52 protein-coding genes and 1 pseudogene (1 of these 53 running past the window's edge) are annotated in these 57,671 nt (G+C 49.2%); 40 read left to right on the plus strand and 13 right to left on the minus strand.

Annotation, left to right across the window (positions count from 1 at the left end):
- Positions 1–138 precede the first annotated feature (138 nt).
- Positions 139–813: a GntR family transcriptional regulator gene (locus ACLU9Q_RS12360; RefSeq protein ID WP_412625346.1), complete on the minus strand. Its 675-nt coding sequence runs from the start codon at positions 811–813 to the stop codon at positions 139–141.
- Positions 814–1,198: 385 nt separating this feature from the next.
- Here ACLU9Q_RS12360 and ACLU9Q_RS12365 point away from each other — a divergent pair, with 385 nt between their 5' ends.
- From ACLU9Q_RS12365 to ACLU9Q_RS12415, 11 genes are all read left to right on the plus strand, one after another.
- A complete protein-coding gene (locus ACLU9Q_RS12365) occupies positions 1,199–2,827 on the plus strand; it encodes a M20/M25/M40 family metallo-hydrolase (RefSeq protein ID WP_412625348.1) in 1,629 nt (542 codons plus the stop codon).
- A gap of 102 nt (positions 2,828–2,929) precedes the next feature.
- A complete protein-coding gene (locus ACLU9Q_RS12370) occupies positions 2,930–4,216 on the plus strand; it encodes an aspartate aminotransferase family protein (RefSeq protein ID WP_412625350.1) in 1,287 nt (428 codons plus the stop codon).
- A 4-nt stretch (positions 4,217–4,220) separates the two neighbouring features.
- Complete coding sequence (locus ACLU9Q_RS12375) at positions 4,221–5,213, plus strand: dimethylarginine dimethylaminohydrolase family protein (RefSeq protein WP_412625352.1); 993 nt, start codon at positions 4,221–4,223, stop codon at positions 5,211–5,213.
- An 18-nt stretch (positions 5,214–5,231) separates the two neighbouring features.
- Complete coding sequence (locus tag ACLU9Q_RS12380) at positions 5,232–5,831, plus strand: AAA family ATPase (protein ID WP_296838185.1); 600 nt, start codon at positions 5,232–5,234, stop codon at positions 5,829–5,831.
- Positions 5,832–5,852: 21 nt separating this feature from the next.
- On the plus strand, positions 5,853–6,587 hold the full coding sequence (locus ACLU9Q_RS12385) for an amino acid ABC transporter ATP-binding protein (protein ID WP_412625354.1): 735 nt from the start codon (positions 5,853–5,855) through the stop codon (positions 6,585–6,587).
- 13 nt (positions 6,588–6,600) lie between these two features.
- Positions 6,601–7,293: an amino acid ABC transporter permease gene (locus ACLU9Q_RS12390; protein WP_006861442.1), complete on the plus strand. Its 693-nt coding sequence runs from the start codon at positions 6,601–6,603 to the stop codon at positions 7,291–7,293.
- 19 nt (positions 7,294–7,312) lie between these two features.
- Positions 7,313–7,462 (plus strand): hypothetical protein, encoded by a 150-nt coding sequence (locus ACLU9Q_RS12395; protein WP_412625356.1) that lies wholly within the window; start codon positions 7,313–7,315, stop codon positions 7,460–7,462.
- Between the two features lie 74 nt (positions 7,463–7,536).
- A complete protein-coding gene (locus ACLU9Q_RS12400; protein WP_412625358.1) occupies positions 7,537–8,532 on the plus strand; it encodes a hydroxyacid dehydrogenase in 996 nt (331 codons plus the stop codon).
- A gap of 159 nt (positions 8,533–8,691) precedes the next feature.
- The gene (locus ACLU9Q_RS12405) at positions 8,692–9,591 is read left to right on the plus strand and encodes a transporter substrate-binding domain-containing protein (protein WP_006861439.1); all 900 of its coding nucleotides are present in this window, start codon (positions 8,692–8,694) and stop codon (positions 9,589–9,591) included.
- A 97-nt stretch (positions 9,592–9,688) separates the two neighbouring features.
- Positions 9,689–10,837 (plus strand): iron-containing alcohol dehydrogenase, encoded by a 1,149-nt coding sequence (locus ACLU9Q_RS12410; RefSeq protein ID WP_412625360.1) that lies wholly within the window; start codon positions 9,689–9,691, stop codon positions 10,835–10,837.
- Between the two features lie 235 nt (positions 10,838–11,072).
- Positions 11,073–11,543, plus strand: a complete 471-nt coding sequence (locus ACLU9Q_RS12415; RefSeq protein WP_040782712.1) for a methylglyoxal synthase — start codon at positions 11,073–11,075, stop codon at positions 11,541–11,543.
- 12 nt (positions 11,544–11,555) lie between these two features.
- Here ACLU9Q_RS12415 and ACLU9Q_RS12420 read toward each other — a convergent pair whose 3' ends face one another.
- Positions 11,556–11,999 carry a hypothetical protein gene (locus ACLU9Q_RS12420; RefSeq protein WP_412625362.1) on the minus strand — a complete coding sequence of 148 codons (444 nt, stop codon included), beginning with the start codon at positions 11,997–11,999 and terminating at the stop codon, positions 11,556–11,558.
- Positions 12,000–12,081: 82 nt separating this feature from the next.
- On the opposite strand from ACLU9Q_RS12420, the gene ACLU9Q_RS12425 reads away from it, so the two are divergent.
- The 4 genes from ACLU9Q_RS12425 to yaaA all read left to right on the plus strand — a co-directional run bounded on the left by ACLU9Q_RS12425 (position 12,082) and on the right by yaaA (position 14,675).
- Positions 12,082–12,405, plus strand: a complete 324-nt coding sequence (locus ACLU9Q_RS12425) for a hypothetical protein (protein ID WP_412625363.1) — start codon at positions 12,082–12,084, stop codon at positions 12,403–12,405.
- 22 nt (positions 12,406–12,427) lie between these two features.
- Positions 12,428–13,366: a DMT family transporter gene (locus ACLU9Q_RS12430; RefSeq protein WP_412625364.1), complete on the plus strand. Its 939-nt coding sequence runs from the start codon at positions 12,428–12,430 to the stop codon at positions 13,364–13,366.
- A 139-nt stretch (positions 13,367–13,505) separates the two neighbouring features.
- Complete coding sequence (locus ACLU9Q_RS12435; RefSeq protein WP_412625365.1) at positions 13,506–13,877, plus strand: MGMT family protein; 372 nt, start codon at positions 13,506–13,508, stop codon at positions 13,875–13,877.
- Between the two features lie 12 nt (positions 13,878–13,889).
- Positions 13,890–14,675 (plus strand): peroxide stress protein YaaA, encoded by a 786-nt coding sequence (yaaA, locus tag ACLU9Q_RS12440; RefSeq protein WP_412625367.1) that lies wholly within the window; start codon positions 13,890–13,892, stop codon positions 14,673–14,675.
- Positions 14,676–14,766: 91 nt separating this feature from the next.
- Here yaaA and ACLU9Q_RS12445 read toward each other — a convergent pair whose 3' ends face one another.
- Positions 14,767–16,026, minus strand: coding sequence for an IS110 family transposase (locus ACLU9Q_RS12445; protein WP_296906396.1), 1,260 nt, complete (start codon positions 16,024–16,026; stop codon positions 14,767–14,769).
- A gap of 314 nt (positions 16,027–16,340) precedes the next feature.
- Here ACLU9Q_RS12445 and ACLU9Q_RS12450 point away from each other — a divergent pair, with 314 nt between their 5' ends.
- From ACLU9Q_RS12450 to ACLU9Q_RS12460, 3 genes are all read left to right on the plus strand, one after another.
- On the plus strand, positions 16,341–16,895 hold the full coding sequence (locus ACLU9Q_RS12450; protein ID WP_296839454.1) for an alpha/beta hydrolase: 555 nt from the start codon (positions 16,341–16,343) through the stop codon (positions 16,893–16,895).
- Positions 16,896–17,027: 132 nt separating this feature from the next.
- Complete coding sequence (locus tag ACLU9Q_RS12455; RefSeq protein ID WP_296839451.1) at positions 17,028–17,795, plus strand: HD domain-containing protein; 768 nt, start codon at positions 17,028–17,030, stop codon at positions 17,793–17,795.
- Positions 17,796–17,832: 37 nt separating this feature from the next.
- The gene (locus ACLU9Q_RS12460; RefSeq protein ID WP_296839448.1) at positions 17,833–18,102 is read left to right on the plus strand and encodes a hypothetical protein; all 270 of its coding nucleotides are present in this window, start codon (positions 17,833–17,835) and stop codon (positions 18,100–18,102) included.
- Positions 18,103–18,171: 69 nt separating this feature from the next.
- On the opposite strand, the gene truA is transcribed toward ACLU9Q_RS12460, so the two are convergent.
- The 4 genes from truA to carB all read right to left on the minus strand — a co-directional run bounded on the left by truA (position 18,172) and on the right by carB (position 24,496).
- The gene (gene truA, locus ACLU9Q_RS12465) at positions 18,172–19,014 is read right to left on the minus strand and encodes a tRNA pseudouridine(38-40) synthase TruA (RefSeq protein WP_296839445.1); all 843 of its coding nucleotides are present in this window, start codon (positions 19,012–19,014) and stop codon (positions 18,172–18,174) included.
- A gap of 146 nt (positions 19,015–19,160) precedes the next feature.
- The gene (locus ACLU9Q_RS12470; RefSeq protein WP_296906399.1) at positions 19,161–19,931 is read right to left on the minus strand and encodes a sulfite exporter TauE/SafE family protein; all 771 of its coding nucleotides are present in this window, start codon (positions 19,929–19,931) and stop codon (positions 19,161–19,163) included.
- A gap of 94 nt (positions 19,932–20,025) precedes the next feature.
- Positions 20,026–21,114 (minus strand): sugar kinase, encoded by a 1,089-nt coding sequence (locus tag ACLU9Q_RS12475; RefSeq protein WP_296839439.1) that lies wholly within the window; start codon positions 21,112–21,114, stop codon positions 20,026–20,028.
- A gap of 154 nt (positions 21,115–21,268) precedes the next feature.
- On the minus strand, positions 21,269–24,496 hold the full coding sequence (carB, locus tag ACLU9Q_RS12480; protein WP_296906402.1) for a carbamoyl-phosphate synthase large subunit: 3,228 nt from the start codon (positions 24,494–24,496) through the stop codon (positions 21,269–21,271).
- A 197-nt stretch (positions 24,497–24,693) separates the two neighbouring features.
- On the opposite strand from carB, the gene ACLU9Q_RS12485 reads away from it, so the two are divergent.
- The 9 genes from ACLU9Q_RS12485 to ACLU9Q_RS12525 all read left to right on the plus strand — a co-directional run bounded on the left by ACLU9Q_RS12485 (position 24,694) and on the right by ACLU9Q_RS12525 (position 36,036).
- Positions 24,694–25,965: a fibronectin type III domain-containing protein gene (locus ACLU9Q_RS12485; protein WP_296906404.1), complete on the plus strand. Its 1,272-nt coding sequence runs from the start codon at positions 24,694–24,696 to the stop codon at positions 25,963–25,965.
- A 538-nt stretch (positions 25,966–26,503) separates the two neighbouring features.
- Positions 26,504–27,421, plus strand: coding sequence for an ABC transporter permease (locus ACLU9Q_RS12490; protein WP_296838960.1), 918 nt, complete (start codon positions 26,504–26,506; stop codon positions 27,419–27,421).
- Between the two features lie 14 nt (positions 27,422–27,435).
- Entirely contained in the window at positions 27,436–28,488 is a 1,053-nt protein-coding gene (locus tag ACLU9Q_RS12495) for an ABC transporter permease (protein ID WP_296838963.1), read from the plus strand.
- Positions 28,489–28,501: 13 nt separating this feature from the next.
- Positions 28,502–29,500 carry an ABC transporter ATP-binding protein gene (locus ACLU9Q_RS12500; protein ID WP_296838966.1) on the plus strand — a complete coding sequence of 333 codons (999 nt, stop codon included), beginning with the start codon at positions 28,502–28,504 and terminating at the stop codon, positions 29,498–29,500.
- On the plus strand, positions 29,497–30,549 hold the full coding sequence (locus ACLU9Q_RS12505) for an ABC transporter ATP-binding protein (protein WP_296838969.1): 1,053 nt from the start codon (positions 29,497–29,499) through the stop codon (positions 30,547–30,549). Before ACLU9Q_RS12500 ends, ACLU9Q_RS12505 begins: the two co-directional genes overlap by 4 nt.
- Before the next feature lie 226 nt (positions 30,550–30,775).
- Positions 30,776–32,395, plus strand: coding sequence for a peptide ABC transporter substrate-binding protein (locus tag ACLU9Q_RS12510; RefSeq protein WP_296838972.1), 1,620 nt, complete (start codon positions 30,776–30,778; stop codon positions 32,393–32,395).
- A gap of 127 nt (positions 32,396–32,522) precedes the next feature.
- On the plus strand, positions 32,523–33,920 hold the full coding sequence (locus ACLU9Q_RS12515) for a CAP domain-containing protein (protein ID WP_296838975.1): 1,398 nt from the start codon (positions 32,523–32,525) through the stop codon (positions 33,918–33,920).
- Between the two features lie 74 nt (positions 33,921–33,994).
- Positions 33,995–34,840 carry an Mrp/NBP35 family ATP-binding protein gene (locus ACLU9Q_RS12520; RefSeq protein WP_296838978.1) on the plus strand — a complete coding sequence of 282 codons (846 nt, stop codon included), beginning with the start codon at positions 33,995–33,997 and terminating at the stop codon, positions 34,838–34,840.
- Positions 34,841–35,013: 173 nt separating this feature from the next.
- Positions 35,014–36,036: an aromatic acid exporter family protein gene (locus tag ACLU9Q_RS12525; RefSeq protein ID WP_296838982.1), complete on the plus strand. Its 1,023-nt coding sequence runs from the start codon at positions 35,014–35,016 to the stop codon at positions 36,034–36,036.
- 4 nt (positions 36,037–36,040) lie between these two features.
- Here the strand turns inward: ACLU9Q_RS12525 and ACLU9Q_RS12530 are convergent, their stop codons facing one another.
- Complete coding sequence (locus tag ACLU9Q_RS12530) at positions 36,041–36,802, minus strand: lysozyme family protein (protein WP_296906869.1); 762 nt, start codon at positions 36,800–36,802, stop codon at positions 36,041–36,043.
- A 209-nt stretch (positions 36,803–37,011) separates the two neighbouring features.
- Here ACLU9Q_RS12530 and ACLU9Q_RS12535 point away from each other — a divergent pair, with 209 nt between their 5' ends.
- On the plus strand, positions 37,012–38,301 hold the full coding sequence (locus tag ACLU9Q_RS12535; protein ID WP_296906872.1) for a galactokinase: 1,290 nt from the start codon (positions 37,012–37,014) through the stop codon (positions 38,299–38,301).
- 52 nt (positions 38,302–38,353) lie between these two features.
- Here the strand turns inward: ACLU9Q_RS12535 and ACLU9Q_RS12540 are convergent, their stop codons facing one another.
- The gene (locus ACLU9Q_RS12540) at positions 38,354–39,655 is read right to left on the minus strand and encodes an MFS transporter (protein ID WP_298513540.1); all 1,302 of its coding nucleotides are present in this window, start codon (positions 39,653–39,655) and stop codon (positions 38,354–38,356) included.
- A gap of 96 nt (positions 39,656–39,751) precedes the next feature.
- Positions 39,752–40,405, minus strand: coding sequence for a TetR/AcrR family transcriptional regulator (locus tag ACLU9Q_RS12545; protein WP_296906879.1), 654 nt, complete (start codon positions 40,403–40,405; stop codon positions 39,752–39,754).
- Positions 40,406–40,687: 282 nt separating this feature from the next.
- Here ACLU9Q_RS12545 and ACLU9Q_RS12550 point away from each other — a divergent pair, with 282 nt between their 5' ends.
- From ACLU9Q_RS12550 to ACLU9Q_RS12560, 3 genes are read left to right on the plus strand one after another with little or no spacing between them, the layout of a single operon-like run.
- A complete protein-coding gene (locus ACLU9Q_RS12550; protein WP_298513537.1) occupies positions 40,688–41,902 on the plus strand; it encodes an NPCBM/NEW2 domain-containing protein in 1,215 nt (404 codons plus the stop codon).
- A 29-nt stretch (positions 41,903–41,931) separates the two neighbouring features.
- Entirely contained in the window at positions 41,932–46,707 is a 4,776-nt protein-coding gene (locus ACLU9Q_RS12555; protein WP_298513534.1) for an NPCBM/NEW2 domain-containing protein, read from the plus strand.
- A 14-nt stretch (positions 46,708–46,721) separates the two neighbouring features.
- Entirely contained in the window at positions 46,722–48,740 is a 2,019-nt protein-coding gene (locus ACLU9Q_RS12560) for a YARHG domain-containing protein (protein WP_298513531.1), read from the plus strand.
- Between the two features lie 161 nt (positions 48,741–48,901).
- Here ACLU9Q_RS12560 and ACLU9Q_RS12565 read toward each other — a convergent pair whose 3' ends face one another.
- From ACLU9Q_RS12565 to ACLU9Q_RS12575, 3 genes and pseudogenes are all read right to left on the minus strand, one after another.
- Positions 48,902–49,075, minus strand: a complete 174-nt coding sequence (locus ACLU9Q_RS12565; protein ID WP_298513526.1) for a hypothetical protein — start codon at positions 49,073–49,075, stop codon at positions 48,902–48,904.
- A gap of 193 nt (positions 49,076–49,268) precedes the next feature.
- The gene (locus ACLU9Q_RS12570; RefSeq protein WP_298513523.1) at positions 49,269–49,901 is read right to left on the minus strand and encodes a lactate utilization protein; all 633 of its coding nucleotides are present in this window, start codon (positions 49,899–49,901) and stop codon (positions 49,269–49,271) included.
- 278 nt (positions 49,902–50,179) lie between these two features.
- Positions 50,180–50,275 (minus strand): annotated as a pseudogene (locus tag ACLU9Q_RS12575) (MerR family transcriptional regulator); the annotation flags it as partial.
- A 529-nt stretch (positions 50,276–50,804) separates the two neighbouring features.
- Here ACLU9Q_RS12575 and ACLU9Q_RS12580 point away from each other — a divergent pair.
- From ACLU9Q_RS12580 to argS, 9 genes are all read left to right on the plus strand, one after another.
- Complete coding sequence (locus ACLU9Q_RS12580) at positions 50,805–51,497, plus strand: response regulator transcription factor (RefSeq protein ID WP_302227459.1); 693 nt, start codon at positions 50,805–50,807, stop codon at positions 51,495–51,497.
- A gap of 5 nt (positions 51,498–51,502) precedes the next feature.
- Positions 51,503–52,420 (plus strand): sensor histidine kinase, encoded by a 918-nt coding sequence (locus ACLU9Q_RS12585; RefSeq protein WP_296832017.1) that lies wholly within the window; start codon positions 51,503–51,505, stop codon positions 52,418–52,420.
- Positions 52,421–52,628: 208 nt separating this feature from the next.
- Entirely contained in the window at positions 52,629–53,552 is a 924-nt protein-coding gene (locus ACLU9Q_RS12590; protein ID WP_296832018.1) for an ABC transporter ATP-binding protein, read from the plus strand.
- Entirely contained in the window at positions 53,545–54,279 is a 735-nt protein-coding gene (locus ACLU9Q_RS12595; RefSeq protein WP_296832019.1) for an ABC transporter permease, read from the plus strand. The genes ACLU9Q_RS12590 and ACLU9Q_RS12595 overlap by 8 nt, the downstream gene beginning before the upstream one ends.
- A gap of 12 nt (positions 54,280–54,291) precedes the next feature.
- On the plus strand, positions 54,292–55,023 hold the full coding sequence (locus ACLU9Q_RS12600; RefSeq protein ID WP_412625369.1) for an ABC transporter permease: 732 nt from the start codon (positions 54,292–54,294) through the stop codon (positions 55,021–55,023).
- Between the two features lie 307 nt (positions 55,024–55,330).
- On the plus strand, positions 55,331–55,426 hold the full coding sequence (locus tag ACLU9Q_RS12605) for a hypothetical protein (protein ID WP_296832050.1): 96 nt from the start codon (positions 55,331–55,333) through the stop codon (positions 55,424–55,426).
- Between the two features lie 239 nt (positions 55,427–55,665).
- Positions 55,666–55,923: an AbrB/MazE/SpoVT family DNA-binding domain-containing protein gene (locus tag ACLU9Q_RS12610; protein ID WP_296832022.1), complete on the plus strand. Its 258-nt coding sequence runs from the start codon at positions 55,666–55,668 to the stop codon at positions 55,921–55,923.
- Positions 55,924–55,933: 10 nt separating this feature from the next.
- Positions 55,934–56,323, plus strand: coding sequence for a putative toxin-antitoxin system toxin component, PIN family (locus ACLU9Q_RS12615; RefSeq protein WP_296832052.1), 390 nt, complete (start codon positions 55,934–55,936; stop codon positions 56,321–56,323).
- Between the two features lie 319 nt (positions 56,324–56,642).
- Positions 56,643–57,671: the 5' portion of an arginine--tRNA ligase gene (gene argS, locus ACLU9Q_RS12620; protein ID WP_412625371.1), read on the plus strand. Its footprint extends 738 nt past the window's final position; the window shows 1,029 of its 1,767 coding nt (coding positions 1–1,029); the start codon lies at positions 56,643–56,645; its stop codon lies off the right edge, out of view.

Genomic DNA, 57,671 nt, shown 5'->3' on the forward strand with positions numbered 1-57,671 from the left:
TTCAAGTGTGAGCAAATCCCATTCGCGAAGCGAATTTTAAATGGATTTGCGAAGGCTGCTGTGAACGGAGTAAACAGTAACGGAAGAACAGAGCGTGATGTATCTCAGATGATATCTGTAAACGGCTGCAATTTGTGATTATAAGCTGGTCATAATCCGGTTGCCCACCTGCATAACGTGTTCTTTTAATGCAAGCATGGCGAAATCTTTTTTTCCGCGTTCCAGATAATGAATAAGCTCCAGGTGTTCTTCGATGGCAGTTTCCTTATACGGATTCAGTGTTCCGGTAAGAATGTGGACGCGGATGACGGTTGGCGCCAGATAATTAAAAGTGTCCGCCAGAATGGAATTGTCACATAATGCTGCGATATCCGTGTGAAACTGCGTATCCAGTATGGCGTAGCGGTAGTCATCCTCCGGGTGTTCTTTCACCAGGGCAGACTGTACAGAGCAGTCTTTTTTCAGTAATTCAATTTTTTCGGCGTCTATGGGAAAGGACGCCAGCTCGATTGCCAGCGGTTCGATCCGGGCGCGGAGCACGGTGAGATTTTCCACATCTTTTCTGGTAATTGTGGAAACAAAAATATGTCCGGTCGCATCCTGGATGGTCAGCTTTTCATAGGTCAGCTTCTGCAGTGCGGCGCGGATAGGAGTACGGCTGATATTCAGCGCCGCACTGAGCTGTTCCTCCGTGAGCGGCGTGCCGGAAGGCAGATGGTTTTTCAGAATCTGTTCCCGGATCGCCTGGTACGCCTGCTCTTTTAAAGTGACGGTGCTGGCAGCTTTTTTTCCTGTTTTCGTAAGCGTTTTCATGGTCTTTCCTCCAAAAATGTATACATTTTTAAAATTATTTTAATATGTAAAATGCGAAAAATCAAGAAAAAAATTAGAAATTGGGTATTGACAATTCAAAAAAGCCGTGTAAAATGTATACCAAAAGACAGAGGGATAACGCAAAAGCCGGAGAGGATACCGGAGGGCGTAAACCCAATTGAAAAAGAGAAATACCAGTATGGCAAAGGGGCTGTTGCAAAAGCAATAGCCTCTTTTCGTTGCCGTGTATCCGAAAGGAGTTGCCGGTGGCAGCTCCTGCAGGCTCCACAGAAAAATCCGCAGGCATCATAGCCGGGTGCTTTTAATTTTAAAATGATTTTGGTGTACCAGGGCAGATTTCTATCTGAGAAGGGGAGGGAATATTGTGATTAATCAGGAAATGGTGGATTTGACAAAACAGCTCGTTCGTATATGCAGCATTAATTCTACAGAAGGGGAGCAGCAGATTGGAATGTTCCTGGAACAGTATCTGAGGCAGATTCCATATTTTCAAAAGCATCCGGAACAGGTCGTTGTAAGAGAACTGAAAAACGATGCGCTCCATCGGCGCAATGTCTGCGCGCTGCTGATCGGTGAAAAGGATGCGTGCGGAGACACCCTGATTTTTCATGGACATACTGACACGGTTGGAATTGAGGAATATAAAGGACTGAAACCGCTGGCGTGCAGTCCGGATGAGCTGAAGGAGGCGCTTGGCAGGCTGGAGGACCTTCCGGAAGAGGTGCGAAAGGACCTGGAATCCGGAGAGTATATGTTCGGGCGGGGCGCCTGCGATATGAAAAGTGGGGATGCGGTGTTTCTCAGTATTCTGAAAACTGCCAGTGAGCATCCGGAGGAGCTGCGGGGAAATATTCTTCTTTCTCTGAATCCTGTCGAGGAAAATCTTCACACCGGCATTATTGAGGGGCTGGACATTCTGGAAGAACTGAAGAACCGTTACCATCTTAACTATCTGATGGCTGTCAACAATGATTTTATTTGTCCGTTGTTTCCGGGGGATACGGCGAAGACGATTTATACAGGAGTAGTCGGAAAGCTGCTGCCCTGTTTCTATATACAGGGAAAGGAAACGCATGTGGGGCAGTGCTTTGAAGGATTTGACGCCGCTATGCTTGCGGCAAAGCTGACGGAAAAAATTTCTCTGAACTGTGATTTTTCCGATGAATATGCCGGAGAGTATGCCTATCCGCCGTCGGTACTGAAGATGAAGGACCTGAAGCCCTGGTACAATGTTCAGACACCGTCAGAAGCATTTGTTTATTTTAATTATTTTGTGCATAACAGCTCGATGGAAGAGATTCTGTCAAAACTGCTGGCGGCGGCAGATGAAACAATGAGAGATATGTTACAGAACATCAATGATATGAGCCGGAGATTTTGTGCACGGAACGGTCAGAGGCACAGTGACTACAAATATCACTGTGATGTCTGCACCTATGACGGGCTGTACCAGAGGGCAAAGAAGCTGGGAGCAGATGATGAGGAGATTGACAGGATACTGACACGGGAGCTGCAGAAGGGGACAGATAAACGGGAAATTCCCATTCATGTGATACGCTATCTGCTGCATACAGCCAAAATAACGCATCCAATTATTGTGTTATATTTTGCGGCTCCGTATTGTCCGCACAACACATTGCAGGGGAAAGATGAGGCGCTCATCAGTCAGATTATGGAAATTGCAAAGGAAGTAAGGCAGGAAACGGGAGAGGAATTCCGGTTCATGAAATTTTTCCCAAGTCTTTCTGACAGCAGCTATCTGAAAATTGACGATACGGAGGAATCGCTGAAACTGCTTCTGGATAATTTTCCCGGAATGGAAAGTCTGTATCCGCTGCCGCTTGCTCAGATGAAAAGGCTGAATATTCCGGCAGTAAATTATGGATGCTACGGAAAAGATGCACATAAATGGACAGAACGTGTACATGTTCCATATACTTTTGAGACTTTACCAACACTAATCTGGAAAACAATTACATATTATCTGAAATAAGGCAATGATAGCGGGGTAAAACCGGGAAGAAATAAAAAGTAAACTATCGCAGAAAAACGCAGAAGATAAGGCGAAAGGGTAAGCGCAGAAAGCGGGGACGAAATGATGAAGAGCATGTATGAGAGATGTATGGAGGTAATGCCTGCCGTTGCAAAACGTGCGACGACGCTGGGGGTAACAGGCTCTGAGGGAGCATATCTGTATACAGAGGACGGGAGACGGCTTCTGGACTTTGCAAGCGGAGTTGCCGTGAACAACATCGGATGCCGCAATGAACGGGTAGTTGCAGTGATTAAAGACGAACTGGACAATATGATACATGTGGGGCATAACGTCGTGTATTATGAATCTTACGTTGCACTGGCGGAAAAGCTGGTGGAGCTGACCGGCGGTGACACAAAGGTATATTTCAGCAATTCCGGTGCGGAAGCAAATGAGGGGGCAATCAAGCTGGCGAAATATGTCACAAAAAGACCGGGGATTATCAGCTTCCGGAATTCCTTTCACGGACGCACGCTGGCGGCAGTATCCATTACCGGTTCCAATGCGGCGTACCGGAAATATTACGAACCGCTGCTTCCGGCAGTTTACTGGGCGGATTATGCGAACTGTTACCGTTGTCCGTTCGGACAGAAAAAAGGAAAATGTCACATGGAATGTCTGGGACAGTTTGAACAGATTTTCCAGAAAATGATAGCTCCGGAATGTGTGGCGGCAATCATTGTGGAACCAGTGCAGGGAGAGGGTGGATATATTGTTCCGGAAAAAGCATTCCTTGAGGGGCTGCGGGCAATATGTGATAAATATGGTATTCTGCTGATTTTCGATGAGGTGCAGACCGGTATTGGAAGAACCGGGGAACTGTATGCATATCAGACCTTTGGCGTAAAGCCGGACATCCTGACCTCTGCGAAGGCGCTTGGCGGCGGGATTCCGCTTTCGGCAATTATTGCCAGAAAAGAGATTATGGATAAATGGCCTGCCGGAGCGCATGGCGGAACCTTTGGCGGCAATCCGCTTGCCTGTCGTGCCGGTCTGGAAACACTGAAGATAATAGAGGAGGAGCATCTGCTGGAAAACTGCCGGAAAATGGGAGCGTATTTTCTGGAAAAACTGCAGGCGCTTCAGAAAAAGCATCCGGAGGCAATCGGGGATGTGCGCGGAGCGGGGCTTATGGTGGCTATGGAGCTGGTGACACGTCCTCAAAAGCCGGATGCGGCGCTGACTGCCAAAATTCAGTCAAAAGCGCTGGAGCGGAATCTGGTGCTTCTGACCTGCGGGGCGGACCATAATGTTGTCCGTTTTATCCCGCCGCTTATTGTGAAAAAAGAGGAAATTGATTTTGCAGTCGCTGTGGTGGACGAAATTTTGCAGGAAGAGGGGAGATAGGAAGATGGCAACCTTACAGATGTATATGGACAGGAGCAGAATTGACAATATGTTTACTTCGGAGGTATACGGGGAGGTCTGGGGTAATGAATTCGGAGTGGATAATTCTGTGGGCAAAATCAGGAAGATTTTGATACATCGTCCGGGAGAAGAATTAAAACAGCTTGCAGAAGGCTCTTATGAAGAGGAGGCAGGAGCCCGAATTTTAAAAAGCAGGGACGGAAAAAGAATCCGCAATTACTTTAAGTCACATAAACTTCCGGATATCGGGCTGATGCAGGAGCAGCATGACCGGATGGCAGAAATCCTCAGAAATAACGGAATTGAGATTTTTTATCTGGAAGATCCCTCTTATTACTGGACAAACCTCACATTTACCAGAGACGTTGCACTGATGCTGCCAAAGGGTGTTGTTCTCACAAGATTTGCGATGTATTTCCATCAGGGAGATACCTGCATCACACAAAAATTTATGGCGGAGCAGGGAATCCCGATTATCGGGGCAATCCAGGGCAGGGGCACGGTGGAGGGCGGTTCCTTCTCCATGCTCGATGCGCATACGGCAATCGTCGGACGCTCGGTACGGATTAATGATGCAGGTATTGAGCAGCTGCGCACGCTGTTGTCTTATCAGGATATTGAGCTGATTGTTGTGGACATGCCGGCGTATTATATTCATTTGGATGAGGCTTTCCTGCCTGTCGACAAAGAAAAGATACTGGTGAGCACCTTCATTCTGCCGCACTGGTTTCTGAAGATGCTGAAGGAAAGGGGATATCAGCTTATTGAAACGGACATGGAGGACCCGATGCTGACAAACAACTGCCTTGCGCTTGAGCCGGGAAAGGTATTGTTTTCCGCTTCCGGTGTGAAAACCAGAAAGAATCTGGAAAAGGCAGGAGTAGAAACGATACCGGTTGATATTTCGGAAATTAACAGACTGGGCGGTGGAATCCATTGTTCCACATTGCCGTTGTGGCGGATGCCGGTTTCATAAATAAAGGGGGCGGAAAGCGTGAACAACTATATTATCACTGTGACAAGGCAGTTTGGAAGTCTGGGGAGACCGATTGCAAAAAAACTGGCAGAGGCTCTGGGTGTCGCATATTATGACAGAGACATTGTGGATATGACGGCCAAGAAGCTCGGTGTTCCGCTTTCTGTAATCGGAGAGCTGGAGGAAGCCGTCCAGGGGAGATTTTTCCGCATGAAATATCCCCTGGGAATGGGGACGACGGATACGCAGGATACCATTTTCCGCACGCAGAGGAAGATTATCCGGGAGCTCGCGGAGGAGGGACCATGCGTCATTGTGGGAAGATGCGCGGATAGTATTCTGCAGGAATATCCGAACTGCATACATGTTTTTATTTACGCACCTTACGAAAAACGATATGAAACATGTCTCAAAGAATTTCACCTGCAGCCGGATGAGGCGAAGAAAATGATTCTGGAGGTGGATAAGGCAAGGGAACGCTATCACAAAGCCTATGCCGGATATCTGCCCGGAGACTATCGTTACAAAAACATTATGATAGATAGCAGTGTGCTTGGCACAGAGGGAACGGTAAAGCTTCTGAAAAGCTTTGTAGAAGAGCACTTCTGCACACCGTGAGAAGAGCGAGGAGGAACGATTATGAAAAATCCGGTAATCAGAATAAAGGATGTATCAAAAAATTATGGCTCCCTGCAGGTCCTGAAAAAAATCAATCTGGACATTATGCCGGGAGAGGTGGTGGCTGTTATCGGTCCTTCCGGTTCCGGAAAGAGCACGCTTCTGCGGTGCATGAATGCGATTGAGAAGGTGAGCGGAGGAGAGATCTGGTTTAAGGAACAGTGTATCACGGACCGGCGTGTGGATTATGACCTGCTCAGACAGAAAGTGGGAATGGTTTTTCAGCATTTTAATTTGTTTCCTCATATGACGGTGATGAAAAATATCCTGCTGTCCCCGGTAAAGGTAAAGAAACAGCCGAAGGATCTGATGGAAAAGAAAGCTCTGGAGCTTTTGAAAAAGGTCGGGCTGGAGGATAAGAAGGATGTGTATCCGGAAATGCTGTCGGGCGGGCAGAAGCAGCGTATTGCCATTGCGCGGGCGCTGGCAATGGAGCCGGAGATCCTTCTTTTTGATGAACCGACCTCCGCGCTTGACCCGGAGATGGTCGGGAAAGTATTAAGTACCATGCAGGAGCTTGCCAGGACGGGTATGACGATGGTTGTTGTCACACATGAAATGGGATTTGCCAGGGAGGTCGCGGACCGCGTGGTCTTTATGGACGAGGGAATAATCATGGAAAAAGGAACCCCGCAGCAGGTGTTTGAGGAAACGCAGAACGAAAGGGTACAGGCGTTTTTGAAAAAGATGCTGTAAAGGAGGGAGCAGGATGGCACAGATTTTACGTATTTTATCGACATACAGAGTTTTGCTCTGGAATGGTACCAAAATTACACTTTTGATTTCCGTCATGACGATTATCCTTGGTCTGATTTGCGGAACGCTGATGGCGTTTATGCGTATCAGCAAATCCCCTGTTTTGCGGTCGATTGCGGCAGCTTATGTGGAATTCATACGCGGTACGCCCGTACTGGTACAGATTTTTATTGTGTATTACGGTTTGCCGATGATGGGGATAGAAATTCCTTCTATTATGTTTGGCGGCGTGGACATTTCACGACTCCTTTCCGGAACGGTTGCGTTAAGTGTCAACTCGACAGCGTATATCTGCGAGATTGTACGAAGCGGTATCCAGTCGATTGATATCGGACAGACGGAGGGCGCAATGGCGCTCGGTCTGAATGGAAGGAGACGCATGTGGTATGTGATTTTGCCGCAGGCGATAAAAAATATTATTCCGGCGCTTGCGAATGAATTTGTGACGGTGATTAAAACGTCTTCACAGGTTTCTGTGATAGGTATTGCAGAACTGATGTATGCGGCGGATACGATCCGAGGCATCAGCTTCCGTCCGATGGAACCGTTACTTATTGTTGCTGTGATTTATTTTATCATCACCTTTTCCCTGTCCTGCGTCATCCGCAGAATTGAAAAAAATATGCGCAGGAGCAGCAGAAGCTGACGGATATGCAGAAAAACGGATGGTAAGAACCGAAGAAGACAACAGATATGCAGAAAAATGGATGGGAAGAACCGGAGAAGACAACAGATATGCAGAAAAGCGGATGGTAAGAACGGCAGAAGAGAGTAGGTATGCAGAAAAGCGGATGGGAAGGGACGGCAGAAAATAACGGATGTTCAGAAAAGAAGCCGAGAGGGAACAGCAAAAGATGCCCGGTATCTCAGAAGCGTAAGGAGGCTGGAAATGAAGGTAGTGATTACGGATTATCCGGATACAATGGGGCGGAATCTGGCATATGAGGAAGCTATTCTGAAGAGAGGAATTCCGGGATGTGAGACAATCTGCTATCTGTACAGAGGAGATAAGGAAGAACTGAAGCGTCTGGTTTCGGATGCGGATGCGGTGCTGACGGCGTTTTTGTATTTTGATAAGGAGCTGCTGGACAGTGCGACGGGGATGAAATGCATCTGCTTTAATGCCACCGGTTACAATGCGGTGGATTATGAAGAAGCGTGCAGACGGAATATTGGAATTGTGCCAATCGGGGAGTATTGTACCGGAGAAGTGGCAGACCACACGATGGCGCTGATACTGGCGCTTGCCAGAGGGCTGAAGCATTACGGACATGACATTGACGATTTGAAACGGTGGCAGTATTATTCCGGACAAAAGCTGCGCAGAATCAGCGGAATGACGATGGGAATCCTGGGACTGGGAAAAATCGGAAGGGCGGTAGCGGAGCGGGCAAAGAGCTTCGGGATTCATGTGATAGCTTATGACCCTTATCTTCCGACGGAAATTGCCAGGAAGACGGGGGCAGAGCTTGTGAGCCTGCCGGAAATTGCAGAAAGGTGTCATATTATTACAAATCACATGATATTAAGTGAAGAAAACAGAGGATTACTGGATGAAAAATTTTTCGGCAGTCTGAAGCAGTGCCCGATTTTTGTCAACACGGGTCGCGGAGAAGTGGTAAATCATAAAGCGCTTGTAAAGGCTCTTGATGAGGGGCGCGTGTTTGGAGCGGGTCTGGATGTGCTGGCGCAGGAGAATCCGGATCTGGCGCAGGAGGAGCTGGCAGGAAGGGAAAATGTTATCATCACTCCTCATGCTGCGTTTTATACGATAGAAACATTGAAAGCGCTGCAGGATATTTCCTGCGAAAATGTCGTACATTATCTGAGAGGGGAGTATGACCTGGTGAATAGAATCGTAAACCGGGACAGACTGGTATTATAGATACGATACTTTTATTTATCTGGTAATTAGAAGCGGCAATCAACCGCTTCTGGTTATAAAACATTATGTGATGCCGGATTTTGAAAGCGCGCAAAAATCAGAAGGCGTCACGGGGCAATACTTTCGCCCCGCATCATTAAGTCAGAGGAGGAAAACATTATGAAGAAAAGAAATTTGGCAGCAGCGGCAATGAGTGGCATTCTGGCGGCAGCTATGCTGGCGGGCATTCCGGTTTACGCGGAAGGCACAACGGAGGCGGCAGGGGAAACAGAGATTACAACAGAGGCAGCAGAGGCTGCGGAGGAAACAGAGGCTGAAGGAACCGGAGAAGGAGGGCTTCTGGAATCTATAAAAGAAAAAGGCAAGCTGGTAGTAGGAACGGCATCGGGGTACCCGCCGTATGAATTTATAGACATCACATCTGCAAATCAGGACATTGTCGGCATAGATATGGAGCTGGCACAGGCGATTGCAGATAAGCTGGGAGTGGAGCTGGAAATACAGGATATGAACTTTACTTCTCTGATTTCCTCTATTCCGACGCATAAGGTAGATATGGCGATTGCCGGTATTTCCATTACGGAAGAGAGAAAAGAAACGATGGATTTCTCGGAACCGTATCTGGAAGCAGAACAGAAAATGCTGATTTTAAGTGAAAATGCGGATAAATATAAGACGCTGGAGGACTTTAGCGGTGAAACGGTTGCTGCTGAAAAATCTACCACGCAGGAGACTGTCTGCCAGGAACTGCTTACGGATTCCCCGCTGGTATCTCTGGAAAAAGTGCCGGATTGTCTGATGGAGCTTCAGAACGGAAAGGTTGCAGGTGTTATGGTTGAAAATATTGTTGGAGAACAATATGTAATAGCTTACGATAACATTGTATTTTCGGATGCCGAAACAGGCAAGCTGAAAACATCTGCAGTGGCAATGGATAAAGGCAACGAAGACCTCATGGAAATTGTGAATGAGGTAATCAAAGAAAACCAGGAAAATGGAAACTTTGATAAGTGGGTAGAAGAATACAGCGAAAAAGCTGCTTCGAATGCACAGCAGTAAAATCAGGCATATGTTCTGGCGGCTGGCACGGCAGGAATTTGTGGTCTGTGCCAGCCAGTGTGAAGAAAAAGGACAGCAGCATTGAAGGAGGTCACATATGAATGCGTTTACATTTTCTGTGCCGCAGAACATTATTGCGGGCAAGGGATGTCTCACAAAATTACCGGAGCTTGTGAAAAAGCTGGGTGCGGACCATGCATTTATTATTTCCGGTCCGCATTTGAACAGGATGGGACTGGTAGACACATGCAGGAGGCTTTTACAGGAATCACATATTCAGTCAGATGCATTTACAGAGACAGAAGGGAATCCTTCTGTTGAGACGGTGGATAAAGCGGCAGAAGCATTCCAAAGGTCCGGCGCGCAGTGCATGATAGCGCTTGGCGGCGGCTCGCCGATGGATGTGGCAAAAGCGGCAGGTATCCTGGTAAAATACGGGGGCAGTATTACAGAATATGAGGGCGGCGGAAAGGTACCGGGGAAAATTGTTCCGCTGATTGCAGTGCCGACTACGGCAGGCACCGGCTCGGAGGTGACAGCCTTTTCCGTAATTACGGATTGCAGCAGAAATTATAAATTAACGGTTTTCAGTTATGAGTTAATTCCGGAGTATGCGCTGCTGGATCCGGAGCTGCTGGTTTCCGTACCGTCGAATGTTGCGGCAGCTTGCGGTGTTGACGCGATGGTTCATGCAATAGAAGCTTATATCTCGACAGCGGCGTCCCCGTTTTCTGATGCTATGGCGGAAAAGGCGCTGGAGCTGATTGGCGGGAATATACGAAGATATGTGGCAAACAGAAAAGATGAAGAGGCAGCAGCCGCTATGCTAAGCGGCTCTATGTTTGCGGGCATTGCTTTTTCCTGGGCAAGACTCGGAAATGTACATGCGATGAGCCATCCGGTAAGTGCGATGTATCATGTACCGCACGGAGTGGCGAATGCGATACTGCTGCCGGTTGTTATGGAATATAATGCTCTGGCGGATCGGGGAAGATATCGGAAAATATACAGTTATATTACCGGTAAAAATGTGAAAAAAGAAGAATTTGAACCGCAGATGCTGGCAGAAGCGCTCCGGGAGCTGAACAGGGAACTGGGAATTCCGGAATCTCTGCGGAAAGCGGGGGTCGGGGAGGACCGGATAGAAGCGATGGCTGCTGACGCAATGAAGAGCGGAAATATCCTGGTAAATCCAAGAAGCACGGAGCAGAAGGATGTGGAAATGCTGTACCGGAAAACATTATAGGAGACCTGAAAACCAGCAGAATATGTGATAATTTGGACAGGATTGCGATTGTTCAGGCGTCAGCCATGCAGGTCTGAGCTGTAATACAAAGTGTGATTTTACAAAGAATTCACAGAAAATTGATTGTTTTTCTCTGGATAATCATGTAAAATAGAAATGTGCAGTATGGTTCGGGATTTCCGGATTATACGGCACATTGGTATAAAAATGACACTTTGTTACAGGAGGTATGTATATGGATAATGAATATATCACATTTACAATAGGTAAGAAAAAACGGATTGCCCTGATCGCGCATGACGGCAAAAAAATGGAACTGATTGAGTGGTGCCAGAAAAATAAGAGTATTTTGCAGAATCATTTCCTTTGCGGCACCGGTACAACTGCGCGGATGATTTCCGAGTACACGGACCTTCCGGTAAAGGGGTATAACAGCGGCCCTCTCGGCGGAGACCAGCAGATCGGTGCAAAAATCGTAGAAGGAAATATTGATTTTGTAATTTTCTTTTCTGATCCGCTGGAAGCACAGCCGCACGACCCGGATGTAAAAGCGCTGCTTCGTATTGCACAGGTGTATGACATCCCGATTGCCAATAATCGTGCGACTGCAGATTTTATGATTACTTCAAAATTTATGGATGAGGAGTATGAGCATCAGGTAATTAACTTCCGTCAGAAGGTAATCGACCGTGCAAATACGCTGTAGTTACTGCAATTTTTAAAGATAGCTTTTTAAATCCCGGCAGAGCTTTTCTTCAATATCAATCAGACGGTTGCAGATATCCTTCGAGGAATGGTCGGCAGCCGGATATTGGTTTAAGTATTTATGGAGTGTTTTGATTCCCATATTGCAGCCATCGGTCATCAGGTCGGCAACAGTTGCATCGCTTTCTTCCATGCCGAGCTTCATGGTAGTTTTCAGCCATGCCATGCCTTTGGCTACATTACCGGGTTCTTTTTCTTCACTGTGATGCTGTTCCAGAAGCGTGTGGATATCATCACATAATTTTTCGTGATGGCTTTTACTTTCTGATAATAATTTTCTCATGCTGGAATCTTTCACCTTATCCAGCACATCTTCAATAGAGGATACTGCCATTTTTGAACCGGCATTGCATTCTTTTAGCAGACAGATAGTATCCCTTGTTTCTTTCTTTTCCATAAAGCCGTCAATCCTTTCCTGTTTCTTAAATTTTATGTAACCACCCGGTCATGCTGCAGAAACAGATGTGCCGCGCATAACTGTGAAGTTACCGTTTGATTCCCGCGGGGGATTTGAATATTATTATCTCCCGCCGGCGGATAAATATACATTCCAGATGATGATACTGGCGCTGACGGAAAAATATGCATTCTGGATGATGTTACTGGCGCTGACGGAAAAATATGCATTCTGGATGATGTTACTGGCGCTGGCAGAAAAATATACCTTCCGGATGATGATACTGGCGCCGGAGGATGCAGAGAATACTGGATCATATGGACAGTGGCGCCGGAGTATACAGGCACTTGCATTTTATGTGAAATTGACTTATAGTAGGTACGACTGCAGAAGTCTGCAGGAATGAAAAATCACAGGAGATTTGTGAGATGTTAAACAATATGAGAAAACGGGAAGAGTGGCTTCAGAAAACGTGGGTCGTATGGGCGGGAGCGCTGCTTTGCTGCGCACTCTGGGGCAGTGCATTTCCATGTATCAAAATTGGTTATAAGCTTTTTGAAATAGAAGCATCCGACACGGCAGGGCAGATTTTGTTTGCAGGCTGCCGCTTTACACTTGCCGGGATTTTCAGTATCCTTTTAGGAAGCATACCGGAAAAGAAGATACTCCGTCCGACGAAAGACGCCGCAGGACCGATACTTGTTTTAAGTATGCTGCAGACGGTGATACAGTATTTGTTTTTCTATATCGGACTTGCGCACACAAGCGGAGTGAAGGCATCTATTATTGAGGCAGTGAACGTTTTTGTGGCGATTCTGATAGCAAGTATCCTGTTCCGGCAGGAAAAACTGACGATAAGAAAACTGGCAGGCTGTGCCATTGGTTTTGCGGGCGTAGTTCTGATAAATTTAAGCGGTCTGAATCTGGAAATGAGCTTTCTGGGAGAGGGATTTATTCTTCTTTCTACGGTTGCCTATGCCTTTTCATCTGTATTTTTAAAGCGTTTTTCTGTAAAGTATAATCCGGTTATGCTGAGCGGATATCAGTTTGTGATTGGCGGAATCTTTATGATTGCCGCCGGGATACTGACCGGCGGAGAAATCCGGACAATATCGCTGCAGGGAGCCGGAATGCTTCTGTATCTGGCAATGCTTTCGGCAGTCGCATATTCTTTGTGGGGAATCCTGCTGAAATACAACCCGGTATCAAAAGTGACGGTATTCGGGTTTATGAATCCGGTATTTGGAGTCATTCTTTCAGCGCTGCTGCTAGGCGAGCGTGAACAGGCAGCAGGGTGGGTGAGCGTTATCTCGCTTGTGCTTGTGTGCGTGGGAATTTATGTGGTAAACAGCGGAAAACGGGAGTGAATTCCAGGCAGGAACTCTCTGGACAGAAAACAAAAACAGGCAGAGTATGCAGGAAAAAGAGACGGAATGTGGAAGTGCGAAGCGGAAACAGAACCGGGCGGAAAATGCTGTGAAAGCAGAAATGTGAGGAAAAACGGAGATGAATTTTTACGAACGTCTTCATATTGTATGTAACCGGATTCCATATGGAACAGTGGCTACCTATGGTCAGCTTGCATTGCTTTGCGGAAAACCGAAAAACAGCAGGCAGGTGGGATATGCACTGCGGATGGGGCTGGCAGGGGAAATACCGGCGCATCGTATCGTAAACAGTAAGGGACTTTTGAGCGGAGCAGGATATTTTGAAACACCCGATACGCAGAAAAAGCTTCTGGAAATGGAAGGTGTGGAAGCAGAGCGGACAGAAAGTGGATATAAAGTTGATTTAAAGCGCTTTGTGTGGAAAACTACGGAGGATGAGGCAGAGGCGTTTTATTATCTGTTCCATGAGGACAGCGCATCTGCAGAATGAGGCAAGCAACATATGAAAATAATTATTTCACCGGCGAAGAAGATGCGAGTGGATACGGATACACTGGAAGGACACACATTGCCGGAATTTATAGAAGAAACGACAGAAATTATGCACTGGCTGCAGAAGCTCACATATGATGAGGCAAAGAAGCTCTGGGGATGTAATGACGGGATTGCCAGTCTGAATTACAAACGTCTGCGGGAAATGGACCTAAAACGGAATCTGACACCGGCGATTCTTTCTTATGAAGGGATTCAGTACCAGTATATGGCTCCGGCAGTCTTTTCGGATGGAGAACTGGATTATATACAGGAGAATCTGAGAATTCTGTCTGGATTTTACGGGATATTGAAACCAATGGACGGGGTGGTTCCATACCGTCTGGAAATGCAGGCAAAGGCAGCCGTAAATGGTACAGAAAGCTTATATGACTTCTGGGCAAAGCGGCTATACCGGGCGGTTCTGGATGAGAGCAGGATAATTATCAATCTGGCATCCAGAGAATATGCGAAAATCATTGAGAGATATTTGCAGCCGGAGGACAGGTTTCTCACCTGCATTTTTGGAGAAATGCAAAGTGGCAGAGTTGTGCAGAAGGGAACCATGGCGAAAATGGCGCGGGGAGAAATGGTGCGCTATATGGCGGAAAACCGGGTGGAAAACCCGGAACAGATGAAAGCGTTTTGCGGACTGGGGTATTGTTTTTCACAGGAACTCTCCACGACGGAGGTTTACACTTTTTTAAAATCTGAAGATAAAAAGGCAGGCAGTAATCAGGGAGGTAAGAAAGTTTGAAACAAAAAAGTAGTGGATAGACAAGATAAAAAGATACAGCAAACAAGCCATCTTTCGGTGGCTGAAAAATTAAATATAGACACAACACTAATCAAGAAACAGGAATAGCCTCATCTTTGATGATGTAGCCACGTTGTTTAAGCAGATTAAGTGCCTGTGAAGTAGTCAGTATCTTTGATTCGTTCACAGGACGTGATTCGAGGAAACCCTCTGGTGTATATGACTTTAAATCTGTCAGTATGTGCCAGATAGCGGTCAGGATCATACGACAGATGGCAATGATAGCTTTCTTATGACCACGTCGTGCTTTTATACGTCGATAACGGGTAGTAAATTCAGGATGTTTTTTCGATTTGATCAAAGCATTTGCAACTTGCACCAAAACTGGTTTAAAATAAGAACCAGCACGGGAAATCCTGGTGGATTTGATTTTACGATTGCTTTGGTCATTGCGGGGACAACATCCAGCCCATGAAACGAGGTTTTTAGCTGTGGGGAAGACAGACATATCACCTCCGATTTCAGAGAGCACCTGAATCGCAGTCAATGGGTTCTTATCGAATCCTGGTACGGTTCGAATAAGAGCAAGGATTTCTTCGTATTTATCACTGAGACGAAAGATTTCCCGTTCTATTTCTGCTTTGTGTACTTCTAATTCATCGATGTGATTTAAGCATTGTCTGAGTTTTACGGCTTGTTCCGCAGAGATAGCACCATCGACAGCAGCCTGTATTTCTTCGATAGGAGTCTTACATCTGCCGTCTACGAACGGTGTTACATCAAAAGTTTCTCCTGGGTGTTGTAAAATCTGTTCCGTGATGGAACGGGAAGATTTACCAAATATATCAGAGAAGACATCATCTAATTTTAAGTTCGATACAGTAAGGCAGTTATGAGCACGATTCTTCTCACTGGTGATCATGCAGGTGAGCTTGAAACGGTATCTTACCAAATCTCTTAATTCACGGATGTCAGCAGGCGGGATAAAAGAAGCGTTTACCATACCGCACATGTATAGATCACAAATCCATTTGGCATCCTTACGATCTGTCTTATTGCCTTTTTGAGGCTTGGTATATTTGGGATGAGAAAGAGTAACCCAGATGTTATTCTTCTCCAGGATATTAAAAACAGGGATCCAATACTTACCGGTAGATTCCATGCAAACATCATTACAGTTATACTTGACAAGCCAGTCACACAACTCCTGTAATCCTTTCGTGAAGGAAGAAAACCGAGCCTGCTTATATTCAGTACGTTTGTTGGAATCAGTAATACCGATGCAGGCAAAGATCCATGTTTTGTGGACATCAAGTCCACAGCAATTATTTTTAAGAATTTTAAACGACAATCAAATAACCTCCTGAGATTTATAGTCATAAAACTGACAGTGACTGGTCATCCGGCAAAATCGAGTCGACTTTGGAAGAGATAAGTTTACGGGCTACTGTTATGCGCCATTCATTGATGCCTTAACGGATGACCGACAACAAATAAAAATGCGAGGTCGCCGCTATACAGCCCCGCCACTCACCTCCACGTGTTCTGTAGTGTGCCAGTCTTATAAAGTAAATATATCAGAAGGAAGATGGGTTAGAAAAGTGAAAGGTAGCCAATTTGTTTCATGACGCATTGGTGCCTTTCGCAGAAAGGCGGATTATATAAATGAGACTGGCGGTGTTTTTTCCGGGAATTGGCTATCATTGTGATAAACCGTTGTTGTATTACAGCAGGAAGCTTGCAGCCGGATATGGGTTTGAGATTGCGGAGGTTTCATACGAAGGATTCCGGCGGGACATCAGAGGCTCGGAAGAAAAAATGCGCGAGGCGTTTGAAAACGCGTTTATTCAGGCTGAACAGGTGCTGGAGCATGTGACATTTAACAGGTATGAAACGGTACTGTTTGTCTCAAAAAGTATAGGGACCGCAGTAGCGGGAGCTTATGATGCAAGGTATGGGATACGTGCACATCACATATTCTATACGCCGGTGGAGGCATCGCTGCCTGTGATGCAAAACGGAATTGTTTTTCATGGTACCGCGGATCCGTGGGCAGACGCGGAGATTATTCAGCAGGGGTGCCGGAAAAAGGAGCTGCCATACTATTCTTATGAGGCGACAAATCATTCCCTGGAAACAGGAAATGTGCAGAACGACCTTAAAAATATGCAGGATATCATGGAAAAAACGGAGAAATATATACGGGAGCTGACGGAATAGCCGAAACTGCATATTCAGGGTGTATTAGAACAGATGAAGCTGCATATTCAGGGCATATTAGAACAGCCGGGTCACATATTCAGAGTGTGATAAAGCCATCTTGAAAGCATATGACATGGAGGAACAGGATTCATGAATGCAGAAGCGATATTTTTGAAGTATACGGATAGGTATGACCGGAGCAATGGAAAGATAGAATTGAAAATATTACATACGCTGGAAGTGGCAAAGGTAATGGACCGGCTTACAAAAAAGCTGCATCTGGACAGGGAAACACGTGAAATTGCACACATCTGTGCAGTGTTTCATGACATCGGACGGTTTGAGCAGGTGAGACGGTATGATACCTTTCTGGATCATCTGAGTGTAGACCATGCGGAGCTGGGATGCGAGGTGCTGAAGGAGGAGGGCTTTCTTGCTGAACTGCCGGAGGCGAAGCAGCAGATGATTCTGACAGCGATACGGAATCATAACCGCTATCAGATAGAGCCGGGACTGGAAAGTCACACAGAGTTTTTGTGCAGACTGATTCGGGATGCCGATAAATGTGACATCTTCCGCGTGTTTGCCCGCGAGGATATGGTGGATACGATGGGTGAGACGGAAGAACAGGTGGCGGGGGAGACAATTACGGATGCTGTCTATAACAGTATTCTTCGTCATGAGTGTGTGAAAAAAGAAGAGAGAAAAACAGGATTGGATAAATGGGTTTCTTTTCTGGGCTTCTTTTTTGATATGAATTTTGCAGAGAGCCTGGAGATCTTAATGGAAGAAAAATACTACCGTGCGCCGTTTGACAGAACCCGTTTTACAGATGCAGAAACAAAGAAACGAGTAGAAATAATACTGGAGGAGACGGAGAAATATATCAGAGAGCGGATTAATGCCGCAGGAATATAGATATGTGATGTTTTAGCTGAACAGCAGGAGGTAAGCAATGTTTCAGTTTGGGAAAAAGAATAAAAATCTGGAGGAGCTGCTTTTGCGTCTTCATGCAAATGCATCAAATAATTATAAGGATGCTGCGCAGGAGAATTACCGGCAATTTTTAACACTGTTTGAAGAATACAAACAGAATGGAACGCTGAAACCAAAACAGATTTCCTATTATCATGACATAAATGAGCAGCTTAAAGCGGAAATGAAAAACTATACACATGCGGATCAGAAACCGGATATTAAAGGACTTAGCGGGATGAAGCATTAAGCGGCATGGCAGGCTTCAGTGTCCGGACTGTGCTTCGGAGATGGGCGGGGATGACGCCGGGGTGCCGCATCAGCTTCCGTAATCCACTTTCATCAGACACAGCCCCTGCGCGGGAGCCATAAAGCCAGCCAGTGCCCTTTTTCTGGCGGCAAGAAGCTCCGGCATACTTTCGGGGGAACGTCTTCCGTAGCCTGTCTCCAGCAGGGTACCGGTGAGAATGCGCACCATATGCTGCAGAAAGCCGTTGCCATGATACACAAAATACAGGTAGGAATCATTTTGTGTGATTTCAATGGAATCAATCGTTCTCACCGTTGATTTTTTCATTTTCGGATTTCCGCAAAAGCTTGCAAAATCATGTGTGCCGCAGAGATATCCGGCGGCTTTTTTCATTGCGGCTACATTCGGAGTCTTATCCAGTACGTATACATATTTCCGGTCAAATACCGGCTTCAGGGGTCCGGTAAAGCAGGTATAGCGGTACGTTTTTCCGGTGGCATTATATCTGCTATGGAAACGGTCCGATACGATGCAGACTTCCCTGACGCAGATATCCTCCGGAAGATAACGGTTCAGATAATCACGGATATCACCGGGGAGCATGGCGGTGTCCAGATGAACATTTGCTGTCATTTCTCTCGCATGTACGCCGGCGTCTGTCCGTCCGGCACCGATAACTTTGACCGGCACCGGGCAACCGGGCATCCCGTCTGCTGCGCCCGGATTGCAGGATACCACGCTGGCGGCGGGGGTTATGAGACTTTGAACCGGGACGTCATCCGGAAACGCCAGCATTTTTGTCAGAACAGCTTCCAGTTTTCCCTGAATGGTCATTTCAATGCCTGGCTTTGCTTCCCAGCCGTGATAGCGTGTGCCGTCGTAAGTGACAGTGAGCTTAAAATTCTGTTTCATAGTAATCTCCAATTCATGTAAAATTTATGTGATGAGCCAGAGGACAAATGGACATAAAAACATGTTTTGTGATGTCTGGGGGGGAAAATCATTCGTCGGGCAACATCATGTGGCATCAGAAATAAGTATTCTCTACAGGCGGAGTATTAACCGGGAAAAAGCAGTATTACCGCGCCCAATATCACAAGAACAATACCAGTCGCCCGGTTGAGCGTTTTGGCATCCGCTTTGTTGGCAAATACGGCGGCGATTCTTGCCCACAGAAGCGTGAACACGACGCATAGGATCCAAACCGTCCAATCCGGAGCGCCTCCTATTGTAAAATGGGAGACGGCGCCCGTCAGGGCAGTGAATGCCATAATGAATACGCTTGTTCCGACCGCCGTTTTCAGTTCATATCCGAGAACCGTTGTCAGAATGAGGAGCATCATCATTCCGCCGCCGGCGCCGATAAAGCCGCAGATGAAACCGATCAGAATGCCGCATATCACAGATTGTACAGCACGTTTTTGGGCGGAGACGATCTGCATTGCTTCTTTTGTGGTCATGACAGGCTTTATGATAAATTTAATTCCCAGCAGGAGCGTCATAAAGACAGAAAAATTGCCCATTGTGGCTGGCGGGACCAGACTGGCGATATAGCTTCCGACGACAGTGAAAATGAGCACGCTTGCCATCATGATCAGACCGTTTTTGATATCGAGATTTTTGTTTTTACCGTAGGTGTATGCTGATACTGCGCTCGCAAGCACGTCGGATGAAAGGGCAATCCCCACCGCCATGTAGGAATCCATGCCGAGAAAGGTGATCAGCATCGGGCTGATGACTGCTGCGGCGCTCATCCCCGCAAAGCCGGTTCCCAGACCGGCGCCCATGCCGGCAAAAAAGGTGACAATGATTGTAATAAGCATTTCCATATAGATGGCTCCTCTTTCTTTTTAAACCTTTTCGGGACGGAACCGCATCATATGGTGCGTCCGCCCCGTTACAAAGTTTTATCTGGGAATGGTATTATCTCTTAATATCGTAGTTCATGTTCATCAGGTTGCGGATGGTGGAGACATCATCCGTAATATTGGCATCGCCGCGGATGGTGTGCTTGATGGCGCTGCTGGCAACGGCGAAGTTGACCATATCCATCGGTTTGTAGTCATGCATCATTGCGTAGATCAGGCCGCTCGCAAAAGCGTCGCCGCCGCCTACGCGGTCGAGGATGTTGAAGGTAAAGAGCTTACTCTCGAAGGTATGCCCCTCGTACCACATAAACGCCTTTAAGCTGTTTTCACTTCCGCTGTGTGCGTAGCGCACGTGGCGGGCGATGCATTTCAGATTCGGGTAGCGCTCGATGAATTTCTGGAAGATTTCATCCTGCTGCTCGTAGCTCGGCTGCAGCGGAACGCCGTCCTTGACGTCGCCCTTGCTGTGATCGTTTTCGTCGCGCCACAGATGGTATGGCTCGATGCCGAGCAGGACGTCGATGTAGGGGAGACATTCGGTGCAGTAATCGCGCGCCTCCTCCCAGGTCCAGAGCTTGCTGCGGAAATTGCCGTCGAAGCTGACGGTGATATCTTTTTCTTTTGCCACCTTCAGACAGTCCATGATGAGCTTGCGGCAATTCGGAGCGAGCGCCGGTGTGATACCGCTTAAATGCAGCCAGGTGAAGCCGTCGAGAAGCTCGTCTAAGTCGATGGTGGAAAAATCAAATTCGGTGATGGCACTGTTTTTGCGGTCGTAGGTCACCTTGCTGGCGCGGATGCCGTAGCCGGTCTCCAGATAGTAGCTGCCGAGGCGGTGCGTCGGCGTCTGCTCCGGGGTGCTCAGGATCACCGGCGTGCAGTGGACGTCGTTGCTGCGCAGCATACGGATCGCGCTTTTGCCAAGACTGTTGTTTGGGACAACGCTGAAAAAGGTGCTGTCCACGCCGAGGTTAGCGAGCGCAAGTGCGATATTTGCCTCGCTGCCGCCGTAGCTCGCCTCAAAGCTGGAAGCCATGCGGATCTTTTCGTAGTTCGGCGGCGTCAGACGGAGCATAATCTCTCCGATGGTGATGAATTTGTTGTCGGTGTCGTTGCCGTGCAATAATGGATTGTGGTGCTGCATAAGAGTCCTCCTTGTGGAAATTTTTCACGAAAATCTTCTGTTTTTATTTTATTCTATGTACAGAAACATTGCAAGACTTGTTTTGGGCAGATCCCTTCGGATGTATGGCAACAAAAAACGGAGTACCCTTCATAAAGGATACTCCGTCATATTTTTACTCTTTATCGTGTATCTCGCTGTGCAGCTCCTGCAGGGATTTCACCTCGCTGCCCTTATGGGTTTTGAGATAGTGAATGCCGCTTGCAGTTGCTTTTGCCGCCGCGATGGTGGTCATGTACGGAATCTTTGCCTTGATCGCCGCCTTGCGCAGATAGCTGTCGTCGTGAACGGAATCCTTGCCGACCGGGGAGTTGACAATTAAATCAATCTTGCCATTTGTGATCATATCCAGCACGTTCGGGCGTCCTTCGTACAGCTTTTTCACCTTTGTAGCAGGAATGCCGGCGCCGGTGATCAGATCGCAGGTGGTGCCGGTGGCAACAATATTGAAACCGTTATCTGCAAACATGCGGGCAACCTCCACGACCTCCTCCTTATCCTTGCGGTTGACGGAGATCAGCACGGTGCCTTCGAGCGGGAGTTTTGACTGCGCCGCCTCCTGCGCTTTGTAGAATGCTTCGCCGTAGGAGCGGGAGAGTCCGAGCACTTCGCCGGTGGAGCGCATTTCCGGTCCGAGGATCGGATCGACCTCCTGGAACATATTGAACGGGAACACGGCTTCCTTCACCCCGTAGTTCGGGATCTCCTGTTCCTTCAGGGAAGGCACGGGCGACGGACGTCCAGTCAGCTCCGAGGTGATGATGTCGGTTGCGATCGGCACCATGCGGATGTTGCAGACCTTCGATACCAGCGGCACCGTGCGGGATGCGCGCGGATTCGCCTCCAGCACGTATACCTTACCTTTTTCAATCGCGTATTGCATGTTCATCAGACCTTTGACATGCATTTCCTCAGCGATCTTCCGGGTGTATTCCTTGATCGTTTCCACATTTTCCGCTGAAATATGCACGGACGGAATGATGCAGGCGGAGTCGCCGGAGTGTACGCCGGCAAGCTCAATGTGCTCCATGACTGCCGGAACAAATGCGTGGGTGCCGTCGCTGATGGCGTCCGCCTCGCACTCGGTTGCGTGGTTGAGGAAACGATCGATCAGGATCGGACGGTCAGGCGTCACGCCGACAGCGGCTTTCATGTATTCGGTCATGCTCTCGTCGTCGTAAACGACCTCCATGCCGCGTCCACCAAGCACATAGGACGGACGCACCATTACCGGATAGCCGATCTGCTTTGCGATCTCCAGCGCTTCCTCCACGTTGACAGCCATGCCGGATTCCGGCATCGGGATGTCGAGCTTTTCCATCATTTCACGGAACAGGTCGCGGTCCTCCGCCAGGTCGATGACGGACGGGGAGGTGCCGAGGATCTTCACACCGTTCTTCTCCAGGTCGGCGGCGAGGTTCAGCGGCGTCTGTCCGCCAAACTGCGCGATGACGCCGAGCGGCTTTTCCTTCTTATAAATACTGAGCACATCCTCCAGCGTAAGCGGCTCAAAGTACAGCTTGTCGGAGGTGTCGTAGTCGGTGGATACCGTCTCAGGGTTACAGTTTACGATGATCGTCTCAAAGCCGAGCTTTTTCAGCGCCAGCGCCGCGTGAACGCAGCAGTAATCGAACTCGATGCCCTGTCCGATGCGGTTCGGACCGCCGCCGAGGATCATGATCTTCGGCTTGTCCGTATTTACAGGGTTCTTGTCCGGCGCATTGTAGGTGGAGTAGTAGTATGCGCTGTCCTGCGTGCCGCTTACGTGAACGCCCTCCCATGCTTCCTCGACGCCGAGGCTGATGCGGCGGCTGCGGATATCCTCTTCCGGAATTTCAAGAAGCTGGCTTAAATATTTGTCGGAGAAGCCGTCCTTCTTTGCAGCGATCAACAGCTCGTCCGGCAGCATGGAGCCCTTGTGCGTAAGGATCTGTTCTTCCTCTTCCACAAGCTCACGCATCTGGTCGATAAAGTATGCTTTTACCTTCGTAAGCTCAAAAATTTCCTCGGTTGTCGCGCCCTTGCGCAGCGCCTCGTACATGATGAAATGACGCTCGCTGGATGGAGTGATCAGAAGCTTTAACAGCTCCTCTTTACTCAGCTTGTCAAAATTCTTTGCGTGGCCAAGCCCGTAGCGTCCGGTCTCCAGACTACGGATGGCTTTCTGGAAGGCTTCCTTGTAGGTTTTGCCGATGCTCATGACTTCGCCGACAGCACGCATCTGTGTGCCAAGCTTGTCCTCGACGCCCTTGAATTTCTCAAATGCCCAGCGCGCAAATTTAATGACCACATAGTCGCCGTCCGGCACGTATTTATCCAGTGTGCCATATTTTCCGCAGGGGATGTCCTTTAAGGTAAGCCCGGCTGCGAGCATGGCGGATACCAGCGCGATCGGGAAACCGGTTGCCTTGGAGGCAAGCGCGGAGGAACGTGAGGTGCGCGGGTTGATCTCGATAACGATAATGCGGTCGCTGACCGGATCGTGTGCAAACTGCACGTTTGTGCCGCCGATGACCTGCACGGACTCAACGATCTTGTATGCCTGCTCCTGCAGACGCTTCTGACACTCCTCGGAGATGGTGAGCATCGGTGCGGAGCAGAAGGAGTCGCCCGTGTGAACGCCGAGCGGATCAATATTTTCAATGAAGCAGACGGTGATCATGTTGTTGTCGGCGTCGCGCACGACCTCCAGCTCCAGCTCTTCCCAGCCGAGAATGGATTCCTCGACGAGCACCTGGCCGACAAGGCTCGCCTGCAGACCTCTTGCGCAGACGGTTTTCAGCTCCTCGCGGTTGTAGACAAGACCGCCGCCGGCGCCGCCCATGGTGTATGCCGGGCGCAGAACGACCGGATAGCCAAGCTCGTCAGCGATTTTAAGCGCTTCTTCCACGCTGTAAGCAACCTCGCTGCGCGCCATCTCGATGCCGAGGGCGTTCATCGCTTTCTTGAATTCAATGCGGTCCTCGCCGCGTTCGATGGCGTCCACCTGCACGCCGATCACCTTTACGTTGTATTTGTCTAAAATGCCTGCCTTGTATAGTTCGGCGCACAGATTCAGACCGGACTGGCCGCCGAGGTTCGGGAGCAGCGCGTCAGGGCGCTCTTTCTTTATGATCTGCTCCAGACGATCCACGTTCAGCGGTTCGATGTAGGTGACGTCCGCAGTCTCCGGATCCGTCATAATAGTGGCAGGGTTAGAGTTGACAAGTACGATCTCGTAGCCGAGCTTCTTCAGCGCTTTGCACGCCTGCGTGCCGGAATAGTCGAACTCGCACGCCTGTCCGATGACGATCGGACCGGAACCAATGATGAGTACTTTGTGAATATCTGTTCGTTTAGGCATTCATATATCCTCCTGTGAAATAATTAAGTTGCCGATTCTTCTTTTATTATATAGAAAATCACCAAAATCACAAGTGCTTTTCATGGAAATTTTCAAGTACAGGTTTCTGCGGCGAGCAATCTATTGACTATTGACAGAAAACGGTCTGACGGGTATGATAATAATATAGGAAGAGGATTTTGGGAGGAGGGGGACAGATGAAAAAAATAATCAGATGCCTGCCGTTTTTGCTGTTGCTGCTGTTATTGTGCGGAGCCAGTGTGCAGGCGGCAAATTATAAGCCCGGAAAGGTGACGGGTGTAACAGCAAAAAATGTGGGAGAGACGGGCTTTACGCTGAAATGGAAGAAGGTTTCCAAGGCTACCGGATACTATGTTTACCGGCTGAGCGGTACGAGCTGGAAAAGGATCGCTACTGTAAAATCCACCTCATATAATGTTAAGAAAATGGTGCCGAACAAGGCCTATCAGTTTAAGGTGGTTGCCTATCGGACGGTGAAGAAAAAGACATATGTGAGCGACACATTTTCCGGCGTGCTGACTGTCACAACAAGAGTTAAAAAGCCGGCTAAGCCGACTGGCTTCCGTGTTGGGGCAAACGGCAACCGTACGCTGGAGCTGAACTGGAATAAGGCGTCGAATGCCAGCGGCTATGAGGTGTATACCTACGATAAAAGCACCGGTTACAAAAAGGTGAAAACGCTCACCGGGAAGTCCTGCAAGTTTACCGGGCTTACCGTTGGAAAAAAATATACATATGCGGTGAGAAGCTACCGCAAAGTTTCCGGGCAGACGGTGTACAGCAGTTACTCGTCGCTGGTATCCGGAACACCGATCCAGCTTTCCAAAGCAGCATCGGCGGTGCGCAGCTTCCGTTATATCCGGAAAACGAGCAAAAAGGTAACGGTTTATAATTACGACAAGAAAAAGAACCAGACGCTGAAAAGCGGCATTAAGGTATATGTGAACAGCAAAACAAAAAGCGGTTATTTGAATGCCTGGATCGCGAGCAACGGTCAGAAGATCAAGATCAAGGCAAGCGCTTTGAAGAGCGCTACGAGCATTGAATTTAGTCCGAAAAACGATTACTCGAAATCCGTAAAAGAGGAGTTTATCAATTCCAAAAACCTGACCAGCCCGTCTAAATATCTCATATGGATCAACCATTACAAGACGCGGGTAAATATTTTTAAGGGTTCGGTTAATAAGTGGAAGCTGGTAAAGAGCTTTAAGGTTTCCATCGGAAAGGTCGGCTCTCCGCGCGGGATCCGCAGAGTATGCGGCAGAGTACGGTGGGGCTATGAAAATCTGCCGATCGTTTACTGGTCGCCGGGAGGAAATTCCTTCCATTCCATGCTGGGCTCCTCGACCGGCACAGCTACATCGGGCGGCTGTATGCGGTGTCTTACCAACGATCTGATGTGGATATATAATAACATACCGGACGGAACAACGGTATATTCCTGGTAAAGGATATAAAAAAGCTTCCCCGTCGGCGTACTGCCGGCGGGGATTTTTAATGCACTGGTTATGTTGTCCGTTTTGCTATCTATAACGGACAAATAGTTTTTGTTCAAGCCAGCCTCAAACACTTGCTGTTTGAGGCGTAAGAACGTGATTCAAGTGTGAGCAAATCCCATTCGCGAAGCGAATTTTAAATGGATTTGCGAAGGTTACTGCGAACGGAGTGAACAGTAACGACAAATGTGCGCTTTGTGCATATTTACATGCTATAAATTCTTGACATTTTACCCCAAAAAAAGTATATTTATAAAATATGATGCGGATACTGCGGCGCTGTAAAGCATCACTCTGAGTTACTGTTCACGCCAGCCTCAAACACCTGCTGCTTGAGGCGTGAGAACGTGATTCAGGTGTGAGCAAATCCCATTCGCGAAGCGAATTTTAAATGGATTTGCGAAGGTTACTGCGAACGGAGTGAACAGTAACCAATACGGAAAAGCAAGGCGGTTCTGCAGGAAAAAGAAAGAAATGAGGAGGAAGGAAGATGGTAAAATACATCTGTAAACGTCTGGGTATGGCGGTTGTCACGATCTGGATCGTTGCAACGCTGACGTTTTTTCTGATGAACATGGTACCTGGCGGACCGTTTTTATCCGAAAAAGCAGTCAGCCCCAAGGCGATGGAGGCGCTGGAGGCAAAGTACGGGCTGGATAAGCCGCTGTTTGAACAGTATCTTACATACATGGGGGATGCGCTCCATGGAGACTTCGGCGACAGCTTAAAGCAGCGCGGACGTACCGTTATGTCTATTATCACAACAAAATTCCCGGTATCTGCGCGGCTTGGAGGTTTTGCCGTTTTGGCGGCGTTCTGCGTTGGTGTGCCGCTTGGCTGTCTGTCGGCGATGTTCCGCGGGAAGATCGGAGATAACATTATTATTGTCATTGCCACCTGCGGTATTGCCGTCCCGAACTTTGTGGTATGTACGCTTTTGATGTACACGTTCGGCGTGCGGCTGGGGTGGCTGCCGACACTGGGACTCAGCAGCTGGAAGCATTATATCATGCCGGTGACGGCGCTTGCGTTCTACCCGACGGCGTACATCACCCGTCTGATGCGTTCCTCTATGCTGGACGTGCTCGGACAGGACTATATGCGCACGGCGCGCGCAAAGGGCCTGAATCAGTTTGTCAGCCTGTTCAAGCATGCGCTTCGAAACGCGATCCTTCCAGTTATCACATACCTGGGGCCGCTGCTTGCCTACACGGTGACCGGCAGCTTTATCGTGGAAAAAATCTTCACGATTCCGGGACTTGGCGGCGAGTTTATCGGCTCGATCACGAACCGCGATTACACGGTCATCATGGGAACCACGATTTTCCTGGCAACGCTGATGATCCTGATGAACGTGGTCGTGGATATCGTCTACAAGATTGTAGACCCGCGTATTAAATTGAAGTAAGGAGGGAATGCGAAATGAAAGAAAATCCAAATCCGTTAAGTTTCCAGGCAAGAATCCGTCCGGAGGACTTCCTTCCCGCTTCGAATGAGGAAAAGCAGAACCTTGTCGTGATGCGCGAGAGCGTCAGTTTCTGGAAGGATGGTATGCGTCGCCTTCTGAAGAATAAGGTGGCGATGGTGAGCCTTATAGCAGTTGTATTAATCATGTTCTTTTCCTTTGTGGTGCCGGCATTTTATCCGTACAGCTACGAGGAACAGATTCGTGGGAGCGAGCATCTTGCACCGATGACATATTCCGAGGAGGAGCAGGCGCGCATCGACGCCGGGGAAAAGGTGTTCCCGCACGTGCTTGGCACGGACAAGCACGGACGTGACTATGCTATCCGTGTGATGATGGGAAGCCGTGTTTCTCTGATCGTTGGTCTGGTGGCAGCCGTGATCATCCTGGTAGTCGGCTCTCTGTTCGGCTCCATCGCAGCATTTTTCGGCGGCTGGGTGGATATTATCATGATGCGTATTGTCGATATTATCTATACCATCCCGGACGTGCTGCTGATCGTGCTTTTATCGTTTGCGCTGAAGGCGCCTCTTGAGACGCTCGCCACGATGCCGGGCTTCGGTTGGGTGCAGGTGCTCGGTAAAAACCTCATCAGTATCTTTATCGTGTTCGCACTTCTGTACTGGGGCGGCATGGCGCGCATGGTGCGAAGCCAGATCCTCACCTTAAAGGAGAGCGAGTACGTGACGGCGGCGCGTGCGCTTGGCGCATCGAACGCCAGAATTATCAAAAAGCATCTGCTGACAAACTGTATCGGTACGCTGATCGTTACCACGACCCTGCAGATTCCGTCCTCCATTTTCACAGAGAGCTTTTTAAGCTTCCTCGGACTTGGCGTGGCGGTGCCGATGCCGTCGCTTGGAAGCCTTGCGAGCGATGCGATCAATGGTCTGAATACTTATCCGTATCTGCTGTTTATCCCGGCGATACTGATCAGTTTGATTATTCTGAGCTTTAACCTGCTCGGCGACGGTCTGCGCGACGCGTTTGACCCGAAGATGAAGAATTAGGGAGGAGAACAACATGAGTGAATATCTGGTAAACATAGAACACGAACGCCTCTCTTTCTTCACACCGGCGGGGGAGGTAAAGGCGCTGAACGACGTATCTTTCCACATTAAGCAGGGAGAGGTGCTTGGCATCGTCGGCGAGAGCGGCTCCGGCAAATCGGTAACGGCGTACAGTCTGATGGGACTGACGGCGTATCCGGGTAAGCTGCTCGGCGGTACGCTGGATTTCAACGGCCACCGCATCAACGATATGACAGAAAAGGAATTCCAGAAGATGCGTGGAAATGAAGTCTCCATCATCTTCCAGGACCCGATGACGAGCCTGAATCCGGTCTACACGATCGGCAACCAGATCCGCGAGGTGATCAGGCTCCACACCAATAAGAGCAAGAAAGAGGTACAGGAGCGCGCGGAGGAGCTTCTGCAGCTTGTCGGGATCAATGAGCCGAAGAAGCGTCTGAAGCAGTATCCGCACGAGCTGTCCGGCGGTATGCGCCAGCGTGTGATGATCGCGATCGCTCTGGCGTGCGAGCCGAAGCTTCTGATCGCGGACGAGCCGACGACGGCGCTCGATGTGACCATTCAGGCGCAGATCCTGGAGCTGATGATGGATCTGAAGGATAAGCTTGGCATGGCGATCATGATGATCACGCACGACCTCGGCGTGGTGGCGAGCATGTGCGACCACATCGCGGTTATGTATGCCGGAAATATTGTGGAGTACGGCACAACGGACGATATTTTCTATAACCCGAAGCACGAGTACACCAAGGGGCTGATCCGCAGCATTCCGCGCATGGACAGTAAGGAGCATGAGCGTCTTGTCCCGATCGAGGGAACGCCGGTTGATATGCTGAATCCGCCGAAGGGCTGCCCGTTTGCGTCCCGCTGCGATGAGTGTATGCAGATCTGTCTGCGCGAGAAAGCGCCGGTTACATACTTTGGCGACGTACATTACACATCCTGCTGGATGAATCAGAAGGCAGAGCTGGAAGGAGGAAGCGCGAAATGAGCGATAAATTATTGAAGGTAGAGCACCTTTACCAATACTTTCCGGCTGGCGGCTTTGGAAAAAACAAGAAGTATGTGCAGGCGGTAGATGACGTATCGTTTTTCATTAACAAAGGAGAGACATTAGGACTTGTCGGCGAATCCGGCTGCGGAAAGACGACGACCGGGCGCTCGCTTCTCCGGCTTTATGAGCCGACGAAGGGGCGTATCATCTACGACGACAAGGTGCTTTTCGACAGCGGAGATGTGCCGCTGATGGATGATAACCAGAAGGATATCATCGTGGACGGCAAAACGCAGTTCGGCAGAAAGACGGCAGTGGATATGAAGCCGTACCGCCGCGAGATGCAGATCGTATTTCAGGATCCGTATGCGAGCCTCGACCCGCGTATGACGGTGGGGGATATCGTCGGGGAAGCGATCGACATCCACAAGCTGGCGTCCTCAAAAGAGGAGCGCTACAATAAGATACAAAGCCTGCTGGAGCGGGTGGGATTAAACTCGGAGCACGCAAACCGCTATCCGCATGAGTTTTCCGGCGGTCAGCGCCAGCGTGTCGGTATCGCCCGCGCGCTTGCGGTCGATCCGAAATTCATCGTCTGCGACGAGCCGATCTCCGCGCTGGACGTTTCCATTCAGGCGCAGGTGGTCAATATGTTTGAGGACCTGCAGGAGCAGATGGGACTGACATACCTGTTCATCGCGCACGATCTGTCGGTGGTAAAGCATATTTCCAACCGCATCGGCGTAATGTATCTCGGAAAGCTGGTGGAGCTGGCAGACAGCTACGAGCTGATCTTCCACAGTATGCATCCGTATACCAGGAGCCTGATCTCGGCGATCCCGATCGCCGATCCGAAGACGGCGCGCGCGAATAAGCGTATCGTACTGGAGGGCGACGTACCCAGCCCCTTAAATCCGCCTTCGGGCTGCCGGTTCCGCACACGCTGTCCGTATGCGACAGAAAAATGCGCGGCGGAGGTGCCGAAGTTTAAAGAGGTAAGTAAGGGACACTATGCGGCGTGTCATCATCTGGATAAACTGAATTGAGAGAGAAACTGGAGAGGATGAGAAACGCCTCTCCTTTTTTTGTGCGAAAGCATTAAGCCGTGCAGACACTGGCTTCGGAGGCTGGGCATGCGTGCATGTCGAATAAATTTTAACAAATTTTAATAATTAAAAGATTCATTATGGACAAAAATACATCACTGTGCTATAGTAAAGCATATGCAGGCGCGAAAAGCGCGCATAGAGAAAAGATTTAAAGGAGGATAACATGAAAAAGAGAGTAATTAGTATGCTTCTCGCAGCAGTGATGACCGTTTCTCTGGTTGGCGGTACCATGATGACTGCAGCGGCAGAAGAAGCAGCAGAAGGCAAGCAGCTTTCCGTACAGGTTGGTCCGGATCCGGAAACCATTGATCCGGCGCTGAACAGCGCGGTAGACGGCGGAAATATGATCCTGCACGCATTCGAGTGTCTCTTAACGATCGACGAAAACGGTCAGATCGCTCCGGGACAGGCGGAAGAGTGGGGCGTATCAGACGACGGCCTTACCTGGACCTTCAAGCTTCGTGAGGGACTGAAATGGTCCGATGGAAGCGATCTTACTGCAAACGACTTCGTTTACAGCTGGAAGCGCGTATGCGACCCGAACGTAGCAGCACCGTATGCTGAGACAGTACTTGGCATGGTAGAGGGCTTCGACGAGGCAATCGAGGGCAACCTTGACGCGCTGGCAGTTACCGCAGTTGACGATCTGACACTGGAGGTTAAGCTTTCCTCTCCGTGCCCGTTCTTTGAGAGTCTTGCAGCATTCGCAACCCTCAGCCCGGTTCAGCAGGCAACGGTTGAGGCAAACGGCGATGCATGGGCGATCGACGCTGCAACCTATATCTCCAATGGTCCGTTCATGGTAACAGAGTGGGTACCGGGCGCTTACATCATCATGAGCAAGAACCCGAACTACTGGAACGCAGACGCGATCAAGCTTGGCAGCATCAAGTGGAACCTGATCGAAGATTCCAACGCATCCTACAGCGCATATCAGAGCGGCGAAGTTCTGATGATCAAGGATGTTCCGACCGAGGAGATCCCGAGCCTTGAGGGCAACGAGGAATTTTATGTAGAGCCGATCATCGGTACCTACTACATTTCCTACAATACACAGGTAGAACCGCTTGACAACCCGCTGGTACGTAAAGCTCTGAACCTGGCGATCGACAGAGAATATGTTGCAAACACCCTGATGCAGGGAACCTATTCTCCGGCAACCAACTTCATGGGACCGGGCTGGATGGATACCGACGGAACAGAATTCATGGATAACGCAAACGGCGGCGAACCGTACATGAGCGCAACCGCTGATATCGAGGGCGCTCTGGCAGCTCTTGAGGAAGCTGGTTATCCGAACGGCGAAGGACTTCCGGTTCTTCACTACACCACAAACGATGCCGGTTACCATAAAGCAGTTGCAGAGTACCTGCAGCAGGCATGGAAAGAGATCGGCGTTACTCTTGAGGTAGATATCGTAGAGTGGTCCAGCTTCACACCGATGCGCCGCAGCGGAGACTTCGAGATCGCACGTAACGGCTGGGTAGGAGACTATGCAGATCCGTCCAACATGCTTGACCTCCTGTACTCCACCAACGGAAACAACGATGGTAAGTTCACCAACGCTGACTACGATGCAGCAATGGATCTTTCCAGAAGCACTACAGACGCAGCAGAGCGTTCCGCAGCGCTTCATGAAGCAGAGGATATCCTCATGGCTGAATCCGCATGCTGCCCGCTGGCATACTACAACGACTTCTGGCTGCAGAGCAGCAAGATCGAGGGCGCTTGGCATTCCGCATATGGATACTGGCACTTCATGTATGCTGATATCGCAGAATAATTGAAAAATAAGCAGTAAGAAATAATAAATAAAGGCTGCCGTGAAGCAAGTTGTTATAGCTTCGCGGCAGCTTTTATGTTAAAATAAAAGTAGCACATAAAAGTACAGAGAGATGGGAGGTATGGTTATGGAGAATGTGAAAAGGGGATTTGCGAAAAAAACGGCGGGTATGATTCTGCTGCTCCTGCTGATGCTGCTGGCGGCGTTTCCTGTGAGCGCGGCAGGCACGACTGTGAAGGTGTCTGTCAAAGGAAAGCTGGATTATGAGAAAGCATACCAGGCGCTGACTTATACGAATCAGATCCGTGCAAAGGCGGGCGCCAGTGCGCTTAAAATGGATAAGGACTTAATGAACGTAGCTATGCAGCGGGCGGCGGAGATTTCTTTGCTGTTTTCACACAACAGACCGGATGGTACGGATTGCTTTTCGGCTTCTTCAAAAATGTATGCGGAAAATATCGCAGCCGGGCAGGCGAGCGCATCAGCGGTGACAACAGCATGGAAAAATTCTTCCGGACATTACGCGAACATGGTGAATAAAAGCTACAGGAGCATAGGCATCGGCTGCTTTAACTGTGACGGTACGCTGTACTGGGTGCAGTGCTTTGGAACGGGAAGCGCGTCGACGGTCACGAAGCCGGCGAATAAGAGCGCAGTGGTGAGGATCAATCTCCACAAGTATTATATGGAGGATGCCAGAAATCTGTTTATCACCGGAGTTTCCGGCAGCTCGGTGAATGCGCTGACACTTGCGAAAGGGAAGAAAAGCACGCTCACCCTGCTGTTTTATAGCGGCGACGGCATCAAGCCGACCGCGCTTCAGTGGAAGGATTTCCGGCTGAAAAGCAGCAACCAGGCTGTTCTGGCGGTAAATAGCGCCGGGCAGCTTCAGGCGCTGAAGACGGGAACGGCAACCGTTACGATCACACACCCGGATTATGCGGGGTGGAGCTGTCCAATGACCTTCAGGATCAGTGATTCCAACGCGCGCAGTCTGATCTTAAATGCCAACGGGGGATCGCTTTCAAAGACGGCAAGCGTGAAGACACAGAAACGCACCGTTACTTACAATAAGAAATACGGAACGCTGCCGACGCCGGTGCGCAAGGGCTATACCTTCAAGGGCTGGTATACCGCGAAATCCGGCGGCAGCAAGGTGACGTCCGCTTCGACGGTAAAGATCACGAAGGGCAAGACGCAGACGCTTTATGCGCGCTGGTCAAAGATCACCGTGAAAAAAGCGGCAATTACAAAGCTTTCCACAAAATCCGGCAGCCTGACGGTGAAGTGGACAAAGGTTTCCGGTGCGAAGGGCTATGAGGTATCCGCGTCGACGAACAAAAAATTTACTTCCGGTACGACGAAAAAAGGAAACGCTGTGGGCGGCAGCAAGATATCCGGCACGTTTAAAAATATGAAAAAGAAGACAACCTATTACGTGAGGGTGAGAGCGTACAAAACAGATGCGCTTGGAAACAAAATTTACGGAAGCTACAGCACGGTGAAAACCATCAAGGTAAAATAGGCGCCTTGCAATTTCCGACAGTTTGTCATACAATCAAATAGAAATTTTGAATGAAAGAAAAGAGGTTTTTAAAAATGTCAGAAAAATCATGCAGCAGCGCATCAAGCTGCACAAAAGAGAGCTGTGAGGGATGCCCGAGCAAGCAGAATCCGCAGAGCTTTCAGGTAGACGCGAATGCATACTCCGAGATCGGGCATGTGATCGGCGTGGTGAGCGGCAAGGGCGGCGTCGGCAAGTCTATGGTGACGGCTTCCATGGCGAATGCACTGGCGGCAAAGGGATATCGCGTAGGTATTCTGGACGCCGACATCACAGGTCCGTCCATCCCGAAGATGTACGGGCTTCGCGGACCGGCAACCGCGGATGACGAGGGGATTTATCCGATGATCACCGGGAATGATATCAAGGTGATTTCCATCAATCTGATGATGCCGGATGAGGAGTCTCCGGTTATCTGGAGAGGTCCGGTGATCGCGGGCGTCGTGAAACAGTTCTGGAGCGATGTGATCTGGGGCGAGCTGGATTATCTTCTGGTTGATATGCCGCCGGGAACCGGCGATGTGCCGCTGACGGTTTTCCAGTCTCTGCCGGTCGAGGGGATCGTGATCGTTTCCTCACCGCAGGAGCTTGTGCAGATGATCGTAAAGAAGGCTTACAACATGGCGAAGACCATGAATATTCCGGTGCTCGGCATCGTGGAAAATTATAGCTGGCTTGCATGTCCGGACTGCGGAAAGAAAATTTCCGTGTTCGGGGAAAGCCATATCGACGAAATTGCGGAGGGCATGGGTCTGAAGGTGCTCGGCAAGATGCCGATCGATCCGCAGTTTGCCGCGCTGGCGGACGGAAAGTTTGCAGAGGCGCAGAACCCATACCTGGAGGAAGCGTACAAAGCGCTTGCGGCAATTTATAAAAAGTAAATACTGTATTTTGCAGTCAGTATAGAACGTTTGCATTTATCACAGCAGAAGATATTGCAGGGCAGTACCTTCTGCTGTTTTGCTATCATACCGGTTCTTTGGGGTATGGAAAATAAGAAGATACATGTGATGAAAAGGAAGATGCCGGAAATCGGGAGAGGGAGGGAACAGGTATGAATATTACACGGAAGCGATTGTGGAAATCGGTATTGCAGGCAGTGAAGGTGGCGGTCGGGAGCAGCTTTGCGATCTGGCTTGCGCGGGCGCTCGGACTTTCATTTGCGGCGTCTGCGGGCACGATCGCAATGCTCACTATTCTCACGACCAAATGGGAAACCGTTCGGCTGTCCGGGTTCCGTATCCTCACGTTTGTGATCGCGGTATTTGTCGCCTGGATCACGATTTCGCGGCTGCATAGCGAATGGCTGGCATATGGGATCTTTATGCTTGTCATGACGCTTCTGTGCGATCTTTTCGGGTGGATGGCGGCGCTCTCGGTAAACGCGGTGATCGGCACGCATTTTCTGGAGACGCAGAACTTCACGGCGGAGGCGATCCGAAACGAATTTTGCCTGCTTTTGATCGGTATTTCCATTGCGCTTGTGTTAAATCTCTTTCATAATAACAGGGTGCGGAAAAAGGATCTTATCCGGAACATGCGCTATGTCGAGAACCGGCTGCAGATGATCATGGGGGAGATCGCTTCTTATCTTTCCTGCCGGGAGATGGAGCGGAATGTCTGGGAGGACATCATCTGGCTGGAGGATCAGCTGCGTGAATTTATCCGCGACGCCCATGAGTACCAGGACAACACCTTCCATTCTCATCCGGGCTATTATATCGACTACTTTGAGATGCGCCTGCAGCAGTGCGGGGTGCTGCACAACCTGCATTACGAGATGAAAAAAATCCGCAATATGCCCGTGCAGGCGCGGGTGATCGCGGAATTCGTGCTGGATACAGCGGACTATGTGATTGAAAAAAATGTTCCCACCGTGCAGATACAGAAGCTGGACGACATCTTTCTGGCAATGAAGGATGAGCCGCTTCCGGTCACGCGGGAGGAGTTTGAGAGCCGTGCGCTGCTCTATCACATCCTTATGGATCTGGAGGAGTTTCTTGTATTCAAAAAGCGCTTCGTGGAAGGGATGGACGAGACGCAGAGAAAGCTTTACTGGGAGAGTAATCAGGTATAGCAATTTATAGTTCTATATATTGCAGCACATGCGACACATACTGTGGATCTCCATATGTCTCCCATCCAAGCTCCGCTTTCATTTTTTCAGAAAATTCAAAGGCGTTTTCCTCGGAGTAGCCGCCGTAGTTGGCGATCGCCCATCCTGCGTAGTCGTTGCCGAAGTTGTATTCCTGCAGGGCGAGCTTCAGCGCGTTTGTGTCGGATATGCTCTTGCATTCTGCCTGTTCGAGGCAGTAGGCGAAGGTCTCGACGCCCACCCGGATGGAGTAGGCGGTGTCGGCGATGCTGCCCGGCGTGTTATCATATTCCGTGTTGAACGGGCTTTCTGAGCACTGAAAAATATCGGTGCCCTGCCCGGAGCTTTCCTGCTGCATCAGCGCGAGCAGCAGCGTGGAGTATTCGGAAATGCCGAATTCTTTGCACTGACTGGCAACGGCATCAGCATATTGCAGGACATCGGAGTTGACGCCTACAAGCTTGCCGCGGTTTACTGTGCGGTGTGAAAAACGCGGTAAAATGAACGCCGCGAAAACGATCACGATGACAGACAACGCCGCACATCCGAGAATGATGCGCTGCCTTGCCACCTGCTGCCTGCGCAGCTCGGTGGCGGTGAGGGAGGCTGTCTCCCGTTTGCTGCGCGCTGTGCGGCGCGAAGTTCCGCTGCCTGCCACGCGTGAGGATTTCCTTCCCTGGCGCTTTTTTGCGGTATTTTTTTCAGCTTTTGCTGCTTTTTTGACAGCCGTTTTCTTTTGTGTACTCATTAATCTTCCTTTTCAAAAAGAAACGACCCGGCTCCTGGGGGTTCATTTTCAGCAGGGTGGTTTCTGCAAAATCTATGTAAATTTAAGTTGTATTTTCTTTTTATAGTTATTATAATCGAAGAGGAAGCTGCTGTAAACGAAAGGTTTTCTTAACTTCGCTCCGGCAGGATTCCGTCCGATGTTCAAAAATAATCAAGGGGGATGTACCTATGAAGCAGAATCAGATGGCAGAAGTGCTGGAGAAAAGCAGCGTAAAAGAATTATTTGCCGACCTGTACGGACAGGACAACATAGAGGAGAACATGCAGCGCTACCGTGAGCTTGCGGCGGGATTTGCAAAGAATTTCGGCGATGTGGAATTTGAATTGTTTTCCTCTCCGGGGCGCACAGAGATCGGCGGCAACCATACCGATCACAATCATGGAAAGGTGCTTGCAGGCAGTGTGAACCAGGACTGTATCTGCGCGGCGCGCAAAAATGATTCCAATCAGATACATATTATCAGCGAAACGTTCCATCAGGATTTTGTCATTGATCTGGACAAGCTGGAGCCGGATGCAAAGACCACCGGCACGGTGCCGCTGATCAAGGGAATCCTTGCCGGTTTTAAGGAGAGAGGATTTGCGGTAGGCGGCTTTGACGCGTTCACCACAAGCAATGTGATCAGCGCGGCGGGCGTCAGCTCTTCGGCGTCCTTTGAAATGCTGATCTGTTCGATTTTGAATTACTTCTTTAACGATAATAAAATGACCGTCACAAACTATGCACATGCAGGACGCTATGCGGAAAATGTCTATTGGAAAAAGGCGTCCGGACTGCTTGACCAGATGGCGTGTGCGTGCGGCGGCGTTGTTACGATCGATTTTGCTGATAACGAGAATCCGAAGGTGGAAAAGATCGATTTCAGTCTGGATGCGATCGGCTGTGACCTTCTGATCGTCAATACCGGAAAGGGTCACGCCAACATGAGCGACGAGTATTCCGCAGTTCCGGTGGAGATGAAAAAGGCGGCTGCCTATTTTGGAAAAGAAGTCCTGGCAGAAGTACCGTATGAGAAATTCATGGAAGAGATTCCGCGTCTGCGCACTGCGCTTGGGGACCGCTGCGTGATGCGCGCGCTGCATTTCTACAGTGAAAATGCCCGCGTGGACGAGGAAGTGGCAGCGTTAAAGGAAAAACGTTACGACGACTTCCTGCATCTGATCTGCGAGTCCGGCGATTCCTCCTGGAAGTGGCTGCAGAACTGCTACTGCATCGAGACGCCGCAGGAGCAGGCAATCTGTGTGGCGCTTGCCATGACGGAGCTGTACCGCCGAAGCAAGGGCATCAAAAAGAGCGCCTGCCGTATCCACGGCGGCGGCTTTGCCGGGGTGATCATGGTGATACTTCCGAAGGAGTATACAGATGACTTCACAAAATATATTGAAGAAAAATTAAACGACAAGTGCGTGTACAAAATGACGATCCGCAAATACGGCGCGATCCATATGGAACTGTAAAAAACAGCCCTGCTTCTTCACGGAGCAGGGCATTTATATTATGTCTCCCATCTCATCCGACATTTTTAAAGAGAGCTCTTGCCGGAAGCGCTACCGCCAGGGATGCGGCTGCAGAAAAAAGGATCACAGCCTCCTCGAATCCGCGGCAGCGCTCAAAGAGGATTCCGTAAAGAGCACATCCGAGCGGCTGCGCGCACATGGAAACGGTCATGATGACGGAAATCACTTTGCCAAGCAGCGCCTCCGGGGTTTCCGCCTGGACGAAGGAGAGCACCTGTATCGTAAATACGGAACACAGCGCCATTAGAAGGAAACAGCAGATAACCAGAACCGCATAGGTGAAATGTGCGGACGGCGAGAGCATTACGGCAATTCCCATCGGGAAAATAAGCGCGGCGGCAAAGATGAGCAGATTTCCGGCATATTGAATACCGCTCTGTCCGCCTTGCGCCTGCATAGTGTTCGAATCGCAGGAGATTCGGGCGGATGCGGCAAGGCGGGAGGCAAAAATCCCGGCGCAGATGCCGCCCGCCAGACCACCGGCTGCCAGCGCGCCCTCCGCGAAGCCGCAGAGCCGGTTTGCGAGAGTCGCGGAGAAGGGCAGAACCTCTGTGATCAGATAAGGAAGCCCGACTGTGAGCATTGCGGACAAAAAGAAATTAATGGCGCAGACGATCAGAAGACTCTTGCCGATCACGGTTTTTCTGCGAAAGATAAACGAGAGACTTTCGCCAAAATCCGTTCGAAGCATGGAAAGAAGTCTTTGCGTACGCTGCGGGCGTGTATATGGAATGTAGATAAAAAGCTCCATGACGGCGGAGAGCGCAAAGCAGACGGTGCAGAGCAAAAGTAGCGTCTTCAGTCCACAGACGCTGAAAAGGACGCCGCCAAGTGCCGGACCGAGCAGAGAAGCGAGGGAGTTGACGCTGTTGATAACAGCGTTTGCATGTATCAGATGCTCTGAGCCGGCAAGCGCCGGGATCGCAGCCTGCACGGCCGGGCGGTATGCGCCTGCGATGCCGTACAGCGCCATGAGCACGGCGGTAAGCAGGAGAACGGGATTCCCGGCGTCCATCAGAAGAAAAAGGACAAAAACCAGAGCGGAGGCGGAAAAATCAAGCGCTGCCATGATATTGCGCTTATTTACCCTGTCCGCGATGATGCCGCCGACAGGCGAGAGCAGGATGGAGGGGATAAGGGCGCAGGCAGTCACCGTGCCGTACAGCTGTGCGGAGCCGGTCAGGTTCAAAAGATACAGCGGCAGCGCGAAGCAGAGGGCGGCATTGCCGAACAGTGAGATAATTTGTCCGATGACCACAAGTGTAAAATCTTTGGAAAACAGGTTCTTTTTCATAAAAATCCTCCTTTTAATACCGACCTGCGGTATGTATAATAGTAAAAAACTGCCACCTGTCTGGTTGCTGATCGAAACAGCCGTACAGGTGGAAAATTATCGGTGTTCCTGGTAAATTGCAGACAGCTCCTCCATGCGGTGCAGCATATCCCCATCCACAACATGCAGCCCGATACCGTCCAGAAGCTGCTGGAAAACTTTGAATTTATTGTGCGTTTTTTCCACGGAATCGCCGAAGATCATGGGATTCAGCCAGAAGTTTGCAAGCAGCATCAGCATCTCGGAAAATTCCTCCGGATGCGCTGTCTGGATAGTACCGTCCGCAATGCCCTGCTCAATGATCGGCTGGATATAGTTGGGCGCGGAATCGTTCAGACTCCCGTCCAGAATCATAAAAAGCAGCTGCGGATTATCGCCGAAATTCGGCGCGGCAGTAAACAGCTCGTTCTGCATGGGATTTGTGACAGATTCCCTGAAAAGCATTTTCAGCTTTTCTGCTCCGGTAAGTCCCTTGCGGTCGCGGATAGCGGCGAGCTGCGCGTTCGATTGTGCGGACAAACGATCGGTGACTGCGATCAGAATTTCTTCCTTTGATTTAAAATGGTGATAGATCGCGCCCTTACTCAAACCTCCAAGCTGGTCGATGATATCCTGGATGGACGTATGCTCATAGCCTTTCTGCATAAACAGGCGGTAAGCCGTGTCCAATATTAAATTTACTGTTTCTTCCGGGTGTTTATTTCTTGCCATGATGATTTCCTCAGAAAATTTTCGTGAAAACATACCGTTGGTATGTAAAGGATAGCACATGGGAATTCCCCTGTCAAGTAAAGGTTGCATAAAAAATAAAAAAATTGTGCGTAATTGTTGTCTAAGTTTCCGATAAATGTTTTGACATTGAAAGAGAACGTTGATAAAATTAATGTAATTACTGAATTTTTCGTTACTGTTCACGCCAGCTTCAGACACCTGCTGTGAACGGAGTGAACAGCAACAATTTTTTGAAAACATCAGGCGAGGAGGAGATGGGCTATGAAGCGAAAGAGAAGAGGATTTTATGCAATTCTGTTTGCGGTCGGGCTTGTGCTGACGGGCAGCGCCGCAGTGCTGGCAGAGGAAACGGCAGCGGAAGGGGCTGCGGAGATTGACGCGGCAGTGCAGGAAGCAGGAACGGACAGCAGTGCGGCGCAGGAAACGGATGCAGCGGATACGGTACAGAACCAGGTGCCGCATGTGCTGACGCCGTATCAGACGAATAATTTCACTCTGTGGGATAATGAGCCGACGGAAGCGTTTTATATGATGGCGGCAGAATATAAGCAGGGGCTGACACCTGCAAATTACGACAGCTACCGCCAGGCGCTCTATAACCTGGACGGGCAGTTTTCGAAGGTAACGATGGAGGTCGGACATATCGACGGCGAGCGGAACGGCAGCGCAACGCTGTATATTTACAAAGACGGTGAGCTGGCGCAGACCGTACAGCTTGCAAGCGATATGATGACGCAGAAGCTGGAGCTGGATACGACGGGTGTGAAGCAGCTGCGCCTGGATCAGGAGGGCGGCGATGCGGCATACGGCTACGCGAATGTGACAGGCTTCGGCGGGCATAATTTTGTGGCGGAAATGACGCAGGTTGTTTCGGTGTTCAGCGACGGCGTTTACACCTACACCTGCAAAGACTGCGGATATTCCTACGGCGAGACGATACCGGAGCAGAGCGCGTGCGTGCCGTATCTGACGCCGTATCAGGTAACGAATCTGTATTCGCTTGAGGAAACGGAGGATACGCAGGACTGCTTCTACGTTATGGGCAAGGCGTATTATAAAGGAGCGATCCCGGAGAACTACGATTCGACGCGGGAGGCGCTTTACAATCTGGGCCAGAAATACAACAGCGTTACCTTTACAGTCGGGCACCAGGACAATGAGCGGAACGGAGACGCTCTGCTGCGCGTTTTCGGAGACGGCAATCTGATGAAGGAGCTGGAGCTGACGAAGGATATGCTGAACCAGACCATCACGATCAATACGGTCGGCGTCACGCAGCTGAAGATTTCCTATGAGGGCGGCGACAGCAATTATGCGATTTTCGATATGAGCTACGAATCAGCAGAGACGTGGGAGCATAATTTCCAGAAGGAGGTGCTGCTTGAGGCGACGGTCGGGCAGACGGGGATCTGCACATATACCTGTGTGAACTGCGGTTCCTCCTACACGGAGATTATTCCGGCGGTGGATGACTAAAGCGGCAACAGAAGAGAGGGAGGAAAGCGATGTATTGTCATAACTGTGGAAAAGAAATTGAAAATGATGCGAAGCATTGTCCGCATTGCGGGGCACAGCAGCGGACGGCGCCTGCGGGCGGCGAGGCGAAAGCACAGCAGACAGCTCCGGCACAGAGCAGCGGAAATGGAAAAGACGGCGGAAAAAAGAAGCCAATGATATTTCTTGGCGCTGCCGTTGCCGTGGTGGTTGTTCTGGCGGTGGTTATTATGCTGGTTACCGGAAAACGCACGCTGGAGGTCATGGATTATGTGGGGCTGAAGGTGGAGGGCTTAAGCACGGAGGGAACGGGAAGGGTTTCCTTTGATACGGATAAGCTGCTGGCGGATATCGGCGAAAAGAAAGCTCTGACGGAGCGGGAAAAGGAAGATGTGGAGGCGCTGATCGCCGACGCGATGAAGGATTTTTCGATGTCAAAAAGCAGCCAGCTTGCAAACGGCGATGAAGTGACTGTGGAAAGCAATCTGGATAAAAAGCTTCTGAATGACTATGGGATCGCGCTGAAAAATGGTTCTGCGGTTCTGACAGTGGCGGATCTGATCGAGATACAGGAAATCCGTCTGAATGATTATATGAAGATGGAGTTTTCCGGATTCGAGGGTGACGGCTACGCTTATATCAGCACGGATTATGAGAAGCTGAAAAGCGATGTGGAAACGCAGGTGCGCGCGCTTGCCGGGGAGCAGGAGGCGGAGAGCTTTATTTCCGAAGAGCTTGGCAATTATCTGTATTCCTTCTATCTGGATGTACAGCCGTCTGGCGGACTCAAAAACGGCGATGAGGTGAAGGCGGTCATCAACATGGATAAACCGGAAATCAGTGAGTATGGTATCCGTTTTAGCTGGGAGGATATGACGGAGACGGCAGAGGGACTTTTGCCGACACATACGGTTGTCCTGACGGATTATTTAAATTGTGAGTTTTCCGGATATGACGGCGCCGGGTATGCCGACATTGCGCTGGATACGGAAAAGCTGGGTGCGGATCTGCAGGCGGCGTTCGAAGAGGCGGGGCGCGGCGTTTACGGCGCTTTGCAGGAGGACGCAGATATGGCGGCGGATCTGGAAAATGCCGTGAAGATTATCCGTGACAGCTGGCGCGGTAATTTTAACACGACGCTTGATAAGGAAACGGCGTTGACGAATGGGGAAACGGTGACGCTGGAATGCGCATATGAGCAGGAGCCGCTGTATATTTACCAGATCGGCGTTTATTTGGAGGGCGGCACGAAGGAATTTACCGTGGAAAACCTCGAAGAGCCGCAGGAAGTTGACCTGGCGGACGCGCTGACGGTAAGTTTTTCGGGAATATGCCCGAACGTGCGCGTGGAGCTGACGATTGATTACGATCAGCCCTATGTGTCGCTGACCTCGCTCTGGAGCATGAGCAGCAGCGAACGGATCGTTGCAAAGAACGGTGACGTCTACGAGGGAGAGATCACATACGATGAGCAGGAAATGCTGGAGAACGGCTATCGTGTGACGAACAATCAGTACAGCTATGAGATCTCCGGGCTGAATACCTATGAGATCAACGTAAGCGAAGAAGAGCTTATTGCGTTGTCGCAGACATTTGAAGATTATGTGAGACAGAAATTTGTGAGCGCATCCGACAGCATTCTGGAGTATGCGGGCAGCGAAGGCTGGCTTGTCTGGAATGAGAGCGAGATGGCGCTGGATTCCTTTAAGCTTGCCTACAAGACGAATGAGGATTATACGGAAAACCGGCTGTATCTGGTATTCCACATGGCGGTGCCGCTGAAAACGCTGGATCGTCAGGCGGAGCAGCGGGATGCGTTTATGGTAATGTACGTTTCGGACATTGAACAGATGCCGGACGGTCAGCTTATGCTTGAAACAGACAGGAACGAGTCGCTGTTTATGACGGCGGAGGAAACACAGGATTATATTGCGCAGAATATTGCAGAGAACATGGAGGGCGCTGAGATTCTGAATGAATATGCGGCGGAGGAAGCGCCTGCGCCTGATACCACGGATACTGCGGAAATTTTGGGCATGGAAGTGGAAGAGGCACAGATACCGACCGGAGAATTTGCGGACAACGTAAAGAGCCAGGCGGCAGCTTATGTGACTTATGAAGGGCATATCTATGCGCGGTATGACATGAACCTGAGCTGGAAGCTGGCAAATACCTTCTGTGAGACGGCCGGCGGGCATCTTGCGACCATTACCTCGGAGCGCGAAAAAGCGGTGATCGAAAAGCTCCTGGAGGGTGCGCCTTTTGGCGAATACTGGCTCGGAGCGGCAGACGCCGACTGGGAAGGCGGCTGGCAGTGGATAACAGGCGAACCGTTTGAATGGACAGACTGGGACAGCGGACAGCCGGATAATTCCGATTACGAAGAAGAAGGCGAAAACTATCTGGAGATGGGAAGCGGCTTTGGAAACCACTGGAATGATAACTATGGAGAAAATACCGACGGCGGTTTTATTCTGGAAATCGAACCGGCGGCAGCGGAAATTGCGGATAATACGATAGAAGCGGAGCCGGATGACGGGGAAGCAGGCGCGGATACAGATGCAGCAGAAGAAATGTCAGAGGCAGCAGATGCGGCAGAAGAAATTACAGAGGCGGCAGAAGAAACTGCAGAGGCTGCAGTGCAGGAAGAAGAGCGTACAGAAGCAGCACAGGCATACCTTGCAGATCTCACACCTGAGGCATCCAATAGCTGCGGCATAGAAAAATATCTGACGGATCCATACGGAAACGACCATTTTTACAGTCTGTATCTGGACGCGGCGCAGAGAGGTTCGATGACATATGACCTTGACGGAGCGTGGTCGAGGCTGACCGGCACCATCAGCACCTGGACGGAAGCGGACAGCGGATGCAGTTTTGAAATTGCTATCTGGGGCGACGGCACGCTGCTGTTCTCGAAATATGATTACCAGAAGGGCGATGCGGCGATTCCGTTTGCGATCGACGTGAAGGGTGTGGAAAAGCTCTGTATCCAGACAAATGCTTACGGAAACACATACAACGGATATCTGTTCTTAAATGAAGGAAAATTGTTCGCGGACGGTACGGAGACAGCTCTGGAGGAGACGCGGGAGAGTCTTGATAAGCCTGCCCTTGTAAGCTCTGCCGGATATGAGAGGACGGAAGCGGGCATGATTACGGATATCTACGGAAATATTCACCGTGACGCCTGCGCGTTTTCTGCATCGGAGGGCGGGTATGCGCTCTGGAATCTGGACGGGAAGTATACTTCCTTTGAAGCGACGCTCTTTGCATCAGACCGCTATGATTACTATGACTATTATCAGGAAGCAGAGGGAACCCTGGAAATCCTTCTGGATGGAGAGAGTGTATTTAAGGCGGAAAATTACTCCATTCTGGAGCAGCCGATGCCGGTTTCCCTGGATGTGACCGGAAAAAAGACGCTGGAGGTGCGCACATCGACCAGAGAGGATAACAGCTACCTGTACTTCTATCTGGCTGACACGATGCTGAAAAAGCCGCTTGCAAAGGAAGCTGTTCAGGCAGCAGCGGCGGAATTTCCGGAGATTCCGGCTGTTGTGGAGCAGCGTGCGGCGCAGATCGTGACGCTTGGAAATCACTGCTACTATTTATTTGAAGAGCCGCTTACCTGGGATCAGGCAAGTGCGTTCTGTGCGGCGGCAGGCGGCGTGCTGGCGTGCCCGGTGGATGCGGACCAGAATCTTGCGCTGCAGTATCTGGCATACGACGGTCTCTGGGACAGCTACTGGATCGGCGGAAGGCTGACCAAGGGCGTCTGGGGCTGGAGCAATGGCGAAGCCTTTGGCAATTATCTGAACTGGGGCGACGGAAAGCCGGACAATGTGGACAGCCTGGAATATCTTCTGAGCATCAATTATGACGGCACCTGGAACGACCTTCCGGCGGACGCGGAGCGCGGATTCATCATGGAGACGACAGCTGAACTGGGGCAGCAGGCAGAGGAAACTGTGCGGCTGGCGGAGCTGGAATGGATGAACAGTGATTACTGCGAGGCTTCCGATGTTTATGGTATAGACGAAATAAATACGAAGGCAAAGACGCTGGAGCTTGGCAGCGTGCGTCTGGATGCGTCAAACGATGCGCGCCTCAGCGTGCAGCTCGCTGACGGGTATGTCGTATTTTCCGGTACGGTGTCTCCTTATTCCGGTGCGTCTGAGAATGTAAATATGCAGTTTGCAGTTTTTGGCGATGGAAAGCTTCTGTATGAATTGCGTGATATCCGGAAAAATACGGATGAAACGGCATTTTCCGTAGACGTCAGCGGAGTGAACGTGCTGACGGTGGCAGCGTCCAATAATGGAAGCTATGATTACGGACATCTGTATCTCACCAGCGCGCTCGGCGTGAAAGACGGTACGGGCGAAGCGGCAGATATTCAGCGCCTGGCGGATCTGATCCTGGTGGAAGAGGTAGGTACCTATACGGAGCAAAAGCTTTACACAGATGTTTACGGTATCCTGCACGACCGTTTACTGGAGCTGAATGCGCAGGAAAATGCAAGAGCACTTTACAATCTGTCGGGAAATTACACGACCTTTACCGGAACGCTCACAGCGCTGACGGAGGGGACGTTGGAGACAGATGCTTCTGTTCAGATTAAGGCGGACGGAGAGACGCTGTATGAAATTTCCGGGTTTGAGATGCAGGAGGGGCCGGTTGCCTTTGAGCTGGATGTCACAGGAAAAAGTACGCTGGAAATCGTGACGTCATCAGAAGATCGGACGTGGATTTATCTGACGGATGACCGGATCGCGGCAAAGTAGAGAGAGGCGATGTTATGAGAAAAAGGAAAAGCCTGAAAAAAGTGGCGGCAGCCGGGCTTTGCGCCTGCGTGGTATTATCCGCGCAGGGCGCAGACAGTCTGGCGGCGGAAATGAAATCCGAAGCGGCAAAAACAGAGGCGCCGGACGTTTATCTTCCGGAAAGCAGCAGCCGCTATCTGGAAGAAGAGGAAGTGGAAGGCTGGACGCGCGGGGAGCTGGAATACGCGAGATATGAGATCTTTGCGCGGCGCGGGATGCTGTTTGATGATCCGGAGATAGCGGAATACTTTTCCGGAAAGAGCTGGTATTTTGGTTTCATAAAAGAGAGCGATTTCCCGGAAAGTATGCTGAACGAATATGAGCTTGCGAATGCAGAACTGCTGGAGCGTTTGGCAGCGGAAGCGGAGGATGACACCGAAGAATCCGGTACGGAAGAAGATCAAAGCGCGGCGGCAGCGGATGGCACTACGGATACGGCCAAGACGGATGATGCAGATGACACGCAATCCGGGACAGGCGAAGCGGGAGCGGATGAGGCCGGGGAAGCTGTGACGGAGGAAGAAACCGGGGATGCAGCGAAACCGGCCGGGACGGATGCGGCCGAGCCGGATACTGAGGAAGAAACCGAAACGGAGCAGGCGGTTTCTTATGTTCCGGGTGAATATACGGCGTATGCCGACGGCTATGCAAGTAAAATTATGGTGACTTGTACCTTCGACGAGAAGGGAATCGTCAGCATGGGTATGAACCTTTCCGGGGAAACTGCCGGGCAGGGAGCTGAGATAGGAAACGATCTGATAAAGAGCATTTTAAAAGATCAGACAAGCGAGGTGGATGCAATCGCCGGTGCGACCGTCACTTCCGATGCAGTCAAAGAGGCGGTAGCCGTCTGCATGGAGCAGGCGAAGGCTGCCGGGGAGAGCGAGAAGGAATCGGAATCCGAGCTGCAGACAGAAGGAGAGACGGAAACGGAGACAGAAACTGCGACAGAAGCGGCGACTGAGATTGAGTCGGAAACAGAGGTGGAGACACAGACAGAAGCTGCGCCGGCGACTGAGACTGAGTTGGAAACAGAAGCAGAGACGCAGACAGAAGCTGCGCCAGCGATTGAGACTGAACCGGAAACAGAGACAGAAACAGAAACTGAAACGGAAATTGTATCGACAGAGACGGAAACGGAAGCGGCAATAGAGACAGAACCGGGGACGGAAGCCGGATTCAGCAGAAACGAGGACCTGCATGATGTAGACATCATGGAAGAAATTGAGAAAATGGAGGCAGGGGAAGGCGTCAGCCAGCCGGGAGAGAAAACAGCGGAGCAGCAGGAAACGACGGAGCTGCAGTTAGCCGGAACCTCCGACGCGGCGCCTGTCATCGAATACATTTTCCCGGACGTAGCCGAGCGGTATCTGGATCGTTCGGAAGTGTCACGGCTTTCCCCGCAGGCGATCAGCTATGCGAAAAATGAAATCTATGCGCGTCACGGACGGAAATTTGCTTCGCAGGAGCTGAAGGATTATTTTGGTTCTAAGAGCTGGTATGCGGGAACGGTAGATCCCGACGATTTCACGGATAAGGTATTTAATGTTTATGAGCAGGCGAATCTTCTGTTGATCGTAGAGTATGATACTTACAAGTTGGACCAGCCAGGCTACGACATCTATAGGGTGAATGAGGAACTGTCCCTTTTTGCTGCGGAAACGTCCGAAGCGGCCATCGCGCCGGAATCCGGTTACCTGTCCGGGCAGTATATATTTGCGGACAGCGACATCCGCTATCTGACAGAAGAAGAGGTGAATGTGCTTTCTGCGCGGGTGGCATGTTATGCACGCTACGAGATTTATGCGCGCCGGGGCGCCATCTTTACACCCCAGGAGCTGCAGGAATACTTCGGCGGCAAAAACTGGTATGCGGGAAGGATTAACCTGTCCGATTTTTCGTCCGAGATGTTCAATCAATACGAGCTGTACAATATGAAACTTTTAAATGAGCGTGAAAAAGCTCTGGAGCCGGACGGCTACCTGAACCGGTAACGCGCAAATAACATCAAAAGAGAACCTGCTGATGCAATGCGGCGGAGCACCGTCCAAATGTTCGCTGATGCAATCTGCTGCAGGACACCGGTCAAACGTCCGCTGATGCAATATGTTGCGAAGTGTCGGCAGGAACGTCCGCTGACGCAATGCGGATGGCGTCAGTCAATATAATTTTGCGAGCACTTCACACAGGCGGAGTTGCGGCTGCACACAAAGGAGAGCATGATATCCTCCGGGTAGCGGCTGCAGCTCCCTTTCTTATATGTAACAGTATGTGTGACGTCGGAAGCATCCGTCGGGCATTTGCATTTGTAGTCTTTCGTGTATTCCATGAGAACTCCTTTCTTTCGCAAAGCGGCTGCGTTTAAAGCGATTTGAAAATGCTGTGATGCCGGGGCATTTTGTCTGCTCCGGCACAGTATTTCCGGAATCCGGGCGTTCGCCGTACAGAGTGTTTGCAGAATACGGACGTTCCGCCGTATAGAATGTTGTTAAAATCCGGACATTCCACCGGACAGAGTATTTTCAGAAGCCGAGGGATTCTCCGACCAGGATGACCTGGATGCGTCCCGGGAAACGGTTGTAATGCTGAACATGCAGCATGTTGCATATTTTTTCCGGGGAGAAGCAGTTGTGACAGACGCCGTCTTTCGCGCAGGGCGTGGAAAGACCGAGCCGGATAGCATTTGGCGGCGCGGCAATATTATGCACGCGCGCAATGGCAGCGTCCAGATCCGGCACAATTTTGTTCATGCCAACAAGCAAAATCACACAATCCGGCCCGTAGGAGAGCGCGGCAACGCGGTTGCCCGTTCCGTCTATATTGACGAGCTGCCCGTCAAGAGTGACGGCATTTGCGCTCATCAGATAAAAATCTGCGGAAAATGCCTTGCGATAAAATGCTTTACGCTCCTCCTGCGGAATTTCAGCGCGGTCCCAGAGCTCTACCGGCGCATTTTTCAGAGCGTCCAGCAGACCGCATTCTGTGATGGATTCCGAACCGCCCCAGGTAACGGTAGCCCCTTCCGGAATCAGAGACAATACTTTTTCAACGGCGCTTTTGCAGTCCGGGCAGTAGTGCCCGTCCATACCGCGCTTCTGCAGAGCCTTGATGACGGTTTGCGCCTGTTTCTCATAAAAAACTGACATGGTACTCATAAAAATCCTCCTTTTCTATTGCACAACTATCACATAAATTTTTGCGGCATCCAGACAGGATGTCCGGTTGCCTGCAAAAATCCGTTGTTTTTTTTATCTTACCACCAGACGAAATAAAAATCAATGACGGCAAAAGACGAACCGCGCGAAGGATAAAGCCGGACCGGGCAAGGGCAAAAGCCTGGCCGGGCGCAGGGAGCAGGACCCTCTTCATGCAGAACCCTCTTCATCCTTCTGCCTGCTCCTGGCTGAAGATGACTTTGATTTCCGGGATGTTTTTCTTCCGCTTGCTCAAAGGGCAGCATACCCTCCTCGGTGTAAAATTTTAATGTGCTGTACCGTACATTTGTTAAGCGGACCAGCTCTCCGATTATTACATATTTTTAGGGACATACCGACGGAATCAAATAATGCGGTGATGTTTTTGCCTGTAACAGAATATGTATAGGCTTCCAGAACCTTTTCTATTTTTACGGGCTTTCGCTGTGATGACTGATTCAAAAAGTCATACAGAGGCTTCAGATATTGCTTCTGCTCCGGAAGGGCGCCGGTTACAGTGACCGTTTTTTGGTCGAGCAGGATACAGCCCTCCAGCTGCAGCTCCAATAATCCCGATGCCAGCAGGCAGGCTTCATCAAAGTATTTGCAGGCATATGAGACAATTGTAAAATGATAAGTATGAAATAATTTTAAAACCCTAATGTTAATATTTGTTGATAGGTAAACACGTGAAAGTAGGGGCAGAAATCCCAATCAGAAGGTTCTGCTCCTGCTAAAGCATTTCCAGAGTTTAGTAAATGTTAAGAGTGATTGACTTGTTTCTTATCCACCAAAGAAATATAATAATGCTTATCTGGAAAAATGTCATATACTGAGGTGGTTTGAAATTAGGAGGAATCAGGAATGAATAGGATTTTAATAATAGATGATGATAGAGAACTTTGCACATTGATTAAGCGCAGCGTTTTTTCTGAAAATATAGAAGCCGACTGTTGTAATACCGGCAAAGAAGGCCTAAAAAAAATAAAGGAAAAAGACTATCAGCTTGTGATACTTGACATTATGATGCCCGGCATGGACGGATTTGAAACACTGGAAAAAATCAGGGCAGAAAACAACCTGCCGATTCTGATGTTTACATCTAAAAATGACAGTGCTTCCAAAGTGCGGGGATTACGGGCAGGAGCTGACGATTATCTGACAAAGCCTTTTGATATGGACGAGCTAATAGCCCGTATTGTTTCGCTGATACGACGCTATATCCGTTTCAATCAACCAGACGGAACACCGCGGCAGCTTCACTTTGACGGTCTGGAAATCGACCTTGAAAGCCGCTCCATTACTACAATCAATGGAACATTTGAACTTCCCCCAAAGGAATTTGACTTACTTCTTTTCTGCGCGAAAAATCAAGGGAAAATCCTTACAAAGCAGCGGATTTATGAAGAAGTCTGGGGCGAGGAATATGTCTATGACGACAGCAACATTATGGCAATCATCAGCCGCTTGCGGAAGAAATTAGAAGAAAATCCCGGAAACCCGAAATACATTCAGACAATCAAAGGTATCGGCTACCGTTTCAACAAGGAGGTATGATTTTCATGGAATTAGTTGCTGCTGTATCGGTTATCATTGCCATAATTTCTGTCCTTACTTCCTGCCTGATTGTCAGACGGGTAAAGAAACAGATTTCCGAAATGTCTGACGCACTGGCTGATGTGAAGAACGGAAACGGAAACAGACGTATTTTATCCGCTGCAAATGAGCTTATCGCGCCGCTTGCCTATGAAATCAATGATATTATCGTATCTTATGAAAACAGGTTCTTTGCGTTTCGCCAGACAGACGAAACAAACCGGCAGCTTATGACGAGCCTTTCGCATGATGTGAGAACGCCCCTTACTACTTTGATTGGGTATCTTGACGCCGCACACAAAGGAATTGTTACCGGGAAAGACCGCGACGATTATATAGAAACCGCCCGGCGGAAAGCACACGACCTAAAAGAATATATTGACGTACTTTTTGACTGGTTCAAGCTGGGTTCAGATGAATTTGCTATGGAAATAAACACTATCGAAGCGGGAAAACTGACAAGGGATATACTGATTGACTGGATACCGATATTTGAGGATAAGCAGATAGAGTACCATATTGACATTCCCGAACAGCCATTCCGGGTAAGACTGGATACGGATGGCTATATGCGGGTATTGAACAATCTCATACAAAACGTGATTGCTCACAGCCATGCGGATAGGATAGAAATGATTTTGTCAAAGCAAAGCGGAAATATGAAAATCTTATTAGCCGACAATGGTATTGGAATTGAAAAAGAAGATTTGAAACATATTTTTGAACGGCTTTATAAGTGCGACAAAGGACGCTCTGAAAAGGGCAGCGGTCTGGGGCTGTCTATCGTACATCAGCTTGTAGAAAAAATGAATGGAACCATAACGGCGGAAAGCGTACCGGGGAAAGGAACCGCTTTTACGCTGATTTTCTCCCTTGCAGATTAAGGCTGCCCTCTATGGCGACAGCCTTAATTGCTTTTTAGGGGAAAAACGGCGGTGTAAAGCGGACATTCGCATTTTGCTTTGCTACATGCTCATGAACGCAGACCGCTTCGCTTATCTGCGTTCAAATTGCAAGGTTAATGCAAGGTTAGTGCAAGGTTAATGCAAGGTTGGCGTGGTATAATCCCTTTCAGAACAAGGAGGTTTGAATATGAGTGATTACATCATTGAAACAAAAAATCTGACAAAACAGTATGGCGCACAAAAGAGTGTTGCCGACCTCAATATCCATGTGGAGAAAGGGAAAATCTATGGTCTGCTTGGAAGAAACGGAGCGGGGAAAACAACGACCATGAAAATGCTGCTTGGGTTGACACAGCCAACGTCAGGCGAAGTTAGGATATGGGGAGAGCCTTTAAGGGGCAACGAAAAGAAAATACTTCCGCGTATCGGCAGCCTGATCGAATCCCCCGGTTTTTATCCCAATCTGACCGGCACGGAGAACCTGCGTATCTTTGCTACGCTGCGGGGAGTACCGAGCAGCCATGCAATTAAGGATGCTTTGGATTTAGTCGGTTTGCCCTATAAGGACAAGAAGCTGTTTTCGCAGTATTCTCTTGGTATGAAGCAGCGGTTAGCGATTGCCCTTGCCATCATGCACGACCCGGAGCTTTTAATACTGGACGAACCAATCAACGGGCTTGACCCTATCGGCATTGCAGAGGTTCGTTCTTTTATCCGTGAACTTTGCGATGCACGGGGAAAAACAATTTTGATTTCCAGTCACATTCTTTCGGAAATTTCTTTACTGGCTGATGATATAGGGATTATCGACCACGGTGCATTACTGGAAGAGGAAAGCCTTGCAAAGCTGGAACAGAAAAGCAGTAAACATATCCGCTTTATTGTTTCTGATACGGCACAGGCGGCAAGAATTTTAGAACATAATTTCCATGAGAGCCATTTTTCGGTACAGGATGACCACAACCTGCGTCTGCACAATTTGGATTTGGCTGTCGGGGAGATTGTTACCGCTTTTGTGGAAAACGGACTGGTGGTATCGGAAGCGCATACCTGCGAGGAAAGTCTGGAAGAGTATTTCAAGCGTGTGACAGGAGGCGAGGGAATTGCTTAAATTGGTCTATTGTGAATTTCTGAAATTAAAACGGAAAAAATTTGTATTATTAACAATTCTTGCGGCTGCACTGTTTCCTATTTCTATGATCGCATTTGCTGTGAAAGGCAATTTAGAATTTGACTGGCTTTATATGAATATTGCTATATTTGGATATTTTTTACTATTACCAACAGTTTTGGGGGTTTTGGGAGCGATATTGTTCTTTTCGGAAGAAACGAATGGAACACAAAAGAACCTTAACGCAATCCCGGTTTCCACAGCAGCCCTGTTCATTGCAAAAGTAATTATTATATTGATATTTTCCGTTATATATTCTCTTGCGACGACTGGCGCGACCTTAATAGGCGGATTGATCATAGGGAGTACCGACCATATTCTTTACAGGCTGTTGATGGGACTTCTCATTGGTGTTATGGTGGCGTTTTCTATACTTCCTGTTATCGCCATTGAATGTCTGAGCAGGAAAGGCTATATTTTTTCTATAATTCTATCGTTTGTTTATGCAAGTGCTAGCTTTGAGATCGTATTTGCTATATCAAACGTTCTGACTCCCCTGTCTGCTGTTTTCAGATGGGCATTACCTCGCATGACTACAGGATCTGCTTCCGGTTACGGATTGGACGACTGGTTTTTAAATTCTCCCGCGTGTATTGGTGTTTTGATGCTGACCGCGATTGCTTCATTAACGATTGCGATTGTCTATAAAAGCAGGCAGGAAATTTAGGGGGTGTTAAAAATGATACGACTAATAAAAACAGAGTTTTTAAAATATAAAAGATACAATATTCTTTGGCTTGGAATTGTATCTGTACTTTTTTCTATTATTTTAGCAGCGTTCCAATTAGCCGGAACCAATAACAGTATAATCAGCTACACAGGACTTTCGGAGGGAGCGATCTGGAACCATTTTAGCTTATTTCTTCCCTTTACATTCACGTTAGTGGTTGGATATTCCATTAACCGGGAATATACCGATCTTACATTGAAAAATATACTGGTCGTTCCGGTTTCAAAATTCAGGTTGATTTTATCAAAAATAGTAGTAGGTTATGGCCTGGTAATTCTTGAATGGATTTTCAGCTTTATTGTTACTTTGATTATTGCTAAAGCAATGGGCTGCACAGATATCAATTTGCAATCTTGCGTTATAAGCCTTAAACAGCTATTTGTTGTAAGCACTTGCTGTTATATTGCGATCCTTCCGGTCATTGTTATAGCAACGAGAAAGCAGGACAAATTTCTGTCCGGGGTAATCTTCTCATTCTTCTATGGATTTTGTGGAATATTCCTTGCTGATGGGAACCTTATCAATGTATATCCTATGACAACAGGATTAGTGCTTTCAAATTATGCGCATGATGAAAAAATTGTATATTCTCCGTTGTTGAGTATAAGTGTTATCATTATTATTTTCATTGGCACCCTTATACTTCTGAAAGTGCTTAATCGAAAGCGCAATGACATATAATCTTCCACGCGACGGCAAGAAGAAAGAACAGTCGAAATACCTGATGGGAAAATGAAGCATGCGCTGTCTGCCTGTTTACCGAATGGAGATAATTAGTTGACTGCCTGGAGAGCGGAGATAGTCTTGGACAGTATGGTAAGGAATGAAATGATCACGCAGGAAGATGCGGATAGGATACGAGGGGAGAAATAAAGCGGAAAAGAATGATGATGTGGGAAAAGTATTGATTGTTTCTTTTGCCATGGAAGAAGGACAGATATACAGCCAGGTGTGGAAAGAGCCATATTACAGGGCAGAGGACAATGTAATGAGCCTGATCCGGAGAATACGAAAGAAAATAGAACCTGATCCGTCAAAACCAATTTATGTTTTGACAGTGTGGGAGTCGGCTATAATTCAATAATGCAATAAAAAGAAAATGAGCGGCTGCTGTCAATTCTAAAAGACAGAGCTGCTTATTTTGCATCGGCAGCACCGAAAGACTCGTCGCAGGCATATGGGATGGAAACCATAATTTTCTATCAAGAAATCTTCATAAAAATAGTCGGTAAAAAAGATTGATATTATCGAATCCATTGCGTATAATAGAAATGTAAAGAAAGTAAAGAAAACCAAGCGGATATTTTGAAAGGATGATGAAATATGGAAGTAGCAAAAATTTCCAGCAAAGGGCAGATTACCATTCCCGTATCTGTACGGAATGCGCTGAAACTGAAAGCCGGGGATAAGATTGTGATCTTAGAGGAAAACGGCAGGTTCTATTTTGAAAATTCCGCAATGCTGGCATTTAAGCGGGCAGAAGAAGCGTTTGCCGGGGAGGCCAAGAAGGCAGGCTTCACATCCGAGGAAGAAATGCAGGACTACATGAAGGAAATTCGGAAGGAAGTAAGGGGGTATTAGTTTGCGGGTAATGCTCGATACCAACATTTTTATCTCAATGATCTTCTTTCCGTCGGAACAGACAAGGGAGCTTGCAAGGCGGTTGACGGACAGCCATCAGATTGTGGTATGCGACTACGTGGTTGAGGAGCTGCGGCTTGTGACAGACCGGAAGTTCCCGGCAAAGAGGAAGTTTCTTGACCGTTTCTTTCTGGAACTGCCTTTTGAAATGGTTTATACACCGAAAGCGTTGGATTTGAACGGATTCCCGGAGATGCGGGACACAAAGGATTCCCCGATACTGGCAACGGCAATCATGGAAGGCATTGACGTATTTGTGACGGGAGATAAGGATTTTCTGGTTCTGGATGTGGAAATCCCGGAGATTGTCACGATGGCGGAATTTCTGGAACGATATTAAGAGTATGGAGGAGCTATTGATTTCTGCGTTGGTAAGATTGTGCAAAGAAAACTGAATAATGGAATTAAAGGTAAGCAGCGAATCTAAGAAACAGGTGCGCTGCTTCTTTTTTTGCAAAAAAATAAAAAAGTTTTGGGAAGAACACCGCAAGCCCGCAGATGATGCGGAAACCGAGGAAGGAAAATGAAGCGTACAGGGAATGGGCGAGGAATCTGTCGCCTGTTGCTGCATGGAGAGAATAAAAAAGGATTGAAAAACATTGATTTTATCAGTATAATCGTCTGTAGACATTTGATTAACAGACAGGAGTTTGGCGAAGATGAAGAAAATACTTACATTAATTGAAGAGGAACTGGTGCCGGCATTTGAGAAGGCAGGGGTGGAGGCGTCCTATGCAAAGGTGACGGTTTCCAACCGACCGGATCTCTGCGAGTTCCAGTGCAACGGCGCGATGGCGGCGGCAAAGAAGTACAAAAAGGCTCCCATCATGATCGCAAAGGATGTAGTTGCTGCTTTGCAGGACAGCGCGATGTTTGAAAAAGCGGAGGCGGTAAATCCCGGCTTTATCAATCTGAAGCTGGCGGGAGATTATCTGGCAGGCTTTTTAAGCGACATGCAGGCGGACGAAAATCTGTCTGTGGAGAAGGCAAAGGAGCCGAAAAAGATCATCATCGACTACGGCGGAGCGAATGTGGCAAAGCCGCTCCATGTAGGGCATCTGCGCTCCGCGATCATCGGGGAAAGCGTCAAGCGCATGGGGCGCTTTATGGGACATGAGGTGATCGGCGACGTGCACCTGGGCGACTGGGGACTGCAGATGGGGCTGATCATCACCGAGCTGCGGTATCGTCAGCCGGAGCTTGCGTATTTTAAGGAAGGCTATACCGGGGAATATCCGCAGGAGGCGCCGTTTACGATCGGTGATCTTGAGGAAATTTATCCGGCGGCGAGCAAAAGATCGAAGGAGGACGAAGCGTACCGCGAGGAGGCGCTGGAGGCGACAAAGCAGCTCCAGCAGGGAAATCGGGGCTACCGCGCGCTCTGGCAGCACATTATGCGCGTGTCCATTGCCGATCTGAAGAAAAATTACAGCCGTCTGAATGTGGAATTTGACCTCTGGAAGGGGGAATCGGACGCGCAGCCGTACATCCCGGACATGGTACAGCGCATGAAGGACGAGGGCTTTGCGCACGAAGACCAGGGGGCGCTGGTGGTGGATATAAAGGAAGAAACGGATGTCAAGGAAATTCCGCCGTGTATTATTCTGAAATCGGACGGAGCGTCGCTGTATGCGACCACCGACCTGGCGACCATCGTAGAGCGCATGAAGCTTTACCAGCCGGATGAA

It is taken from the genome of Marvinbryantia sp., assembly GCF_047017445.1.
Lineage (GTDB): Bacteria > Bacillota > Clostridia > Lachnospirales > Lachnospiraceae > Marvinbryantia.

Bases quoted from the DNA above. Each gene is read 5' to 3' on its own strand.
- ACLU9Q_RS12360 (WP_412625346.1), bottom strand. From the start codon at position 813: ATGAAAACGCTTACGAAAACAGGAAAAAAAGCTGCCAGCACCGTCACT.
- ACLU9Q_RS12370 (WP_412625350.1), top strand. From the start codon at position 2,930: ATGATGAAGAGCATGTATGAGAGATGTATGGAGGTAATGCCTGCCGTT.
- ACLU9Q_RS12375 (WP_412625352.1), top strand. From the start codon at position 4,221: ATGGCAACCTTACAGATGTATATGGACAGGAGCAGAATTGACAATATG.
- ACLU9Q_RS12385 (WP_412625354.1), top strand. From the start codon at position 5,853: ATGAAAAATCCGGTAATCAGAATAAAGGATGTATCAAAAAATTATGGC.
- ACLU9Q_RS12390 (WP_006861442.1), top strand. From the start codon at position 6,601: ATGGCACAGATTTTACGTATTTTATCGACATACAGAGTTTTGCTCTGG.
- ACLU9Q_RS12395 (WP_412625356.1), top strand. From the start codon at position 7,313: ATGGTAAGAACCGAAGAAGACAACAGATATGCAGAAAAATGGATGGGA.
- ACLU9Q_RS12400 (WP_412625358.1), top strand. From the start codon at position 7,537: ATGAAGGTAGTGATTACGGATTATCCGGATACAATGGGGCGGAATCTG.
- ACLU9Q_RS12405 (WP_006861439.1), top strand. From the start codon at position 8,692: ATGAAGAAAAGAAATTTGGCAGCAGCGGCAATGAGTGGCATTCTGGCG.
- ACLU9Q_RS12410 (WP_412625360.1), top strand. From the start codon at position 9,689: ATGAATGCGTTTACATTTTCTGTGCCGCAGAACATTATTGCGGGCAAG.
- ACLU9Q_RS12415 (WP_040782712.1), top strand. From the start codon at position 11,073: ATGGATAATGAATATATCACATTTACAATAGGTAAGAAAAAACGGATT.
- ACLU9Q_RS12420 (WP_412625362.1), bottom strand. From the start codon at position 11,999: ATGGAAAAGAAAGAAACAAGGGATACTATCTGTCTGCTAAAAGAATGC.
- ACLU9Q_RS12430 (WP_412625364.1), top strand. From the start codon at position 12,428: ATGTTAAACAATATGAGAAAACGGGAAGAGTGGCTTCAGAAAACGTGG.
- ACLU9Q_RS12435 (WP_412625365.1), top strand. From the start codon at position 13,506: ATGAATTTTTACGAACGTCTTCATATTGTATGTAACCGGATTCCATAT.
- yaaA (WP_412625367.1), top strand. From the start codon at position 13,890: ATGAAAATAATTATTTCACCGGCGAAGAAGATGCGAGTGGATACGGAT.
- ACLU9Q_RS12450 (WP_296839454.1), top strand. From the start codon at position 16,341: ATGAGACTGGCGGTGTTTTTTCCGGGAATTGGCTATCATTGTGATAAA.
- ACLU9Q_RS12455 (WP_296839451.1), top strand. From the start codon at position 17,028: ATGAATGCAGAAGCGATATTTTTGAAGTATACGGATAGGTATGACCGG.
- ACLU9Q_RS12460 (WP_296839448.1), top strand. From the start codon at position 17,833: ATGTTTCAGTTTGGGAAAAAGAATAAAAATCTGGAGGAGCTGCTTTTG.
- truA (WP_296839445.1), bottom strand. From the start codon at position 19,014: ATGAAACAGAATTTTAAGCTCACTGTCACTTACGACGGCACACGCTAT.
- ACLU9Q_RS12470 (WP_296906399.1), bottom strand. From the start codon at position 19,931: ATGGAAATGCTTATTACAATCATTGTCACCTTTTTTGCCGGCATGGGC.
- ACLU9Q_RS12475 (WP_296839439.1), bottom strand. From the start codon at position 21,114: ATGCAGCACCACAATCCATTATTGCACGGCAACGACACCGACAACAAA.
- carB (WP_296906402.1), bottom strand. From the start codon at position 24,496: ATGCCTAAACGAACAGATATTCACAAAGTACTCATCATTGGTTCCGGT.
- ACLU9Q_RS12485 (WP_296906404.1), top strand. From the start codon at position 24,694: ATGAAAAAAATAATCAGATGCCTGCCGTTTTTGCTGTTGCTGCTGTTA.
- ACLU9Q_RS12490 (WP_296838960.1), top strand. From the start codon at position 26,504: ATGGTAAAATACATCTGTAAACGTCTGGGTATGGCGGTTGTCACGATC.
- ACLU9Q_RS12495 (WP_296838963.1), top strand. From the start codon at position 27,436: ATGAAAGAAAATCCAAATCCGTTAAGTTTCCAGGCAAGAATCCGTCCG.
- ACLU9Q_RS12500 (WP_296838966.1), top strand. From the start codon at position 28,502: ATGAGTGAATATCTGGTAAACATAGAACACGAACGCCTCTCTTTCTTC.
- ACLU9Q_RS12505 (WP_296838969.1), top strand. From the start codon at position 29,497: ATGAGCGATAAATTATTGAAGGTAGAGCACCTTTACCAATACTTTCCG.
- ACLU9Q_RS12510 (WP_296838972.1), top strand. From the start codon at position 30,776: ATGAAAAAGAGAGTAATTAGTATGCTTCTCGCAGCAGTGATGACCGTT.
- ACLU9Q_RS12515 (WP_296838975.1), top strand. From the start codon at position 32,523: ATGGAGAATGTGAAAAGGGGATTTGCGAAAAAAACGGCGGGTATGATT.
- ACLU9Q_RS12520 (WP_296838978.1), top strand. From the start codon at position 33,995: ATGTCAGAAAAATCATGCAGCAGCGCATCAAGCTGCACAAAAGAGAGC.
- ACLU9Q_RS12525 (WP_296838982.1), top strand. From the start codon at position 35,014: ATGAATATTACACGGAAGCGATTGTGGAAATCGGTATTGCAGGCAGTG.
- ACLU9Q_RS12530 (WP_296906869.1), bottom strand. From the start codon at position 36,802: ATGAGTACACAAAAGAAAACGGCTGTCAAAAAAGCAGCAAAAGCTGAA.
- ACLU9Q_RS12535 (WP_296906872.1), top strand. From the start codon at position 37,012: ATGAAGCAGAATCAGATGGCAGAAGTGCTGGAGAAAAGCAGCGTAAAA.
- ACLU9Q_RS12540 (WP_298513540.1), bottom strand. From the start codon at position 39,655: ATGAAAAAGAACCTGTTTTCCAAAGATTTTACACTTGTGGTCATCGGA.
- ACLU9Q_RS12545 (WP_296906879.1), bottom strand. From the start codon at position 40,405: ATGGCAAGAAATAAACACCCGGAAGAAACAGTAAATTTAATATTGGAC.
- ACLU9Q_RS12550 (WP_298513537.1), top strand. From the start codon at position 40,688: ATGAAGCGAAAGAGAAGAGGATTTTATGCAATTCTGTTTGCGGTCGGG.
- ACLU9Q_RS12555 (WP_298513534.1), top strand. From the start codon at position 41,932: ATGTATTGTCATAACTGTGGAAAAGAAATTGAAAATGATGCGAAGCAT.
- ACLU9Q_RS12560 (WP_298513531.1), top strand. From the start codon at position 46,722: ATGAGAAAAAGGAAAAGCCTGAAAAAAGTGGCGGCAGCCGGGCTTTGC.
- ACLU9Q_RS12565 (WP_298513526.1), bottom strand. From the start codon at position 49,075: ATGGAATACACGAAAGACTACAAATGCAAATGCCCGACGGATGCTTCC.
- ACLU9Q_RS12570 (WP_298513523.1), bottom strand. From the start codon at position 49,901: ATGAGTACCATGTCAGTTTTTTATGAGAAACAGGCGCAAACCGTCATC.
- ACLU9Q_RS12580 (WP_302227459.1), top strand. From the start codon at position 50,805: ATGAATAGGATTTTAATAATAGATGATGATAGAGAACTTTGCACATTG.
- ACLU9Q_RS12585 (WP_296832017.1), top strand. From the start codon at position 51,503: ATGGAATTAGTTGCTGCTGTATCGGTTATCATTGCCATAATTTCTGTC.
- ACLU9Q_RS12590 (WP_296832018.1), top strand. From the start codon at position 52,629: ATGAGTGATTACATCATTGAAACAAAAAATCTGACAAAACAGTATGGC.
- ACLU9Q_RS12600 (WP_412625369.1), top strand. From the start codon at position 54,292: ATGATACGACTAATAAAAACAGAGTTTTTAAAATATAAAAGATACAAT.
- ACLU9Q_RS12605 (WP_296832050.1), top strand. From the start codon at position 55,331: ATGAGCCTGATCCGGAGAATACGAAAGAAAATAGAACCTGATCCGTCA.
- ACLU9Q_RS12610 (WP_296832022.1), top strand. From the start codon at position 55,666: ATGGAAGTAGCAAAAATTTCCAGCAAAGGGCAGATTACCATTCCCGTA.
- ACLU9Q_RS12615 (WP_296832052.1), top strand. From the start codon at position 55,934: ATGCTCGATACCAACATTTTTATCTCAATGATCTTCTTTCCGTCGGAA.